Here is a 57,671-nt window from a genome sequence, read left to right as displayed (position 1 = left end):
CTATATCCGGAAGAAAAGCGTCAGGTGCTACAAGCTGCCAAAGAAGTGGTTAATGGTCGTGTTCCTCTTATTGCTGGTACGGCAGAGTCAATTACCACAGCGGCTATCGATTACATGCAAGACGCGCACAAAATTGGTATCGACGGTTGTATGGTGATGCCTGCGATGGTTTACCGCACGTCTGAAAGCGAAACATATGATTACTACCGCACGCTGGCAGAAGCGACACCAGAGATGCCTATCATGATTTACAACAACCCTGTTGCGTACGGCGTCGATGTAAATCTCGATATCATGGCGAAGCTGGCTGAGTTTGACAGCATTGTTGCAATCAAAGAGTCGACTACCGACACGCGTCGTATCACTGAGCTTTACAACAAGTTCGATGATCGTTTTACCGTGTTCAGCGGTGTTGATGATATTGCGCTTGAGTCGCTGATGTTAGGAGCGACAGGCTGGATTTCTGGCTTAACCAATGCGTTCCCAGAAGAATCCGTTGCAATTTACAAGCTGGCGAGCCAAGGCCGTTATGCAGAAGCGTTAGAAATTTACCGTTGGTTCTTACCGCTGCTGCGTCTCGACACCATTCCTACGCTGGTTCAATGCATTAAGCTTGCTGAACAAGTGTGTGGCCGTGGTTCAGAGCAAGTTCGTGCACCGCGCCAACTGCTTAAAGGTGAGGAGCGTCAACAAGTGATCCAGATGGTGGAGCACGCGCTTGCTACCCGCTTAGACCTATCAAAATACAATCTGTAATTGAGCTAGTGAGTAGGGCGCTTTGTGGCGCTCTACTTATTTTCGCTATACAAAAATGAACGGAGGGATGCCATGAGCACAGCAAACAAGGATTATGTGAGCTTTCAACATGTTAAGAAAACCTACGACGGTGCAAACTTGGTGGTTAAAGACTTCAACTTAGACATCGCACCCGGAGAGTTTGTCACCATGTTGGGGCCTTCTGGATCAGGCAAAACAACGTGTCTGATGATGCTGGCGGGTTTTGAAACGGCAACGGGCGGGGAGATTTACATTGATGGCGTTCCGGTAAACAATCTCGCGCCACATAAACGCGACATCGGAATGGTATTTCAAAACTACGCGCTGTTTCCTCACATGACGATTGCGGAGAACCTCGCTTTTCCTCTAAAAGTGCGCAAGCTCGATAATCAAACCATTCAAAATAAAGTACAGAGCGCACTGGACATGGTCGAGTTGGGACACGTTGCCAGTCGTTACCCAAAGCAGTTATCTGGCGGGCAGCAACAACGTGTCGCGTTGGCAAGGGCACTTGTGTTTGAACCTAAACTCGTCCTGATGGATGAGCCTTTGGGCGCGTTGGACAAACAACTTCGTGAGCAAATGCAGATGGAGATTAAACACCTGCATGAAAAGCTCGGCATTACGATTTTGTATGTCACGCATGACCAAGATGAAGCGCTCACTATGTCTGACCGAATCGCAGTTTTTAATCAAGGCGAAGTGCAGCAACTTGCCCCGCCAACGGAACTGTATGAATCTCCGAGTAACGCGTTCGTCGCTCAGTTTATTGGTGAAAATAATCAGCTTTCGGGTGTGGTAAAAGAGTGGCAATCAGAGCGATGCCAAGTCCAGGTCGGCCCCGCTCACTTCGTTGCCAAACCGGTTCGAGTGACCCAAAACGGCGAGCGCACCACCTTGTCTATTCGACCAGAGAAAATTTCCATTCAACCTGATGACGAATCGTGTGATAACCAAATTGAAGGCGTGCTGCGTGAGCTAATTTATCACGGTGATCATTATCGGTTAGTGGTTGACGTTGAACTGGTTGGTCAGTTTGTTGTGAAAGTGCCAACGACAACCGAACGCATCTGAACCTTATTCCGGGAACGGTGTGTCGAATTGGGTGGCAAAGTACAGATTGCCATGCGCTAGATGCGATTCAACCAGAAACCGAAGAGGTGGCGGCATGAGTCGAGAGCTAACCTCGTTAGATTCGGTGCTGGAAATCGAACGACATGTGAATTACCAACAGAGCGATCTCAGAGCCCAACTGCAAAAAGCGGAGCGCAATAAAAACCTACGCTCAATCATGCTGACGTTGCCGTTGGTGTGCTTTATTTTGCTCACATTTGCGTTTCCTATTTTAGAAATGCTTTATCGCAGTGTCGACAACCGAGATATTCCGCAGGCCTTGCCGAAAACAATCCAAGCGTTAGCGCATTGGGATTATCAAGGATTGCCAGATTCCGAAGTGGTAGAAGCATTTTCGGTTGAGCTGCTGGCACTGTATGAGACCAAAGCCCTGCCTAAAATCGCCAATCGCATGAACATAGAAGTCTCTGGCATGCGCAGTTTGATGATGAAAACGGGACGAAAATTGTCTCGTTTAGAAGTGCTTCCTACGTCAATAAAAGAACTGAGTAGGCTCGATAAACGCTGGGCGGATGCAAAATATTGGATTGCTTTTAAGAACCTGAGCGGTGCGATAACCGTCAACCATTACCTTGCGGCATTGGATATGCAGGTGAACGAAATGGGCGAGATTGAAGCGCAACCAGAAAAACGGCAGATCTACGTTGACCTTTTCTTTAAAACCTTTTGGATGTCGATCTTAATTACCGTGATTTGTTTGTTGATGGCTTATCCCGTGGCGTATCTGTTAGCAAACTTACCAGACAAACGCGCCAACTTGCTGTTGATTGTGGTGCTACTGCCTTTTTGGACGTCACTATTGGTCCGTACGACCTCTTGGATTGTGTTGTTGCAAAATCAGGGGGTGATTAATGATTTATTGATTTGGTCTGGATTAACGTCTGAGCGAATTCAGATGATACACAATACCTTTGGTACGGTTGTTTCTATGGTACACATCTTATTGCCTTTTATGATTCTGCCGCTCTACAGTGTAATGAAAGGCATCAGTCCAACGTATTTCCGCGCCGCTCGTTCCTTAGGGGCGACCCCTCTTGTTGCATTCGTCAAAGTCTACATGCCGCTTACTTTACCGGGTATTGGCGCTGGAGCGTTGCTCACGTTCATTCTTTCGATTGGTTTTTACATTACGCCGGCACTTGTGGGTGGAAGGAGTGGGCAAATGATCTCCAATATGATTGCGTACCACATGCAAACCTCGCTCAACTGGGGAATGGCGGGGGCCTTAGGTGGGCTGCTTTTGTTTGTCGTGCTCGCGCTGTTTTATGTGTTTAACCGTGTGGTTGGCATAAATAACATTAAGGTAGGAGGATAACCATGGCACTACCAAACTACGCTTCAAAAAGTGAGAGAATGGCTTACGCAGGCTACTTGGTATTTTGTGGACTGGTGCTGTTCTTTCTCATTGCGCCTATTCTGACAATCATCCCCTTGTCGTTTAATGCCACCCCTTATTTTACGTTTACAGAAGGTATGCTGAACTTGGACGCAGACGCCTATTCTGTACGCTGGTATCAAGAAATGTTCACCAATGAGCAGTGGTTATTGGCACTCAAAAACAGCACGTTTATTGCGCTCATGGCTACCTTGATCGCGACGGGTTTGGGTACGTTAGCCGCATTGGGACTAGCCAACAGCAATTTGCCGTTTAGAAATGCCATTATGGCGTTGCTGATCTCTCCAATGATTGTGCCTGTGATTATTTCTGCCGCTGCGATGTATTTTTTCTACACTCGGTTGGGTTTATCTCAGACGTATTTTGGCATCATCTTAGCGCATGCCGCGCTAGGTACGTCTTTTGTCGTGATCACTGTGAGCGCGACGCTGAGTGGTTTTGATCAAAGCCTCGTCAAAGCGGCGGCCAGTTTGGGCGCAAATCCGGTTTATACCTTTAGGCACGTAACTTTTCCGTTGATCCGTCCCGGTATGATTTCCGGTGGATTGTTTGCGTTTGGCACGTCGTTTGATGAAGTGGTCGTGGCGTTGTTTTTAACGGGCGCAGAACAAAAAACCGTCCCAAGGCAGATGTGGTCAGGGATCCGAGAACAAATCAGCCCGACAATTTTGGCTGTTGCGACCTTGCTGATTTTTATGTCCGTGTGTTTGCTCGTGACATTGGAGATCTTACGCAGACGCAATGTCCGTATTCGTGGGATTCAAGAATAAATAAGCCTTTTTCGGTTGCTCAGAGCTTTCTCGTCCAGGAATTACTCACCCTTTGACCGAACGCGCCTCCTTGTGGGCGCTTTTTTACGTCTGCGGCTCGATAGGGGGCTATTTGATTTGTTGAATTTCTATTCCCGCTTGCTCAAAACGGGTGAATACAGGCCTGTGATGCTGCTGATACCAGCTCGCTGGCATGTTAGGTTTAAGTTGTAGCTTCTCCTGTTTGCTGATCACCACATAGTGCAAAAACGCGTTAAGCGTAGCCGTCATTACATCACACGTCATCTCTCCATCTTTACTGATGGCTTTGAGCAAACCAACCACGGTTTCTTCAGGAACTAAAGGCTCAATAACCGCCTGTTTACGAGTTTTAAGGCTGATAGAGGCTGGCAACACATCACGGGCTGTTTCCCAACAAACCTTGTTGTTTTTATTTACTAAATTGTTTTTATAGCAGTAGTAACTGAATAAAAAACGGGACACGTTTTGCCAGCGTTGCGTTTGGATTTCTAACCACAGGTGCTGAAGTTCGATATCGGCATCGGTCATAGATTTCATTCTAAATATGTTGGGAGAGCGATAGTGTAGCTTGGTTTTTTCATAACGCCAAAATCCTTCGTTGTGGCGTCTTTAAGTGCTAGTTCATCAAAGTCTATTGAGCAAATCGATTTTAATAAAGTTCGTAGTGTGGCGAATTGGGTACTAAAAAGTGATACCGCTAAATTTGTTTGTTAATGAATTGTTTATTTTAAAGCTCATTCAGATTTATATGAGGGTGCTCTTCGTTGTGAAAAGAGCACGAAGTGATGTCACGTGGTATCGGCATTTAAGGAACACATTATATAGAAGAACAAAGATGGAACTGAAAACCCTCAGCGTCGCGATTGCGGCAACCCTGAGCAGCACTGCTGCGTTCGCAATGAGCGAGCCAGTAGCGCAAGTCACAGAGAAAGTTGAACATCATCAGCACGAACATGGTGTAGAAACGGCGCAGCCTGAGTATGCACCGACAGAATTGTTACCACAGCTACCGAAACAGACCTTACGTACGCGGGCAACCCAATCGGTTGAAGCGGCAAGCGTGGTTTGTGACGTAGAATTGTTCACAACCACCAACAGCAACGACTTGATCAGCGCGATAAAAACTCAAGGTGCAAGTTGCATCAACGAACTGTTCTCTGCTCAAAGCCGAGTGCAAGAAGCGGCGTTTGATTCTGACCACATGTACAACGTGGCAAAGCATACGGTGACTTTGGCGAAAGCCTATACTGGCGGCGGTAGTGATGAGCTTGAAGCCTTGTACTTGTATTTGCGCGCTGGCTATTACGCCGAGTTTTACAACAACAATATCTCGTTTGTTTCTTGGGTCACGCCCGCAGTGCAAGAGGCGGTAGACGCGTTTGTAAACAACGCTAATTTTTACGAAAACAGCGACCCGCACGGCAAGGTATTAAGTGAAGTGATCATCACGATGGACAGTGCGGGGCTGCAACACGCTTATTTACCGCAAGTGACGGAGTGGCTGACGCGCTGGAATGACCAATACGCTCAAAACTGGTACATGCGCAACGCGGTGAATGGGGTGTTTACCATCTTATTCGGCGGTCAGTGGAATGACCAATATTTGCAAATCATCGGTAACCAAGCCGAACTTGCAAAAGCATTGGGCGACTTTGCGTTGAGAGAGTCCTCGATAGGAGCGAGCGACGAGTTTATGGTGGCAAATGCGGGTCGCGAATTGGGGCGTCTGACCAAATATTCGGGCAGCGCTGCCACAACGGTGAGTAGCAAGTTAAAAGATATTTTTGCTCGCTACGAGATGTATGGAAAAGGGGATGCCGTTTGGCTTGCTGCTGCGGATACGGTCTCGTACTACGCCGAATGCAGCGAGTACGGAATTTGTGATTTCGAAACCAAGCTCAAAGGTTTGGTGTTATCGCAAACCTACACTTGTAGCCCAACCATCCGTATTTTGTCGCAAAACATGACGCAAGAGCAGCATGTGGCCGCTTGTAGCAAAATGGGTTACGAAGAAGGGTATTTTCATCAATCTTTGGAAACAGGCGAGCAGCCAGTCGCTGATGATCATAATACACAGCTTCAAGTGAATATTTTTGATTCCAGTGACGACTACGGTAAATACGCGGGGCCAATCTTTGATATCAGTACCAACAACGGCGGCATGTACCTTGAGGGTGATCCGTCCAAGCCGGGCAATATTCCTAACTTTGTCGCTTATGAAGCGTCTTATGCGAACCCTGACCATTTTGTTTGGAACTTAGAACATGAATACGTGCATTACCTAGATGGCCGATTCGACCTTTATGGCGGTTTTGGTCATCCAACTGAAAAGGTAGTGTGGTGGAGTGAAGGCATTGCAGAATACATCGCAAACGAAAAAGACAATCAAGCGGCGTTAGATACGATTCGAGACGGCTCAACTTACACCTTGAGCGAGGTTTTTGAAACCACATACGATGGCTTTGATGTTGACCGAATTTATCGCTGGGGCTATCTGGCCGTTCGATTTATGTTCGAGCGACATAAAGATGATGTAAACCAAATGCTGGTGGAAACACGCCAAGGTAATTGGAGCAATTACAAGACGACCATCAATCAATGGGCAAACCTATACCAGAGCGAGTTTGAACAGTGGCAACAGTCATTGGTTTCAGGTGGCGCTCCTAATGCAGTAATAACCGCAAACAATGAGGGAAAAGTCGGTGAAAGCATTACATTCAGCAGTGAGAACAGTACGGATACAGACGGGCAAATCGTCAGTGTGTTGTGGGACTTCGGTGATGGCACGACCAGCACACAAACCCAGCCGACGCACCAATATGGGAGTGAAGGTCAGTACACGGTCAGTTTAACAGTGACAGATAATGACGGTTTGACAGCTACCGCGACCCACGATGTGACGGTTGCGGCGACTGGCGGTAGTAGTACGCTTCCGCAAGATTGCGCGGTACAAAGCAAAGTGAGTGGTGGTCGTTTAAATGCTGGAGAGCCTGTCTGTTTGTCAAATCAGCAAACCATTTGGCTGAGTGTGCTTGCAGTTAATGAACATGCGAACATTGCTATCTCAACTGGCAATGGCACGGGTGACCTCAAAATTGAATACAGCAACCTAGGCTGGCCAGATGGTTCAAACCTACATGGTTGGTCAGACAATGCTGGTAACAAAGAGTGCATAACCGTTTCAAACCAAGTCAATTATTGGGGCTATATCAAAGTCTCTGGCAGTTTTGAAAATGCCGCGATTGTTGTAGATTTTGACACGGAAGCTTGCCGAGAGTAACGCGCATTTTGACACAAATAAACGCCCTGTCATATTGGCAGGGCGTTTTTGTGTCTTGTCATCGGCGGAGCGTATTTAGTGTTTTCTGTGACGACTAATGAGCGTTAATCATTGGCATTTATTTGTGCAAAGCAAAGCTTTCAGCAACAAGAAGAGGTGCGCACATAGAGCCAGCCCGAAGGCCGGCAATCAAACAGGGAGTTTGAAATGAAAATGAAATCGGGAGATAGGGCAGTTTGTCTAAAACTCTATAAACTGAGTTGCGCGCTGAAGCCAAGCTTTGTCGTGCTCATCAAGAAATGGGCTGAGTGCTTGGTAGACGCGAGAATGGTATTGATTTAGCCAGTTAATTTCATCATGGCTTAGCAAAGAGACATCAAGCATGTTCGTGGCGATTGGTGCCAGCGTAATGGTCTCGAAGCCATAAAAAATACCGAACTCATTTTGCTCGACTTCAACCACTTTCATGATGTTTTCGATCCGAACACCGTATTCACCTTCACGGTAAACACCGGGTTCATTGGTGATCACCATGCCAGGTTTTAGCTCAACTTCGCGGTGGCTTTGCGAGAAGTTTTGTGGCCCTTCATGGACATTCAAACAAATACCCACACCATGTCCTGTACCGCATTTGTAATCAATACCATGTTGCCACAGCACACCTCGCGCCATGATGTCGAGATTGGCACCCGTAGAGCCTTTCATAAATCGAGTCTGAGTCAGTCGGATGACCGCTTTCAGCACTAACGTGTAGTCTTTGCGCTGTTTAATGGTCGGTGACCCGAAGTGGAAAGTACGGGTGATGTCTGTTGTGCCGCCAAGGTATTGACCGCCAGAATCTACAAGGAAGAAATTGCTTTCATTGACAACGGCATTGCTTTCTTCATCGGCGGCGTAGTGCATTTTCGCGCCATGTGCGGCGAAGCCCGCAATTGTGCGGAAACTGTCGCTCACATAATGGCGGGTTTGACGGCGATAGCTTTTCAATTGAGCCTCGGCTGACAGCTCAGTAACAAGCCCGCTTGGGACTTGGTCTTCTAACCAGCTCATGAACTTCACGACGGCCACACCATCGTCCGTCAATGATTGTTCGAGATTGGCTAACTCGGTCTGATTTTTGATGGCTTTCATGTCGGTGACGGGGCAAGCCATTGGCTTTAGTGAAAGGTTCTGCTCAATGGAGTTAACCAACAAGCTGTCGGTATAAACCGGGCTAAAAGCAAGCGACAAGCCTTCACATTGCTGATTCAAATACTGGCTGACGTACTCGTAGTGACGAACGCTCACACCTTGCGCAGTCAGCTTCTTCTCTATCTCGGCTGGTAACTTTTGTTTATCGATGAACGCCGTCGCGCGGTCTCGCTCGACAATAAGGTAGGATTCTGAAACCGGGCAGTAAAGCGTGTCAGCGCCACGAATATTCAGTGTCCACATCACATCGTCAAGGGTTGAAACCAATAAACAGTCCGCATGGTTTTCATTGAGCCATTTACGAATATCTGCGAGTTTTTGTTTGGCTTCTACACCAGAAAACGCAACCGGATGGTCAAAAATTTCTGCGCTCGGTCTGCTCGGGCGATCAGTCCAGATTGGCGTTATCAGATCGAGGTCGAGAACAATCTCGATGTTCTTTGGCTCAAGCGCTTGTTTAAGTTCTTGGTAAAATGCGTAGCTGATCGAGCGCCCATCCACGGCAATCGCGCTGTTTTTGTCGAGGGTATTCGCAAGCCATTTAGGAATGGTGGGGGTTTCCGGCTGACGCGCTTTGAAAAGGTCTAACCCTGTTCCATGTAATTGTTCTTCTGCTTGAATGTAGTAGCGACCATCTGTCCATAATCCACCGCCTTGTTGAGTTATGACGACATTACCAGCCGAGCCAGTAAAGCCAGAAATCCACGTGCGTCCAGCCCAATGGTCAGCGGAATACTCACTATTTTGGGGATCATTGTTTGTGACGATGTAGGCCGAAACCTTGTAGTTTGCCATTGCGTCGCGTAGCGATGAAAGGCGTTGGTTAACCGAGTTTGTTGTATTCATGAAAACGTCCTAAATCATGTTTGAACAGTAAATATGATGTTGCTCAGTGCCTGTTTTGACTGGGCTTTGCTCCCCAGATAGTTCCGTAGCTTCTGGGCATCGGGTTCTAAAAACACAACCGCTGGGTGGGTTGAGCGGAGAGGGGAGGTCTCCGGGCAACAATTGGATGTCGCGGTTGCGTGCAAGTTGCGGATTGGCAATCGGTACCGCAGAAAGCAATGCTTTTGTGTAGGGATGCTGAGCATCGTCGAACACTTGGTCGTAGCGTCCCACTTCCATTGGTTTGCCAAGGTACATCACCATCACTCGGTCGCTGATATGGCGCACAACGCTTAGGTCATGAGCGATCATCACCAGTGTCAGTCCCATTTCTTGTTTAAGGTCGTCGAGCAAATTAATGACCTGCGCTTGAATCGAGACATCCAATGCGCTGACGGGTTCATCACACACCACCAAGTCCGGATTGAGGATTAAGGCTCGCGCGATGCCAACACGTTGGCACTGACCGCCAGAAAACTCATGCGGATATCGGTTACGTTGGCTTGCCAACAGACCCACTTTGTCCATCATCGCAATGACGCGTTTTTCGACTTCGGCGCGTTTGAGTTGAGGTTGGTGTGTGAGTAACGGCTCTGCGATACATTCTGAAATCGTTAATCTCGGATTGAGGCTCGCCGATGGGTCTTGGAATATCATCTGAAATTCTTGGCGACGACGCGCTAACTTGTTTTTGCTGAAGCCACGCATGTCTTCACCTTTCCAAGTGAGCTTACCGTGCGTGGGTTCAACTAAGCGCAGCAGAGCACGCGCTAAGGTGGATTTTCCGCAGCCTGATTCGCCCACAATGCCGAGTGTTTCGCCTCGATAAACATCCAAATCGATGCCGTTGACGGCTTGTACGATCTTTCTTCGGCTCGGAATGAGGTGTCGCGAAACAGGAAAATGCACTTGCAGGTCGCGAGCGGACAATAACACTTCTTTCTGATTCATAACGTTTCCTTAAGCCGACTGGTGGATGAGTGAAATGCTGCTTTGGGCTTTGACATGGCAGGCGATGGATTGACGACCATTGAGCGGCATAAACTTCGGCGTTTCGGCTTGGCAGCGAGCGAGTCGGTAATCACAGCGATCTCTAAACGGGCAGCCTTGGTGGTTAATCAAGGCGCTCGGTGGGTTGCCAGGGATGGTTGGCAAACGAGGCATGTCTTCGGTGATCGACGGAATTGCTCTCAGTAAGCCTTGGGTATAAGGGTGTGCGGGCTGAGCAAAGAGGGTGTCCGTATCTGCTTGTTCCATTTTTTGTCCGCCGTACATCACCAACACGCGGTCACACATTTCGGCGACAACGCCCATATCGTGCGTGATCAGCAATATCGCGGTATTGAATTCTTGTTGTAACTCACGCAACAGAGTCAAAATTTGGGCTTGTACGGTCACGTCTAACGCGGTGGTTGGCTCATCGGCAATAAGCAGTTCCGGTTTACATAACAACGCCATGGCAATCATCACACGTTGGCGCATACCGCCAGAAAGCTCGTGTGGATATTGATTCAGGCGAGTGTCCGGCGATGGGATTCGCACCGCATCTAACATGTGTATTGATTCCGCAATGGCTTGCTTGCGACTCATGCCTTTGTGCACTATCAACACTTCGCTCAGCTGCTTGCCTATCTTCATAAATGGATTCAGAGAGGTCATGGGATCTTGGAAGATCATGCCGATTTTCTCTGCGCGAATACGGTTGAGCTGCTTCTTGGACATTGAGAGTAAGTTCTCGCCATGAAATAAGGCTTCACCGGAGACATTACCGTTGTCGGCGGTGAGCCCCATCAGCGCAAATACCGATTGGCTTTTACCAGAGCCTGATTCACCCACAATGCCGAGCGTTTCTCCTGCTTTAATCGAGTAGGAAAGGTTGCTGACCGCTTGCACTTGTCCGTCTGGCGTATCGAAGCGCACGTTCATGTTTTCAATAGATAGCATGGAGTTGTCCTTATCGATCTTTCGGGTCAAGAGCGTCGCGTAAGCCATCGCCGATGAAGTTGAAACAGAATAGGGTTGTGACCAAGAACAGGGATGGAAAAAGCAGCATCCACAAGGCAACATCAATGGTTTTTGCGCCTTCGGAAATCAGTATTCCCCAGCTGGTGTCTGGTGGTTGGACGCCTAAGCCTAAAAAGCTCAAGAACGATTCAAACATGATGAAACCGGGCACCATGAGCGATGAATAGACCATTACAATTCCCAATACGTTCGGCAGCACGTGACGACGAACGATGGTGAACTTTGAAACGCCAATGGAATGTGCCGCTTCGATGAACTCGCGCTTTTTAATTCCGAAGGTCACGCCGCGTACCACGCGAGCGATTCCCAACCATGACACCATGCCAATTACGACAAAAATTAGGTAGATGTTGTTGCCAAAGAGGGTGACGAAAAGGATGACCATGAACATAAATGGTACTGAATCCAACACTTCGATGATGCGCATCATCACGCTATCTACGACGCCGCCTAGGTAGCCTGAAATGCTGCCCCAAATCGTTCCGATAACGACGGCGACTAACGCGCCCACGAAGCCAACTAAAATTGAAAGGCGACCGCCTTGCATGGTGCGGGCAAACAGGTCTTGGCCGAGATCGTCGGTACCAAAGTAATGGCCGCTGCTAAGTGATGGCTTTCCTAGTTCGTATGGGTCGGCGAGTACGTCCCAATCAATCTCATCGTGTCCAAAGGCCGCAATCGATGGGCCAAACGTGATGCACAAAGTGATGAACGCGAGCACATAAACCGATGTCATCGCGGCGCGGTTTTTTCGAAAACGAGACCAGGCGTCTTGCCACAAACTGCGACCTTCCACCGCTTCGATATTGTCTACGACTTGGTCTTGTAAGGATTGAGTATCCAGTTTCTTAATCGATAACATGTTTGACTCCTAAACTCGGATACGTGGGTCGATCACCGTGTACAACAAATCGACCACAAGATTAAAGAAGATGGTGAGTGAGGCGACAATTAAGGTGATGCCCATGACTAAGCCGTAGTCGCGATTCAGTGCACCAGAGACAAAGTGCTGGCCCATACCACCAGTGCCGAAAAAGATGTCGATGATGACAGAGCCCGTCACGACAGAGACAAACGCTGGCCCGAGCATGGCGACGACGGGGATCAATGACGGACGCAGTGCATGGTGGAACAAGATGTAGGCGGTCGATAATCCCTTCGCTTTTGCGGTGCGAATGTAAGGTTGATTGAGGGTTTCAATCATCGCGCCGCGCATGACACGCGCGATGCTAGCGACTGATCCAATGGCCAGACTTAATACCGGCAAAACAAGAAAAGCTAATTGCCCACCTTCCCAGCCACCAGCGGGGAGCCAACCAAGCTGAATCGCAAAAATGGTGACAAGCACGGGAGCCAAAACAAAAGCAGGAACAACCACGCCCGTCATCGAGAGTGTCATTAATCCGTAATCCAAACGGCTATTGCGCTTTAACGCGGCAATAGTGCCGAGCAGCATCCCAAGTGGGACTGAGATGCTAAAAGAGAGCACCCCAAGCATTGCCGATACGGGCCAAGATTGCGCAACCAACTGAGTGACAGAGAAGTCTTGGTAAACAAAGCTTGGGCCTAAATCACCCTGCACAAAGTTTGTAATGTAAATCCAAAACTGAACCAGAAACGGTTCATCAAGGTGGAATTTTGCTTCGATGTTGGCGCGTACGATTTCCGGCATTGGGCGTTCCATATCAAACGGGCCACCCGGTGCGATGTGCATCAACCAGAAAGAAACCAGTGCAATAAACAGTAAGGTTGGAACGGCGATGGCTAGCCGTCTCAGAATGTACCAAATCATGATCCATCATCCTTTGGTAAAACGACGCCACATCCTGCCGCGTCGAATAAAAGGTGAAAAAAATTGGCCTGTGCTCATTACCGAGGAAAGAGAGGTTCGAGAAGGTATGCCATGTATTGGCAATGTCAGTGCTAGTTACCTTATCGACACAGGCCGAAACATGCCTTTAGTGGACTTTCACATAGACATTCTTGCGGTAGTACGAGGACTCGGGGTTGGTGCGCTCGTAGCCACCGACATAAGGCTTGATCAGGTATTGATCGATGCCGGGACGGTAAACTGGAATGATCGCCATATCATCAATCAACATGCTTTCTGCTCGCAGATATAGCTCAGATGGGTCGCTCATGGTCTTAGATTGCGACATCAACTCATCGTATTTCGGGTTGTGGTAACGTGAATCGTTGTACTCGCCATTTGATACGAAGATATCTAACCAAGTCGATGCCTCGTTGTAGTCGGCTGTCCAACCGCCGCGCGTAATTTCTGTGGGTTCTTTCAAGGCATAGAAGACTTTAGGTTCCAACTGCTTGATGGTGACTTGTGCGCCTAAACGGCTCTTCCACATGCCCGCCATGGCTGTCGCCATTTTTACATCCATCGAGAAAGTCGGGACGGTAAACGTCAACTTAAGTGGGTTACTTTGGTTGTAGCCTGCCTCTGCTAACAAACGCTTTGCTTCGTCAATTCGTTGGATTTGGTCCCACTTTGAATATTCCGGTGTGTGCGATTGAAACCCATCGGTTTGCGGTGGTACTAGCGTGAACATCGGAATGCCACCATTTCTTAAAATCGAATCAGTCAGTAGATTGCGATCAATGGCATAGGAGAGGGCTTGGCGAACTCGACGATCTTTGGTCGGTCCTTCCTGCGTATCTAGGTAGTAAAAAGTCGAACCTAGCGAAGCACTTGTATCAGCCACATCTTGAGGCAGTTTGCTTATTAGTTTCCTTTTTTGTGCGGCAGGAATCGACATGACCTGATCGATTTCTCCTGCTAGGTAGCGATTTAGCACGACATTCGCATCACCGATCGGCAGCCAAGTGATTTTATCTAAGACGACATTGTTTGCATCCCAATAGTGCGGGTTTTTCTTCATTACCATCTTCTCGTTTACCTTCCACTCCGAAACGGTAAACGCGCCGTTGGTTACGATGTTCTCAGGTTGTGTCCAGTTACTGCCGTGTTCCTCTACCGTTGTTTGATGAACCGGAGCAAGAACGGGGTGGCTCAGGAGTTTTATGAAGAACGGAATTGGCTTCTCCAAACTGACTTGGAAGGTTTTTTCATCCAACGCTTTCACGCCCAATGAATCAGGTTTTGCTTCGCCTTTCATAATGGCTTGCGAGTTTAGGATATTCGGTATGGCGGCAAACCAAGCGTAAGGTGATGCTGTGTTAGGGTCGAGCAATCGTTGCCAACTGTAGACAAAATCTTGAGCGGTCACTGCGTCGCCGTTTGACCATTTCGCATCGCGCAAGTGGAAGGTGTAAACCGTATTGTTGTCATTCACCGTCCAAGATTCAGCAATCCCAGGAATCGTTTTGCCTTGTTTGTCCTGAATGGTTAAGCCTTCAAACAAGTCTCGACCAAGGTTGAACGCAGGCTCCGCGGCTTGTTTTGCAGGATCGATAGAGGTGACTTCCGCCCCGTTGTTGAGTGTAATTTCTTGCGTCTCTGCAAGCGTCACACCAGCCGGATACGGCACTGCGTAGCTCGGTGTAGCCAGTATCGGACTCATTATCGATGCTAGCAAAAGTAGTTTAGGTAATTTCATCCTTGTCTCACTCTATTCATCCTGAAAGGTGCTCAAAATGTATATTGTATAAATTGTCTGCACAATCGCGTTTTAACATGGTTGTAACAAGGTGCTAAAAGCCGGGCTGTTCGGTCTCAAAAAGTGAGCTAGTAGAATTTTTATCGCGGTTGATTGCCAAGTTGGCATTAAGGAAAGAATATTTGTGGTGGGCAAAAATAAAAATCCCCTTCGCGCAGGGCGAGAAGGGGATGAAAGTCGGAAGTTAATCTAAATATTTGAGTGAGACTACTTCACCAAAAAATGCTTAACGAACTCAGATATTTTTACCATATCGTCAACGGCGATGAACTCTTCTGTGGTGTGCACTTTAGCCATACCCGTAGATAAGTTCACGGTTGTCAGACCTTTCTTGTTGAAGTTGTTCGCATCGCTGCCGCCGCCAGTGCCTTTCGTGAACGATTCGATACCCATATCTGCAAACGCCGCTTTGATTGCGGTTACGTGCGCGTTGTCTTCTTCGATAACAAAGGCGTCGTACGCGCGGCTAGATTCGATTTCGACTTCTGCGCCATGTTTTTCACATACCGACTCAAATGTTGAAATCATGTGGTTGACTTGGGCTTCTAGCTTCTCTCCATTTAGAGAGCGAGCTTCAGCAACGATTTTAAGCTCTGGCATCACAATGTTGGTTGCCTGACCACCGTTGACCATGCCGATGTTCGCTGTGGTTTCTTCGTCGATGCGAAGCAGTTTCATTTGGTTGATTGCGTCTGCCGCAACCATGATCGCGCTGATGCCTTCTTCCGGCGCAAGACCTGCATGTGCAGGGCGGCCTTTGATGGTTGCGACGATCTTTTGTTGGCCCGGAGCAGCCGTTACGATAGTTCCAATTGGGCCACCTGTGTCCAGTACGATCGCTTCTGTTGAGGTTACGTGAGACATATCGAAGTATTCAGAACCGAACAGGCCACCTTCTTCATGTACAGTGAACGCCAATTCGAGCGTTTTGTGTTCTAGGTTTTCAGCTTGGATGCAGCGCACTGCTTCCATGATGGCAGCGATGCCAGATTTGTCGTCACCGCCAAGAATGGTGTTGCCTTTCGAGCGGATGATACCGTCTTCGATGATCGGCTCGATACCAATGCCCGGCGTTACCGTATCCATGTGACAGCTCATTAGGATTGAGCCTTCTTTTTCCCCTTCTAACCGTGCGTACACGTTGAAGCCATTAGAAATGTGTTCTGGTACAGGAAGCTTGTGAACCGTAAAGCCTAGTTCGCCCAGTTGCTCAGCCAGCGTTTCTGCAATTTGTTTTTCATTCATAGATTCGCTGTCGATGCGAACCAGTTGGCAGAAGTGTTCAACTAGACGTTCTTGATTAATTTGTGTCATTTGGGTGTCTCTTTCTTTTGGGGTCGAGGGCGATACCGAGAAACGATGTGAATTCGAAATCAATGGCACGGACTCGAAAGGGAACAGAACCTCTTTTATCGCACAGCTTTATGTAGGTGAAGCTGCGTTGAATCAAAGAAAATCACTGCCTGACACGATTCTGACCGAGGATAATGCCAGAAGTGACGACGCAATCACGAAAGTGGTTTAGCAAGTGACAATTTGGTAATTGAGAGCGGAGACAGTAATGCACTATGGCTCGAAGCAAATATGTAACTGATGAAAGCAGTCAATAATTGCTGCAAGGTGCACTGTAAATAAGTAGGGTGTATTTGAAGCAAAATCACATTTGTGGATTAATGACGTCTCTGTTTACTCATATCCTCGCACTGCCAACTGGATAGGCCAAGTTCAATAAGAACTTGGCCGCTTTTTACGTGCGCTTTGTTGTCTTGAAACTCTCGCTTGTTTCACTCTCTCCAACCTCTCTTTAAATGAAACCAAAGACTTATCTAAAGTCGCTAGGTGCCAATAAAAATCGCCATGGTAACAAGTTGTTTACATTTGGTGGTGTGGCGTAAATCGAAAAATATCAACCTAATTGATTGAAATTCAATTTAATTTTGGTTTCTTTTTAACCGGGCACATTGATGGCTTTGTGGTGTAACATTAATTTTACATTTCTCCGTGAGACCCATCGAAATAGAGATTTCGGCTGATGTATTCCAATTTCTCTCTAGCTGCGCCAAGTTAGAAAAATCAGTTCAAACAGCTCAGTGAGGCTGTAAACAAATTAGTGACGCAAGGAGAAAGTCATGGTGGACACATACAACCCATTAGGTACAGACGGATTTGAGTTTGTTGAATACACAGCTGCTGACAGCAAAGGCATTGAACAACTAAAAGCGTTATTTACATCGCTAGGCTTTGCTGAAATAGCCAAACATCGTTCGAAAGAAGCATGGTTGTATCGACAAGGTGACATCAGCTTTATCGTGAACGCCCAGCCTCATAGCCAGGCGGAGGAGTTTGCTAAAGTTCACGGCCCATCTGTATGTGGTATGGCGTTTCGTGTGAAAGACGCGACGGTTGCGCTTGAACATGCTATTCAAAACGGCGGCACAGAATACAAAACTGAAATTGGTCCAATGGAACTGAGTATTCCTGCTATTTACGGTATTGGTGAAAGCTTGCTTTATTTCGTTGATCGCTATGGCAAGCAGAGCATTTACGACGTCGATTTCCGTTTTTATGATGATGCAGACGATCGCTTAGCAAAATCAGACGTTGGCTTGTACGAGATAGACCATCTCACGCACAATGTTAAGCAAGGTAATATGGATGTTTGGTCTGGTTTTTATGAGCGCATCGGGAACTTCCGAGAAATTCGATACTTCGATATCGAAGGTAAACTGACAGGCCTTGTTAGCCGCGCAATGACGGCGCCGTGTGGCAAAATCCGCATTCCAATCAATGAATCCTCGGATGACAAATCGCAGATTGAAGAGTTTATCCGCGAATACAACGGCGAAGGCATTCAGCATATCGCACTGACAACGGATGACATCTATCAAACGGTGCAAACGTTGCGTGACCGCGGTATGGACTTTATGCCAACGCCAGACACCTACTACGAGAAAGTCGATGAGCGCGTTGAAGGCCATACTGAGGATGTCAGCAAACTTCGTGCTTTGCAGATCTTGATTGATGGCGCGCCAATGAAAGACGGAATCTTGCTGCAAATCTTTACTCAGACGGTTATTGGCCCTGTGTTCTTTGAAATCATTCAGCGCAAAGGCAACGAAGGCTTTGGTGAAGGTAACTTCAAAGCGCTCTTTGAATCGATTGAAGAAGATCAAATTCGCCGAGGAGTACTAAGCGATGCATAAATGGATCACATTTCCGCATCGGGAGGGAGTGTGCTCTAAACAAGCACACGCGGATTTCCCGGATGAGGCAATTTATGAACGTGAAGCTGGCCGAAGTGGGTTCTTCGGCCCTGCGGCACATTTTCATCATCAACATGCGCCAACCGGTTGGTGTGAGTGGGAAGGTGACTTACGCCCACGCGCTTTTGACTTCACCTTAGTGGATAAAGCCAGTCAGCTCTCTCCTTGGTCAGTACCGCACTTACTGCACAACACTAACTGTAAAATACGTGTATGGCGCATGGATGAAAAGATGGATTTCTTGGTAAGAAATGCTGATGGCGACGAGCTGCTGTTCATCCACCAAGGTACGGCAGATCTTTACTGTGACTATGGTCATCTGAAAGTGAGCGAAGGGGATTACGTCATGATCCCGCGCTCAACGAGTTGGCGTTTAGAGCCGAGTGAACCCATGTTCATTCTTATGATTGAAAACACCGATGCAGCGTATTCCTTACCGGAAAAGGGCATGGTAGGGAATCACGCGGTATTTGACCCTGCGGTGTTGGAAGTTCCATCTATCAATGATGAGTTTCGTGCGCAATATTCTGAAAACCGCACCGAGGTTCAGGTAAAACGCCATGATAAAGTCAGTGTGATCACCTATCCGTTTAATCCGTTAGATGCGATTGGTTGGCATGGCGACTTAGCGGTAGTGAAAGTGAATTGGCGTGATATACGTCCCCTTATGTCACATCGCTACCACTTACCACCGTCGGCGCATACTACATTTGTAGGAGCGGGATTTGTAGTGTGTACGTTTGTTCCTCGTCCAATTGAGAGCGACCCGGGAGCACTTAAAGTACCGTTCTACCATAACAATGATGACTATGACGAAGTGTTGTTCTACCACGCAGGTGACTTCTTTAGTCGCGATAACATTGAAGCGGGTATGGTGACGTTTCATCCGGCAGGCTTTACTCATGGTCCGCATCCAAAAGCGTTTAAAGCGGGTCGAGAATATAAGAAGAAGTTTACGGATGAGGTCGCAGTCATGATCGATACCCGTCATGCACTCCAGTTCTCGGATGAACTGGATAAAGTAGAAAACAAAGAATATGTCTATAGCTGGCAAGAGAAGTAAGGGGCAAGGATGAAATTAGCAACCAAGAAAAATGGGACTCGTGACGGTCTGTTGATGGTCGTGAGCAAAGACTTAACGCGCTGCGTACCCGCAACAGAAGTGTTCCACCCGAGAAACCTAGCACCGACCATGCAAGTTGCACTTGATAATTGGGAAGCTGTTGCACCACAGTTGGAAGAAATTTACACCGCACTGAACAACGGCACGGTCGCAGGGTTTGAAGAGTTTGAGGCGCATTACTGTGAGTCTCCGTTACCTCGCGCTTATCAGTGGGCGGATGGCAGTGCTTATGTTAACCATGTCGAGTTAGTTCGCAAAGCCCGTGGTGCACAAATGCCAGAGAGTTTTTGGACTGATCCTTTGATGTATCAAGGTGGGTCAGATGCGTTTATTGGCCCTTGCGACAATATTGAGTTTGCCAGCGACGAATGGGGTATCGATTTTGAAGGCGAAGTTGCCGTTGTAACTGGCGATGTGCCGATGGGCGCAAGTATTGCTGAGGCGCAAGAGTCTATTCGTCTCATTATGTTGGTGAACGACGTCTCGCTACGTGGTTTGATTCCTGCGGAGCTCGCAAAAGGGTTTGGTTTCTTCCAATCTAAACCGTCTTCGGCGTTTTCTCCTGTAGCGGTTACCCCTGATGAACTGGGCGATGCATGGAATGAAAACAAAGTTCATTTACCATTGGTTTCCACTTACAACCACAAGCCGTTTGGTCGCCCTAATGCTGGCGTTGATATGACTTTTGACTTTGCAGACTTAATCGTTCATGCCACAAAAACGCGCCCACTATCGGCTGGCGCAATCATCGGTTCTGGTACGGTGTCCAACAAGCAAGGCACTGACCATGGCACTTCGATTGAGGAAGGTGGCGTTGGTTATTCATGTATCGCGGAAGTCCGTATGATCGAAACCATTCGTGATGGCAAGCCAACGACAAACTTTATGTCGTTTGGTGATTCGATCAAACTTGAGATGTTTGATGTTGAAGGTAATACTATTTTTGGTGCTATTGATCAGCAAGTTAGTCAATACTTGAAACATTAAACAGCAAAATAGGGACAAGCCATGGGCGATGACATCATTCTTTATGGATATTGGCGATCTTCGGCGGCATATCGAGTGCGTATATGTTTGAATTTAAAGCAACTGGCGTATGATTCAGTGTCTGTTCACTTAGTTCGCAATGGCGGTGAACAGCACAATGAGCAATACCACGATCTTAACGCTTCAGAGCTGGTACCTGTGCTGGTGGATGGTGACTTACGCTTAAACCAGTCACTCGCGATCATTCAATATCTTGAAGAAAATTACCCAGATGTGTCGGTCATTCCTGAACAAACGCCATTACGTTATCAAGCGTTGGCGATGGCGCAGGACATCGCCATGGAAATTCATCCTTTAAACAATCTGCGTGTCTTGCAGTATCTGGAAGAAACACTAGGTTGTGAACAAGCGCAGAAAGAGGAGTGGATTCATCACTGGATCAAACAAGGCTTTGCTGCGTTAGAAGAGAAACTGGCCAAATATCGAGAAGAGCATGGAAACTGTAAATACAGTGTGACTGACTCGCCATGCATCGTTGATATTTGCCTTGTGCCTCAAGTCTACAACGCGCAACGTTTTGGAGTTGATATGTCGCCTTATCCGGTTATCAACGCAATTGTAGATGCTTGCAACCAACTGCCAACTTTCATTGATGCCATGCCAGACAATCAACCAGACGCTAACACTTAATGATTGTTAATCAGGCACAACGTACAAGAGCCAATCCCTAGAAAGATTGGCTTGTTTTTGCTTATCCTCCGTGAACTTTTCTTCATCGCTTATGTCATCGCACCTCAAAATTGATAGGTTTTGTTGCTCTGTATAGCATTTCCATTTACGCTTTGAGCAACTAGTTGTTTTGGGCGCACTTTATCTATGACCAACATCTTTATCATTGTTGTTCTTCTGGTTGTATTCTTCATTATTATTCAAAAGTACGTGATTAAGCACGACGACACGCGTGACTATCCATATCGTGCGAAAGGCCCGTTACTAAGAGGGCAAGAAGGTGCTTTTTTCAATGCGCTAAGAGCCGCAGTTGGAGAGCATGCTGTCGTGTTTGCCAAGGTGAACATGTCTACTTTGGTTGCTCCGAAAGACATCAAGAATAAAAAGCAGTTTTTCGTGGCCAATAATCGCATCGCGCGCAGTTATTTCGACTACGTAATTTGTGACCCAAGAACGTTAGAACCGCGCGTAATTATCGAGTTTGATAACGGGCAACAATTGAATAAAGGTAAGGTGGAGCGTCAGAAGTTGCTGATGCACGTATGTAAATCTGCCAACTTGCCTCTGATCGGGACTTCAGTAAAACACAGTTATCAAGTGGGGCGTTTACGTCGTTTGTTGGCGGCGCATATTGATTTGATCGAGCCTGAGAAAGAAGTGCGTTTTTGTAAGAAATGCGGCAGTCCGATGATCATCAAAACTGCCAGCCAAGGTGAATTTAAAGGACGACGATTTTTCACCTGCAGTCGTCAACCTAATTGTACTTATACTGAAAACTACAATGTGGTGTTTGAGTCTGACGACTAATACAACCACTCAAACGATAAACCTAAAGGCTTTGATTTGTGTAGATCAAAGCCTTTTTTGTATCGCCCAATACGCCAAGACCTATACTTTGAGAAAGAAAGCGGAATAGGGAAGTCGTATGCGATATGGATGGATATTTGCACTGTTGCTGCTAGCTCCACACGTGCAAGGAATGCAGAGCTTAAAGCCGCTGGAGTGCAAACTGACGGAGACGCCACAAGACCACTTTTTGTTTTATCGTGAACAGATGGTTTATCACAGCGAGCAGTTTGTGATTTTCCAAAACTTTAAAGGCAGAGTAAGTACTCAAGTCGATGTCAAAACGGGTAAACTGATCCGCACTACCTACATTGGTGAGCCATTTGAGCCTAAATATCAAATTCTGTTTGGTTTTTGCCCTGATATTTCCCAGACATTACAAGTTTGGATGTTAAGTGAAGTGCCTTACGACAATTGAACAAAATCGTAAAAGTTATATAGATCACACTTTTATCCCCAATAGACGAAGTGCTTGCCGATAAAATCATCTGAAAACGGGTGTTGAGTTTACATTTTCACCAAACGATTCAAAGTTGATGAATTTATGCTTGCACCCCTGATCGGATATAGCTAATATCCTTCTCGTTCCAGAGATATGCGTCCGTAGCTCAGCTGGTTAGAGTATCGCCTTGACATGGCGGGGGTCGGTGGTTCGAGTCCACTCGGACGCACCATTCTGAATTGAATGGTCAGGAATGAAAAATTTGGGTCCGTAGCTCAGTTGGTTAGAGTACTACCTTGACATGGTAGGGGTCGGCGATTCGAGTTCGCCCGGACCCACCAAATTTTAGAAAAAGCCCACCTTTCTGGTGGGCTTTTTTGTACCTGTAACTTATTGATATTCAAGTGAAATTCCTTCTTTTGTCCTTTTTCTCTAAATTACTTCTCCGTCACATCTAACGCTTTCATTTCTTGACCATCTTGTAACTCTGCATACTTCGCAATGACAGGAAACTGAGTATGCTCAATGCGCTCTGACCATATAGATTTCGGAACATGGATGAAGGTATCTGCATAACTCGGCGCTACTTCAAGTACTAACTTGGCAATGTCATCTAGCTCCAGCGACTCTACAGATGCTGGTAAGGTGAGCACAATCGCGGGAGATTGCGCGAGATACTGTAAGTTCGAGTTCTCTTTTCCTAGTAACTCCGGTGTTAGTCGGTGGGGCGTTTGTACATCTCCTAGGTCATAGTGACGTTGCAGAACCATGTATTTGTTTGGGATTGACTCGTGTGAGTTCCACCATTTACCGTCGACGGCGGCTAATACCAGTTTTGATTGAGATTTATCAACGACGCCAAGTTCTTGCAGACTTGCATTGAGAAGCAAGCTGACATTTTGGTTGTATTCTCTTTCGCTCAGCATCTTATATTGTTGAATGAGGTTAAGTACAATTTTAGCTCCCAACATGTTGGAGTAGAGATCTTCAAGCGAGTAGGCGGAAATGGTTTCTGGCCAACCTGAAAAACTTGCGTAGCCGTGCCACTGGGCGATCTCATGGGATTCAGCCTTGAAGTAGGCTAAGCGTGCGGCTAAATGAGCGGCCACAGACCACCTTTGTTCATCGGTTAGAGAAGATGCGTCGAACGAGGCCATCTCGATGTATCTTGGCCCTAATTCAGCAGGTAAATCAATGCGATGGGCTTGGCCTAAGTTGGCGAGTATCTCGAAAAATAAGCCCATGGTGTCATCGGCGGTATCGCGCACATGGGCGAGGTCGATAAAGCCACCTTTTTGCGTGTATAAGATTCCGTTATTTTCGCTACCGCCATGACCCAATGCCGATGAGGATGACGGTGTGTAGTGATATATCCCGCTGGCAAACTTGTGTGGGCCTATCTCCTCGAGTTCGACAACGTTGTTCAGTCGGAAAAAGGGCACTGGAACTGGTCCAATTTTGACTTTCTGCATATCCCCAAAGGCACAACACGGGCGTACGTTCTGCGGTACGGTCAATTGAGGGTAGCGAGACTCATCCAAATACCAATTTTGATTGGTCATCAGATCACCTGCGAGCATATCAGCGGCCTGATTCGAACCTGGTATCGCATGAACTGCCCAATTGTTGGACGAGCATCCAGCCAAGAAGGTACAAAGGGTGGCAGTGTAAAGAGATATAAAAAGTATACGGTTCATTTCAGTTAAAACGCTTCATTAATTGCAAAGTAAAATCCACTTTGATCGTTACCAAAGCCGATATCTAAACGCAGGTTAACTCGCTGCTTGATTTCAAATCGGTAGCCAACGCCGACAGAATAGAGCCATTCTTCTTGACCCAGTTGATCAAATTCTTCAGCCAGTGTGCCTGCTCCTAACCAGTACACTATGCCATGGCGCCCAGATAGCGGCTGCCGGTACTCTACTTGGGAAATCAGCATATTTCTGCCGCGGTATTGGCCTTGTTCATAGCCACGAAGAGCCTCAGCGCCTCCGAGCATTGCCATTTGATCCCAGCTCACGTCGCCGAAGTTGGATTCGGAGCGTATTTGCCAGGCCAAAACACCAGGAATTGACGATAGGGAACGATAATCACTGTAATTAAGCCTCACACGTTCAAAATCATTATCTGAGCCTAATTCAGTGCTGAAGTGCTGGTATTCAAGCTCAATCAGCCTGCCTTTTGAGGCATTTAGGGCGAAGTCCCGAGAGTCATAAGTGAGGTTGAGCATGCTGCCAATATTTCGCTGCGTGCTAGGAAACTCCGCCAAATCATCACCTATCCAGGGGATGTGTGTATTTTCTTGTTTGGCGTTGGATGCTTCATTGTGGAAAAAGGAGAGCCCTATGCCTAAGTAGGTAAATGGTAATACACGCGTCATACCAGTGATTGAGGCGGAATAACTGCGTCGGTCATAATTAACTCGTTCATTGTGCATTCCAGCATCAACGCCCATACCATGAAATACATCGGGAGAATCCGTTAGTTCAGCGTCAACAAACAAGCGGTATTTATCGTTGTTTAAGTAGTTGGCATTGTTGATAGATACCCCATAAGCACCATTTATTGCCCCAAAACCGTTAACGGTAATAGAGCTTGGCTGGGAGTCGATATCATTGATATCTGACTTATAGAGGCCGACCGCCGATACGCCAATACCAAACTTTTTCTCTGGAGTATAAAAGGGACCGGGCATGACACTCCAGTCGATGCCTTTTTTAGGATCGAACTGACCATCCGCGCCTAGTTCCAGCAATAAGTTCTCAAGCCACGCTTGATATTGCTGATAGCTTGTCAGTTCTTGCATTTCTGACTTTTGGTTAGCCGCTTCGGCGAGAGTTGCTTCAGATAGAAATAGACAAACAATAGGAAGTAATCTTGTCATGCTTTCAACCCTAGAATCGACGACCTAATGAAAAGAATAAGGTCTCACGCTCCCCAAATCCGGCCTCCATCAATATCTCCCAGTCTTTGTTAAAGGCATATTGGAAACCAAGCACACTGTTCCAGTTCTCATCGGCACTTTGACTGACGTTGAAGCCCGCATCAGGGCTCAAGTTTTCAACTAAGCCAAGTAGTTGCGGTGGTAGGTTTAAGCTTTTGAGGTCACCAGACAATTCTTGTTGAACATTTTGATACATGGCGCCAACAAATACGCGCAGTTCGCGTCCGCCATCGTATTGCCAGCGATATCCGACTCGAGGGGCAGCCACGAAGGTTTTAATATTGCCATCAATGGCGGCTATGCTGGTGTAGGTGTAGTTCATATCGAGTAGTGCGAACCAATTTCCCACACCGCCAGCTAATGTGGTGCCTGCTCCATAGGTTCCTCCGTCCATCTCTAACTCAAATGCGGCGCTATCCGGTAGCTCGTCACCCGCGGCATCGAGCAGCGAGCACAGAACTTTGTTTCCGATACCTTGTACGGAGGAAGTGTCGCAACTTAAAGCGTTAATTTTTGCTGTGCTCGTGCCTTGGGTATAACCAATAATTCCATAGATATTCATAAACGGGAAAATCCACACGTCTCCCCTTAGAGTAATATTGGAACCTTTAAAATCGGCGTGGTTAGTATCAATATCAAGTGCCTCAAGTACCGGATGTCCTGTTAAATCAATGCTGTTGACCGTGATTGGATTGCTCATATCCATGTATGAAAGGGAAAGACCATAAGGTTTTGGCAGTGAATAGCCACGCTTTTCTGCTTCATCTCCCCAAATAGGGAAAAATGAATCTTGAGCAAAACTTAACTGGGTAAATAAAGTGGTTAAAAATACCAGTCCTATTTTTAATTTCACAATGGTCTCTCTTTAATATTATAAATACCCATTTTCTAAAAATGTGTATGTGTTATTTCAAAATTTATTTTGATAATTCATTACATGAATAGCATGGCTATTAATATCGAGTTTCTAAACTCTGCGCACATTTTGAGGTTTACAAAACAGGTCAGAAAACAATTTGCCTATCAGAAGAATAATTAAAATATTCGTCAGCATTAAAATTGGTGTTTCAATTCTATATATTGGAGTCAGGTTTAACGCGCCGGAGGTTAGTACAACCAATAGATTAATCCCTAGAACTCGATGAATCAGCATTTTGGGTGTTGAAAATACCTCCCAAATTACTATCGTGTTGATGAAGTAAAATAACGCTAGCTGCCATAGCTCAGTCATGAGTGGCATCAAAAACACGTACTCCAGTAGAACTACGGTTCCTGTGCCTAGAACACCAAAGAACGCATCTTTAAGCACGCTCGGTGGCATTGTCGGCAAGATGCAAGAAAAAGCCGCTGCGATCATAGGAAAAATAGAGCCACCAGGTATTGGGAGATAAATCCAAACGAGCAATGATGTTACGAACATCGACACACCGTGAAAAACTTTACGTTTATCCTCTTTGATATGTTGGGAAAATGTTCGTTTCCCTTGGCGAAGTGATGGGTTAACGCTTTCTATTTTATCGCTATTTTTGACACCAATGAGCGAAGTTTGAGGCTTATCTACATAAAAGTTTTCTAACTGTTCGGTAAGAGCTTTCCATTCTGCACTGTTTGAATTTGACTTATCCCCTCGGTTTAGTAGTTTTTCTTGAATGTGAGTCAGTTCGTTGACTCGCTCAAGCCAAGCACGTCGGTGCTGTCTGAGCCGATAGCTGCCTTTTAACGGTAGGTTAAGCAGTTGATAAAGCTTGTTGATATTTCCTGAATTGGCTTCTAGCGCTTCAAGGTTAAAGTCGTGCTTATTTTTAAGAGCTTCCAGTAGCAACGTTCGACTGTCTTCAAACTTCTGAATGAATTCCTGCTCAGTATTTACTGGCCAAATGACTCGATAAATAACAGAGAATGTTATTACACCTAGAACTGTTTCTTGAAGTCGCAATATCGCGAAATGAAATATAGTTTGATCATCAAATTGACCCATACAAGCAACTAACGCACAAACCGTAAAAGCCATCGAAAATATGTAGCCATATTTCTCGTCACTCGACATGAAAACACACAAGCCAAGAAACAGAGTTAAAAAGCTCAAAAACAAAAATGGATCTTGAGGAAACGTACCAATTAAGAAAAGTGAATAAGCGATTCCGATGAGCGTTCCCCAAACGCGGTTGTGTCCTTTATGAATTGAGTGGGCAAAGCTTTCATTTAGTGCCATAACAGCAACCGCAATGGCCGCCCAATAAGGTTTTTCCCACTGAAACCACAGTGCAAGGCAAATAGCGACAACAATTGAGAGCGCTGCTTTTATTGCTTCTTTAGTCGATGAACTCAGCATGACCTTCACCTAATTAGTGTTTGATGATTTTTATCGATGCCGTCATGCCTACGCGAAGCTGCAGATCTTTTGGCATTTCATTCAATGTCACTTTGACTGGGATACGTTGAGCTAAGCGAATCCACTGAAAGTTAGGGTTCACTGTTGGCAGAAGGTCATTTCCTGTTGTGCCATCTTTTTTCGCAATGCCAAAACCAATGCTTTTGATTTTGCCTTCTAACGCTACGTCATCATGCATGAGTAATGTCACGGTTGCGCGGTCGTTAGAGGCAATGCCCGCGAGGTCTGTTTCTTTAAAGTAACCTTCAATCCAGAAGCTATTTTCATCAATAAGGGCGACAGCAGGGGAGTTAGCGACCACTTGAGAGCCCACTCGAACGTTTAGATTGGTGATGTAACCATCGGTCGGCGCGTAAACTTTGGTGAAGTCCAAGTTAAGCTGCGCTTCTTCAATGTTTGCTTTCGCTAGTTCAACATTTGCCTGCGCTGTTTGTACGGCATTATGTAAATTGCTAAGAGTTAACGCAGGCACTGCACCGTGCGTACGTTTCTCTAATTTTCGTGCTCGCTGTTCTTCATTTTGTGCCTTTGCTAGCAATGCAGTCGCTTGTTTCTGGTTTGCCAGTGCTTTGTGGTAAGACGCAACGTATGTGCTTGGATCAATCTCAAACAGCAAATCTCCCTTTTTTACTTTTGAGTTATCAGCAACATACACCTGCGTAACCTGCCCAGTGACTCGAGGCGTAATGGAGATAACATAAGCACTCACTTGTCCGTCTCGCGTCCATGGATTGTTTGTGTATGTTTGGTAGTGGGTGTAAAGCACGGTACCCGCGGTACACAACAAAATAAGAGTAATGAGATAACGTTTAATCACAGTGCGCTTTCCTCAAAAGATCGAAATAAATTGGCCAATAACGCCGGTAAAAATGACAATCAGACTTAGCTCTGCCAGTGCAGGGAATGCAACGTACTTATGTAGTCCGCATCTCGTTGCTAGCGAAGTCACCATCGTGGTCAGAACGTAAGCCAATCCGATGACTAAAAGCAGCGGCGGGAAATAGATTTCACCCCATACCAGCTCGTGCGGCATTGTGTTCATGAAGTTGTCTCGTTTGTCTTGGATGAGGCAAAGATAAGGGAAGAGATGAAAAGCAGATAATCGCATTTGTAGGACGCCATCCTACAAATGGTGTAAGTAAAATCTGAGCCTTGTTCTGCACCGAAAAACCGAAGAGTGATGCGCTTGTTACTCAAAGCCTGAACAGTAGAGCTATTGCCAGCTCATCAATGTCTATGAATGCCCGTTTTTGTTCATGTAAGACAATGAATCATTGAATCTTTGACTAAGCTTACTCAAGGGCAGTGTTCGTCGATTTGGCCGGAAACGATTAATACCTGACGCTAGCAGTTTAGAGTTCGAGCTTAGATTTCACATCAACTCCATTGATGATCGTTTACCAACATTGCATTTGGTGAATAAGAAAATAAATCAACTCTTCAAAGAGAATCATGTTGAAATCTCTTACCTTCAAATTGATGTTCACATGAAGGATGCAGATCAGAAAAAGCGCTGACTTGTAACACTTCGGTGCATTCATATGTCACCAGCTCCCAAAGGTGATGAGCTCTGTGAGCGAAGCTTTTGATGGTTGTCTATTACGTCCTTATGCGATGAAACCGTTTGTAGGGTTAGGTCCTACATAAGCGATTGGTTGAGGTAACGCTTTTCGATAATACTGACCATATCAACGAGCAATAATCCAATTTACTTCCTATTGAAAAGGAAAATGGACATGACAAAACATTCAAAAATTTTCGCTGGCGTCGCTTCACCAATTTCCTTTACTGCGGGCGTTTCAGCTTGGGCGGCAGGCGATCAAGACTTTAGCTCAATGCAGATGAAAGGCGTGGAGCAAATCGAAGTTAAGGTCGACTTAGATGGGGCAGAAAAACGCCTATCAAAAGCGGTGTAATTCCCAACGATTTCCAATCAAGATCGCAGTGATTTTGCGCCAGATGTTTACACGATTACGGCAATTCAGTTGGAGAATACAACAGAGTTTGAAGGTTTCTATGGTGTGAATGAGCGCATCCGTGTAGACGAATACGGCCGTTCAATTGGTTTCTTCTACCAGCTTATGGATAACCTCGATAATTTGTGAGAACACTTGATAGCGAGGGATTCGAGCGTAATTGCTATGCCGAATACTCAATGAATAGATGTAAAGCAAAGTAATGTAGGCATAGCGATGAAAGGTATCATTTCAATTAAAACTTACGGCGTAGGTAGGCATTTAAATAGCAGCGTGACCGGGTTTCCTGTTCAACGAATGGGGTTGGACATATGGCCAATCCACGCTGTTCAAAATGCACAACAAACACAAGACCATGAGGTGTCTGTCGGTAGAAGCCTTGTCGATGAATTACTAACGTTGACGGATGGTGTAGAAAGCCTCCGTCAGCTATCTGAATGTGGCGCTGTCATTGCGGGTTATCAAACGGACTCAAAGTTCTGCGATTCAGTTTGTGAGTTAGTTACGCGAGTTAAAGAGGAAAGTCGCCAAGTACTTTATGTCTGTCACCCAGAGCTAGCTGAGCCTATCGCTGATAAAGAGCCTCACACTCCATTGTTTGAGAGTCTGATGCCAATGGCTGACGTGATTGTATCGAGTAAGTATGTGCTGGAGCAGTTTACAGGAGTCAAGATTAGTAATGTTGAATCAGCGACGCAGGCTTGCCAAAAGGCCCTCGAAATGGGGCCGAAGCTCATCCTTGTGACAAATATTGAGCTTGAAGAACACTTCACGATGATGCTAGCGACACCGAAATCTATCTATCTAAGTCAAAGGCCGATGCTAGATTTTGAAACGCCACCTGCTGGTGTTGGGGACTTAACAGCGGTGGTGTTTACGGCCTGTTTAGTCAAGCGTATGTCTCCGGTTGCAGCGTTACGTCATACCAATAATGCGGTGTATGGTGTACTAGAGTTGACTTATGACAATGGGAGTTCGGAGTTAGAAACGATCGCAGGCCAGTATGAGTTTGTTGAGCCTACGTTTGATTTCCCTGTCAAGAAACTCATGGCGCTCTCGATGGTATAGAAATCTGGAATAGTAAACCGCGAGGCAATAAACTGATCGATTGTCACATCTCACTCATTTCTAATGACACGACGGTGAACGATAGTGATATTTTGAGTAAGTCACTGAACGTGGGGGAATAACATGACGTTTAACTTTGAGCAGCTGTTGGCATTTGTCACTGTGTATGAAGAATTATCATTTAGTAAAGCAGCCGTTAAGCTCAATAAGCACCGAACGACAACGGGGCAAGTCATCAGCAATCTTGAAGATCAGTTGGCTATCACTTTATTTGACCGAGTAGGCCGTTCTGTTGAGCCTACCGAAGATGGTCACTTGCTTTATCACTACGCCAAGAAAACAGTCGAACAGGCTAGGATATTTGAAAACATTGCATTGAGCCTTTCTTTCGGAGGTTTGGAGCGCGTGGTGATTGCCTATTCGAGCTTTATGCCGCCTTCTGCTTTGTTCATGATTCGCAAACAATTAGCGAAAGATTTTCCGACCATGCGTGTTGAGTTATTAGTGCGTGATCGCGCTGAAATCAAGCGTGGTATTGTTGATGGCTCAATCCACTTTGGGTTAGTTAATGTGCACGAAAGTAGCGCGATGCACAGCATGGACTCGGTTTTTTTAGGCCACGTGGAGTTCGTTCCTTATGTTCAAGCTGGTGGACGGTTAGCCAAATTAGATCAGAACTCGGTTGTTGACGCGATGGTGACCGAGAGACAGTTCATTCTAAAATCGTTAGTTGATGAAGGTTTAAAAGAGAAATTCATATTTTCAGCCAATAATGAGCAAGTTGATCAGCTCTCCGTTGTCATCAATATGGTGCGAGAGGGTTTAGGGTGGTCGTGGCTACCCAAAGCATTAACCAAGCCTCAGTTTAAAGCAGAGGGTATCGAGCCAGTGAGTATCGACCTCATGCTAGAAGGGATGAAGCTGCCGCTTTCAATGTGGTGCCCACACGCGAAATATTTAAAGGATATTAAAGCGTCGATAATGCACGCAGTACATGAACATGTTGAGTCGTACAACCCGTGATGTATTGATAGGTCGATAGCGCTTTAACGTAAGGAATTATCAAGGATGAATATGAAAGCGAACTACCATGTCCACGAGGATATGTATGTTCAAGCCCGAAAAGAGGGCTGGGAAGGATGGGGAGGCAATGAGCGCATATCGCAAGCCATTCTTGTTCAGCGCTTTACTGAGCTAGAAGGAGCTCCGACTTTTGGCAAACTCTTGGAAGTTGGCTGCGGCGAAGGGCATCATTGTCGAGCATTTTTTAAATTAGGCTTTGAAGTAACAGGTATTGATATTTCACCGACTGCCATATCTTGGGCAAAAGATAAAGCGAGAGATACTGGCAATCAAGGGGCGTTTTACGTCGCGGACTTGACCGAGAAAACGCTTGAGATTCCAGAGATCTATGATGTGGTGATCGACGGAAACTGTTTACACTGCATCATTGGTGAAGATCGGAATACTTTTCTAGGTCATATCTATAATTCTTTGGTTGAAAATGGCGTTTTCTTTGTGAGCAGCTTGTGTGCCAAAGACAGTAATAGCTACGAAATCACCAAAAATGACCATGTTTATCGACATGTATCTTCACAACAATCTTTGATTACGGAACTAGAACAGTCAGGCTTTCGTGTGGTTACTGCAAACGTCTACGAACGAGATGAGATAAATCACATTACGATACATGCTGTAAAAGTTGTTTATTCGCAATGAAATCGGTATTGTTTCCAGTCACGCCTTAGATAGCCATTATTAACTATTTATCAAACTCTTATCTAAGGTTTTTATTTCTATTTGCTTGCCGGAAATCAGAAAAATACTAATGAAAATAATATCCAAAGCGTTATTGGCAACGTGTTTTATTGCCTTTACTAGTGTTGCTTCACAGCTTGAAGAGCCTCAAACTGCGGTTTTAAACTACGGACAAACCTCGGTTTCAGCACCGATACAGGTTGATCGAGGATTTGACGCCGTTGAAGACAATGATGAGGAAATCATCGAGCTCTCAGGCTCCGTGATTAAGGAATATTCGGATTACGTTGTTGATGTGCTTGTGGTTCGCAAAAGCAAATCTCGTCACTCAAGTCGTGAGTTAAAAACCACGCTCTTTGTCCAGCAAGATCAGCTTGGAAAACCAATGATGATTGGTGGCGTGAACAACGAAGTGTTTACCCTCACGTTAAAATAATTGGGTAACCTTTCAATCAGTATTAATGGTTTTAACGCATAACTTTTCGGTTATGCGTTTTTTGTAGGTAGTAAAATAGCGATGGAGTCGTGATGCCCAAAGTCATATTAAAAGGATTTATATTGGTGCCTGAAGAGGAACTTGAAACGGTAAAAAGCGCGCAGCCTATTCATATGCGATTAACTAAAAGCGAGGCTGGGTGCCTTGTGTTTCAAGTGGTGGAAAACCCTGACAACCCGTTGCGCTTTGATGTGTACGAAGAGTTTACAAATCGAGATACGTTCGAGCACCATCAACTCCGAGTCAAAGATTCAGACTGGGGGCGGGTGACAGTGAATGTTGAGCGCCATTATGAAATTTTGGATGTTCAGGCATAATGAGGCGAGTCATTCTGTGTCAAAGTTGACTCAAATAGTGTTTTTTGCCCAGTTGGCGACTTTACGTTAGCTTACCTATGAATTTAAACCGTTTAAGGTAAAGAAATGACGAGAAGAATATTCGTATTGCGCCATGGTGAAACAGAGTTTAACGCAGATAAAAAGTTACAAGGTCACTGTAACTCTTCACTGACATCTAAAGGTAGCGACCAAGCAAGGCGCGTCGGCACGACGCTCAAACAGTATGTTGAAAACCGTCCTTTCCGTGTCTACTCAAGTACGCTTGGGAGAGCACTGCAAACATCGCAAATCGTATGTGAAGAGCTTAACTACTCGTATGAAAACCTCAACAAAGAGCCTAGGCTAAAAGAGTTTTCTCTTGGTGAGTGGGAGCAAAGAAAGATTCCCAGCTTAGAGCAAGAAATTCCCAACTTATTAGCTCAAAATGACTGGTACCTTCAAGCGCCAAACTGTGAAACTTATGAGTCGGTAAGGGAGCGTTTGTCCAGTTGGTTGATTGATGTAGCGCATGACGAAGACATTGTCGTGGTGAGTCATGGGCTAACAGGCATCGTGCTGAGAGGATTGCTGTTGGGTATGGATTACACTCAAGTTTGGCAGCAAGATTTACCTCAAGATGCCTTTTTCATTATCGAAGACGGTCGAATCACTCGTGTCAACTGTGTGGATGCTGTTGCGGTAGTCTGACTTGATTAGTTTATGTTTGCGTCTGCTTGATTTTGGTCAGTAATCAAAATAACTTAGTACACAGGCTTATAGAAAATACGCTTGCAAGGCTGATCATGGACGATCGGTCTCAAATGTACATTTATAGAACGTAATTCAAGGATGGATGATGACGTACAAAAAGTGGCTTTTTGCCGCAGCGCTGCTTTTAAGTGGCCCAACTTTACTGCCTTTTACTCTAGAGGCTATTGTGTTGATAGAAATCATTGGAATGGCGGGAGTGGTGGTACTTTATAGCGCTTATTCACAATGGCTTTTTAAACATCCGTTAACGGTTCGGGCTTGTGAGGTCGCGACGAGCCTAGATATCCAGCCTCAAAGAGTTATTACCAAACCAGATTTACGCTCTCTGCCTTATTTGTTTCCGCACTACTTGCCAATCAATACTTTGTTAGTGAGCGCGATTGTGACCACGTTTTTGTTTCGTCTGTCTGGAACACTGTAATGATGCTTTCAATACGCAGCTATCGCGCTGATGATGCGCCAACACTATGGACGCTCTTCTACCATACGGTTCGAGAAGTAAACTGCCGCGATTACCAAACAGATCAAGTGAAAGCTTGGGCTCCCGATGATTTTGAACCACAAACTTGGCAAGCGAGGATGGACACCATCACCCCATTTATTGCCGAAATTGAAGGTGAGATTGTCGGTTATGCGGACTTACAGCCAGATGGTTTCATTGACCATTTCTTTTGCCATCATCAGCATCAAAGGACAGGTGTTGGCCGCGCGTTGATGGCTCATATTTTCTCTCAAGCGGAGTCATTAGCGTTACCGTATTTGTACTCAGAGGTCAGTATCACTGCTCGTCCGTTCTTTGAACGGATGGGATTTAAAGTGATTAAACATCAAGAAGTTGAAGTGAGAGGGCAACACTTAACTAATTATGTGATGAAGAAGTATCTATCGCGTAATTAGTGAGCTTGGACACAGATAAGAGATGTTTTCTGATGTGAATTCCAGTTCATTGATCTAAGACCAAAATTTCGTTTCAAAACAGTGTACATAATCTCTACTCAGAGTTATCAAACAGGTATGTTTCTATCTCACAACCGCAAAGTTGTTCATAAAAATCAGATTGATAGAAAGATGACTGAATGTGGCTCGAAATGCCTAATGTCATGGCCAACCAACTCAGGAAGAGTAGTAGTACTATGCGCCCATATCTCAAATACATCATCCCAACGGTGATTCCGTTACTTATTTGGCTGATGCCTTTGTCAGCGTTTCCTTTTGACGGCATCACCATCGTCCAACAGCGAGTTATCGCGATCTTTTTGCTGGCTGCGCTCTGTTGGGTGTTCGAGCCTATTCCGATTTATGCCACGTCGGTGGTGATCATCGTGCTTGAGTTATTGCTCATTTCGAACAAAGGCATTGTCTTGTTTCGAACACAAGAAGGGCTGCCTCATTTTGGCGAACTACTGCAATACCACGAAATCATGGCTACCTTTGCAAGCCCAATCATCATGCTGTTTTTAGGTGGTTTTTTCTTAGCAATGGCCGCAACCAAATATCGTTTGGATGTGAACCTCGCTAGGGTGTTGCTCAAGCCGTTTGGGCAAAACCCTAAGTTTGTCATGTTAGGCCTGATGCTGATCACCGCAATATTCTCGATGTTTATGTCGAATACCGCGACCACCGCGATGATGTTGTCGATATTAACGCCAGTTATCGCTGTGTTCGGGCCCAAAGACCCGGGGCGAATTGCATTCGCGCTTTGTATTCCTGTTGCTGCGAACATCGGTGGTATTGGTACGCCAATCGGTACGCCACCAAACGCGATTGCTCTGAAGTACCTCGTGGGTGATAACTTGATTACCTTTGGGGAGTGGATGGTGTTCGGCGTACCATTTGTGGTGATCATGATGGCGCTCGCTTGGCTTCTGATAGGTTATTTATACAAAGCCGAGCAGACTAAGATTGATCTGAACATCAAAAGTAAGTTCCTAAAAACACCAAAGGCGATGATTGTTTACGTCACATTCGCTGGCACCATCATTCTTTGGTTGATGGGCTCAGCGCATGGCATGAACTCATACACCGTCGCTTTAATTCCGGTTGCCGTATTCTCGCTGACAGGGATCATCAACAAAGAAGACCTCAAAAAGATCTCTTGGGATGTGCTTTGGTTAGTCTCGGGTGGTATTGCTCTAGGTTTAGCGCTCGACAAAACAGGGCTTGCGAAGCTGGTGGTGCACAGTATTCCATTTGATGAATTCTCGCCTTATGTGGTGCTATTCGGCGCGGCATTCCTTTGCTTACTAATGGCAAACTTCATGTCACACACGGCCACAGCCAACTTGCTGATGCCAATAATGGCTGCACTTGGTACGTCCATGGCTTCTTTGACGCCATTAGGTGGTGAAGTCACGCTTATTCTTGTTGTGACCTTCGCGGCTTCGCTTGGTATGTCACTGCCTATCAGTACACCGCCTAACGCGCTTGCGCATGCCACTGGCCATGTAGAAAGTAGCCAAATGGCGAGAGTGGGTGCGGTACTTGGTATTGTTGGTGTGCTGCTAAGCTTTGTGATGGTGTGGATTCTTCATACGGTTGGGCATATTGGGTAATACATGTACGAAACCAAGTTAGATGCGTTAGTAGAACGCTACTTTAATCATATCGAACGTCGGCTGACTGTGTTGGCCGGCTCCGTATTGATCGAACAGCAAGGCTACAACGACCGTCTATACTATGTGCTCTCTGGAGAGCTTGCTGGCTTCTATGCGGACGAAGACAGAAAGCCTATTCAGGTATTCTCCGCCTCTCAAGGGGCATTTATTGGAGTGCACAGTTTTTTTTCAGGAACATGGACTGCCTCATCTACGGTGATTGCACAAACCGATGTAGAACTTGCGTGGATAGAACGCGATACGCCAGCCGTTGAAGAAGAAACTTACGGGCCATTAACCACACAGTTTATGCCCGTAATGGTGAATGAGTTGTCTCGCCGTCAGCGCCGCGCGATGCAAGAAGCGATAGCAAAAGAAAAGGCGCTGCAAAAGCTCCACACCGCAGAGCAAATGACAACACTCGGTCAATTAGCCGCAGGTATCGCACACGAACTTAACAATGCGATTGGTGTGGTCAGCAGTAAGTCGGAGCGTTTAGAGTCCGTCATTATGACGCTGCTTGAAGAAGTGCACCCAGAGGCGAGTCAGTTCTTTGATTTTGGTTTGATGCAAGGGCAAAAAGTATCGTCTAGTGAAGCGAGAAAGCGCGGTCGTCATTTCGAAAAATATTATGGGTTGCCTAAAGAGTTGGCACGTAATTTAGCGCGAGCCGTGCCAAATAACTACCTCTCGGAGCATTGGTTAAAAAGGCCAGAAGAGGCGATTCGTTACTGGCAAGTTGGGCGAGACCTGCACGACTTGCGTATCGCGTCTAAGCATACGGTTGGCATTGTTCGTTCCGTTAAGCAATTGGGCAGAACGGATATCGACCTTGATGAGGCCATCAACATTAACGATTCAATAAATCGGGCATTGGCGTTGCTGCAGAGTGATTTGAGGCGCGTTAGTGTGCGTTTCAGCCCTGCAGAACTGCCGGTTTTTATTGGATCGCAAACTGAGCTTGTTCAAATTTGGGTGAATATTTTAAAAAATGCGTGCGATGCGATGATCAACATTGAGTCGCCGGCCATTGAAATTCATACACGCGTGAGCAAAGGAAAGATTTTAGTCACGATCGCCAACAACGGCCCTGAAATTGATGAGGCCACGCGCCGAAAAATATTTAGGCCGAACTTTACAACGAAGAAGGGCGGATTGTCTTTTGGGTTGGGGCTTGGGCTCTCGATCGTTAAACGAATTATTGCAGGTTACAACGGTTCCATTGTCGTAAAAAGTGACAGTGAAAAGACCATTTTTAGAATCAAATTACCGGTAGAGGGTGAACATGGAGAAGCTTAATTTAATTTGCGTTGATGACCAACGAGAGGTGTTAAGCGCGGTTCTACAAGATCTAGAACCGTTGAATAAATGGCTGAATATTGAGGATTGTGAGTCTGCTGATGAAGTGCTTGAGCTGATGGATGAGCTTGATGCAGATGGTGAAATGATCGCGTTAATTATTTCGGATCACGTGATGCCAGGTAAAACGGGTGTTGAGCTGCTGACGGAAATTTCCAAAGACAGCCGCTTTGTTCGCACTCGCAAAGTCTTGTTGACTGGGCAGGCCACGCACACTGATACGATCAATGCGATTAACTCTGCGGGCATCGATCGCTATTTCGAAAAGCCTTGGCAAGCCAATCAGTTGATTGAGTGCGTAAGAAACCTCGTTACACAATACATTTTTGATATGGGGCTCGATTACACGCAATATCACGAGCACTTAGATCAAAACGTTGTGTTTGACCGCTTAAGATAGGTGGGTAAAGTTAACCTGAGTTTTCGCCACAGCCACGTTCTGTTTTGATATAAAAATCGGTGACTAAACGGTGGCTGTGCGGAACAGATGAGAATGACAAAATTCGAACTACGAATTCAATGAATATCGGCTAGCACTTGCGACAGATAAGGGTTTTGAGAACCAGTAACCTTGTAAATAGTCGACGCCCATCTGAGTAAAGAGGTCGCACATCTTCGCATCCTCAATGCCTTCAATCACTACCTCAATATTGTTCTCGTGGCACATTGCAATCAAAAACTTTAGGTACTCTCGCGAAGAGTGGTTTGTCAGCGTTTTCCAAGCCATCGATTTATCGATTTTTATCTGCGTCATCGGTAAATCAAAGAAGCAGTTTAAAGAACTGTACCCTGAGCCAAAGTCATCCAAAGACAACGCAAAGCCCAATTCACGAAGCGTGTTTAAGGGGGCCATAGCCGTTTGGTTGTTATCCAAAATGAATGTTTCGGTGAGCTCTAGCACGATAGACTGAGGTGCGACGCCAGCTTCGTCAGCCATGGCTTTGATTCTTGAGGGAAACTCACCATTCATAAGCTGAAGAACGGAGACGTTTACGTTCACTCTCACTTCATTTTGGTAGCGTTCACGGTATTGTTTTATGAACTGACAAGCTTTCGCGAACACTTGATAGCCTAGCTCGACGATCAAGCCTTTGTTCTCGGCTACGGGAATAAACTCATCGGGATAAATTTCGCCAAACTCTTTGCTGCGCCAACGAACGAGAGATTCAAAACTCACCACTTCGGAGCTTTTTGCATTAATGATTGGTTGAAACTTCACACTCAAGGTTTGCTTTTCTAGTGCGCTTTTCAAACCTTGCTCGATAAAAAAGTAACGATCCACCGCGTGTTGAGTGCGTTGGCTGTAAATGGCAATCCTATCTTTGTTTTGTTCACTGGCGTATTGGCATGTTCTTGCAGCTTTACGCAAAATTTCATCCGCAGAGTGCGCAGGGTCGATACAAGGGTACAAGCCAATGCTGATGTTACTGCCAAGATACTGGCCTTCTTCCACCACGGCTTCGTGATAGGTTTGTTTTATCGTCTCGGCGTAAGCTTGAAGCGTGTCTATTGAGCAATCGTCCTGAATTAAAATTGCGAAATCGTCATCATGTACACGATACACTGAGCAGTTAGGGGATGGCAGATGACTGAGCGTTTGCAGCAGCTTTTCCACCAAACCATTGACCAGTTCATTGCCGTACTGGTTCAGATAGGATTTGATCTCATTGATTTGGATGTAGCAAATCGACGTTGGCGTGTCTGTCGAACAGACGTGTTCTTCAATATCAAGCAGCAAATGCGCGCGGTTTGCCATACCTGAGGCGTTATCATGGAACGCGACTTGATGAATGTAGCTTTCCATTAATTTACGTTCAGAAATGTCGCGATGGCTACCCACCATATAATGGCCATGCTCAGTTTCTTTGGTCATCGCAACGCCTTCAATCCAAACGTATTGCCCGTTGGGTTTGCGCAGGCGGTAAGTGGTTGTGACGCGCGTATTGTCGGTATTAATGTGGGCATCGACGCGCTTGGACAATCTTTCCCTATCCAACGGATGCACCAAATCCAACCAACGATCTAGGTTGATGCGTCCAGCATTGATTCCAAGTTGCTCATAAAATCCCTGATTGTAGAAAACCATCGTCCCGAACTCGTCCATGTAGAAGAGGCCTTCGTTGAACACATCAAAGATATGAATAAAGCGTTCTTCGACGATCTTGAGAAACTCGCGATCATTGTCTGAGGCCTGTTGATCAAAAATGGTGGTCAAGACATGTCCTCCTCGTGCCTTACTGGCAACAGAGATGAGTGGGCGTTCCTGTAACAGGGAAATGAAGTAATCATGCGCATTATTAAGATACAAATGCTAATTTAAAATAGTAGACAGTCATGTTCTTGCGCTTTCAAATGAATAAAACTTCGTTTAGTTTAACTTGCTGATCATCGATATTTATAAAACTTAGTCAACAGTAAATCGTGTTTATATGAAATAGTTATTGATGCATTCCTCAAATTATTAAAATTAGTTAATAATGCTGTCATTTCTTGAGCTAAGTCCATAAAAATAAAATGGTTTTATGAAGTAAATCGCGCTATTAATTGACTGAATACTCATTAATTGAAATGAATTGAGGATTCTTATAACAGCTATGCGCGATATCTTTTATAATGCACGCGTTACCTAATAGTATTTAATAAATGTCACCATATGCAGTACAACCCAGAAGACTCAATTAAAATTGCAATCGCAGATGTTGCTGTCGGCATGTTTGTTACCGCGATAGAGCATAACAAACGAGTCAATTTAGCCAATGCTGGTCGAGTTTCGAGCGCAGAGGGCATTAAAAAGCTTCGCGCAAGTGGCGTGAAATTCGTTTGGGTTGATCAATCACTTTCTGCTCAGCAGTGCGTATTCAAACCCGTCGAAGAACCTATCGATATCGAAGTAGGGGATAAAACGCTTTCCGTATCAAGCAAAGTACAACGTGCGTATCGCTCGCGAGAAGTCCAACACAAGCGTGCTAAAAAGCTGATTGCGGAAGCAAAAGGCCTAGCGCAGAAACTTCTCAACCAAACTTTTGAAGGCAAAGTTATCCAAGTCGACGAGATTGAATCGTGGGCGGATGACATGATCGAAAGTGTATTTATTGATTCAGACGCTTTGCAGTGTGTTTCTGCATTGCGCCAGAAAGATTCTTATTTACTCGAGCATTCAGTAAATGTCGCCTGTCTGCTGGTTTCGTTCGGCAGACACTTAGGCTTAGACAAAGATACCCTCAAGCAATTGGCGATTGGTGGCATCATTCACGATGTAGGTAAAATCAAAGTGGACGATAAAATTCTTCACAAGCCAGCGCGTTTAACGCCAGAAGAGTTTGAGCACATGAAGTTGCACCAAGTCTTCGCGGGCGAGATCATCGTTGAAGTGAAAGGGTTGAGCGATGTCAGCCGAGACGTGTGTTTAATGCATCATGAAAAGCTTGATGGAACGGGGTATCCGCGCGGACTATCGGGCGACGAGATTCCGATTCATGGTCGCATGAGTTGTATCGTCGACATTTATGACGCGCTCACCGCTGATCGTTGCTACAAAAAAGGCATGAGCTCAGCAGAAGCATTTAAGATTTTGCTCAGTCTAACGCCTTTCCATCTTGACCCTGATCTGGTTTACAAGTTCATCAACTGCATTGGTGTGTATCCAGTAGGTTCTATCGTGGAACTCAGTGATGGCCGAGTGGGTATTGTGTGGTCTTCGAATCCATCTCAAGCGTTAAAGCCAGAAGTGAAATGTTTCTACTCCCGTAAGTACAAACGATACATTGATGTCGCGATGGTGGATTTAAAAACAAGTACGCAAAAAATTGAAAGAGCGATAGCGCCTTCATCGTTAGAAATTGATCCAAAACCGTTCTATGACTAAATCGGTACTTAGCTTGAATCATTACTGACTATTTTCTTTACACTATTGCATATAGCGAGTATTTTGGTTGCATAATTAATGCGCAATGAGGATTGCGCATTTGCCTCAAAAATACGTTTCAAGGATAGAAGCGTCGATGCTACATCACTTAGCTTAAGGCTTAATATGTGGCATCAAACCATGATTGGAAAGGAGCGCCAATGCAACTCGATACTTGGATTTACTACACTCTCGCGATACTCGTTCTCACTGCTTCTCCTGGGCCAAGTTCTCTACTTTGCTTAAGTAAAGGCGTCAGCAGCGGTTTTCGTCTCGCACTGACGACGGCTCTAGGCAGTTTAAGTGCGATTACCATCATTCTTACCCTTTCTTTTACCGGTTTAGGCGTTGTGATTGCGTCTTCTGAGTTCGTGTTTAACATCATCAAATGGTGTGGTGCGGCATATTTGATTTGGTTAGGCATTCAAGCATTTCGATCAAAACAAAACGATTTTGCGAAGTCCGACTCTACACTGGTGTCAACCAGCCACGTCAGCGCCTATACCAGTGGTTTTATCGTTGGTTCCAGTAATCCGAAAGCCATTATTTTCTTTACGGCACTATTCCCACAATTCATTGACCCAACCGCTTCGCTGCTGACCCAATATGCGATTTTCGCGGGTACATTCGTAGTATTCGAATTGAGCTGGTTAACCTTTTACGCCTTATTAGGGGTGAAAACATCCAATTGGTTATTTGAAGCAGGACGAGCTAAGTTGTTCAATCGCTTAACGGGTGGAGTGTTTATCAGTGCTGGTGTAATGCTATCTACGGCGAATCGCAGCTAGATTGTGAGGTAACCCCTAATTTAGGGATAGCTTATTTCCAATATGGAAATTAACGGTTTGTTTTTTTTCATTAGTGGCAAGGCTTAACTAGGCGTAAAATTCACTCTAGCCCTTTAGGGGTAATGGTCTGTACCTACCCAGATCCAGATGTCGTGGTCTTTTTTGCAGGAACATCCTTGATGACAAGCCTATCTGAACTCCAACAGCGTTTTCTCAATATCGCAACTGACGGCCGTTTGTCTCCGAAACAGAAGTCTAACTTCCTCGCTTTAGAAGCCGAAGCATGTATTCCATACATGCCCATTTCTGAAGCACTTCGTGAAGCGATGAGCGATGGCGTAATCTGTGACATGTTTGAAGGTCATGCGCCTTTTAAACCGCGTTACGTTTTACCTGACTATGCTAAGTTTTTATCTCAAGGCTCTGAGTATTTGGAGTTGCCACCTGCAGAAGATTTTGATGATGCGCTAAATATGCTTACCATCATCTATCATCATGTGCCGTCTGTTACCAATATTCCGGTGTATTTAGGGCAGTTAGACGACGTCCTGATGCCTTATGTAGGCGACCAAACTGAAGCGCAGATTTACAAAAAACTTCGACATTTCTGGATCATGTTGGATCGCACGTTGCCGGATGCCTTCATGCACGTGAATATCGGGCCGACAGACAACATTATCTGTCGCACTATTTTGCGTGTGGACGCAGAGCTCAAGCAAATTGCACCAAATCTCACGTTTATGTACGACGAATCGATCACTCCAGATGATTTGTTACGTCAGGCGACGACAAACATTTGTGAGTGTAGCAAGCCTCATATTGCGAATTACCCAATTCACGCAAATGCTTATGACGGAGCGCAGTTTGGTATCGTCAGTTGCTACAACTCACTCCTGCTAGCTGGTGGTTCAAACACGCTTGTACGCATGAATCTAAAAGAAGTGGCGAAACGTGCAGCAAGTCGCGACGATTTTTTCAGTAATGTATTACCGACGTATCATCAACTAATGACGGAGTTGATGGACGCAAGAAGCTCGCACTTGCATGAACAATCACAGTTCTTCCAAGGCTTCTTAACCCAAGAAGGCTTGATTGAAGAGTCACGCTTTGCGCCAATGTACGGCATTTATGGCATGGCTGAAGCGGTCAACTTACTTCTTGAAAAAGAAGGGCAAACCTCCCGCTACGGACAAGATGAACGTGCAAATGCATTAGGCCACGAGATTTCAGCGACACTAGCGACATTGGTTGATTCTACGCCTGTGAGATATGGCTTAGAGGGCAAAGCGTTGTTGCATGCTCAAGGTGGTATCAGTCTCGATCTGGATGTAACGCCAGGTGTGCGCCTGCCTTACGGTAGCGAGCCAGACCCTGTTACTTATGTACAAGCAACTGCGGCGCATCATCAATATTATCGAGCGGGTATCAGCGATATTCTAACGATTGATGAAACGGTGAAGTCAAACCCAGAAGCCATGTTCAATTTATGCAAGGGCGCGTTGAACGCGGGGTATCGAGAGTTCACCGCAAACGTCGCATCGAATGATTTAGTTCGAGTGACCGGTTATATGGTGACGTTATCTGATATCGCGAAATACGATGCGGAAGGTTCCCGTACTAATACGACGTTTTTGGGCGCTGAAGCGGCGAAAAACACTGGAATTTTAGAGCGTTCACCACGAGTGGTGAGCCAAGAAATGTCGCCAGTCTACAAGTAACTGGTGACGGAAAGAACAAGATGTCTAGACGAAGTGAAAGCCTTTTGGCGAAAGTAACTCGTATCCTTCCTTTCTCTTGTGTTGATGGGCCAGGAAATCGTCTAGTCATCTTTCTACAAGGTTGTAACTATCAGTGTTTGAACTGTCACAACCCTCACACTATCAACCATTGTAATCACTGTGGTGATTGTGTTGCAGAGTGTCCGGCAGGCGCATTGAAGTTCGACGAAAGTAACAACGTTGTTTGGCTTAAAGAGGAGTGCACCCACTGCGATCATTGTATAGAGATATGTCAGAACCAATCTAATCCAAAAATTACTGACTACTCTGTGGCGACAATGCTCGATTTGATACGAAAACAACGCTTTTTTATTAGCGGTGTGACGGTATCCGGTGGGGAATCTACCTTACAACTTCCTTTCATTATTGAGCTGTTTAAAGGGATCAAGCGGGATCCTGAACTACAGCACCTCACTTGTTTCATCGACAGCAATGGTTCATTGTCAGTCTCGGGATGGTTGCGTGTCTTACCTTTTATGGATGGCGCAATGATTGATTTAAAATCGTGGCAAACCGACACACATCGTTGGTTAACTGGCCGAGAACATCACCGAGTTTTTCAGACGATTGAGTTTCTTGCAGAACAACAAAAGCTGCACGAAGTACGTCTTCTACATATTCCCGGTAAAAGTGACTTAGATACGGAAATCGAATCGGTAGGGCGGTATCTTAATGCACTACCAAGCTCGGTACACGTTCGCCTCAATGCTTTTCAACATCATGGCGTGGTAGGAGAGGCACGTAGTTGGGACAAGTGTTCAAAAGAAGAGATAGAGCAACTAAAGAAACAGCTTGGAAAGTTTGTTGATCGTCCTATCGCTGTTCCTTCCGTATTCGTTTAGAGCTGCCTCTTATCTTTACACACCGCAGCCTTCGAGCTCTATACAAGCATCAAGCAACTGTTGTTGCAGCCATCTCAGAGCAGGATCATTGAGACTCGCTTTGTTCCACACCAAGCTGTAAGCCACTTGCCCGTAATCAAACGGTAAAGAGCGCTGCACTAAACCTTTCGCTTGATGTGCGACTCCCGCCCACAGTTTTGAACACGTAAATAGATAATCGGAATGATGGCACATGACGGCTGCCGAACCGAAATCTGCCACACGCATCGCCATATTACGCTTTGAATGCTGCTGAGTAAGGTTTTGCTCGAAGTAAGGCTGAGAAAGATCTTTATCGTGAATCCCGATGTGGCGAGCGCAAAGATAGCCTTCAATCGATAGGGGCGCTTTAGCTAACGGGTTTGATTCGCCCATTAAACACACCATTTCATCTTTCAAGATTGTTTGCCAAACCAAGTCTTTATTTTGAGTTGGTGGTTGGCTGATGTCATGCGGCAGCAGCAAAAAGTCGACTTGTCCTCTCACCAGCGAATCAAAACTCATCTCTTCTTTAGCATGGACGCTTAAGTGAGCATTGTTCCCCAACTGTTGAGAAATGCGCGTTAACACGGGAGCAAACAGCTCAAAAGAACTGCCTCTCATCGACAGAGAAAACGTACCTTGATAATAAGCTGGGTTGAATGAACCTTGGTGCAATAGGCCGTTCATGCTAGACAGAATACCGTGAATGGACGGGCCAATATTCAACGCAAATGGTGTGGGCACTAAACGTGTACCATCACGATAGAAAAGATCATCTTTGAGCGTTTCACGTAACTGGCTTAGCGTTTTACTGACACTGGAAGGCGTCACACAAAGTCGCTCGGCCGCCTGAGTGACACTGTGAGTTGTCAGCAACATGTGAAGGACGGTGAGGTGTTTTAAGCTAATGCGCGATAGAGCGATATAATCCATGAGAGCGATGATTTCTTGTGATTTCTGCCAGTATATCAGCATGAAACAAATTTTTACTATTGATCACTGAGTAAAAGTAGCATCTTTTTCTTTGAGCTCAATGGAATAGCTTAAGGTCCATTGTTGGCTTTATTTGATAAAAGATGCTTGGCGGACTTGTCGTTTTACTTGCCGAATATCTGAATATGCTTGATATAGAAGCGTTCTGAGCGGGGGCATTCCTTAAGCCTACACTATAAACTTTTCCGAGTGATAAACAGAGGAGGGGTGAGATGGAAAGAATCCTTTAGAGCACAAATAAAGACACTAGTTTTTGTGTTGAAAAGAGTATTGTGTTGCAAACCAAGAGGTGCTTAACTCTAGATCCCTAAGTAACAGAGGTATAAATAATTAATGGACGACCCCTTTAGTCGACTGAACCCTTCTCCGTATCGCTTCCACTCTCAGGAGGCATACTCATGTTAGAACTTTTCATGCAACCTGAAGCATGGGTGATATTTGCCACCTTATTTGCTCTCGAAGTTGTTTTAGGCGTAGATAACGTCGTTTTTATTTCCGTTTTATGTGAAAGATTGCCATCCCACCAGAGAAAGCTTGCACGAAACCTAGGTATTGGTCTTGCGGTGTTAGCGCGTATTGGATTGGTGTTTTCTATCACATGGATCATGCAACTTACACAACCACTATTTAGCGTTGCAAACCATGCAGTGACAGGTCGAGATATGATAATGATCTTGGGTGGTGCGTTTTTGTTAGCGAAAAGCTTAAAAGAGCTTTGGAGCTGGTTAACTCACAATGAAACCAATCACTCTACCCATGTACGAACGGGATTGGCGGTGGTTTTGTTACAAATCGTTGCGGTTGATGCGGTATTCTCGATGGATTCTGTCATCACAGCAGTCGGTTTAACAAGTGAAGTACCGCTTATGGTTGCTGCAATTATTGCTTCTGCATTGGTCATGGTTATGACTGCTGAGAAGATCAATAACCTAGTTACTCGTTACCCTGGTTTCAAAACCTTAGCGCTACTGTTCCTAGTATTGCTGGGTGGCTTGCTGATGGCCGAAGGCTTCGCAATCCATATCAATAAAGGGTATGTGTACTTTGCGATGGCGTTTGGTTTGGTGTTGGAACTGTGTCACATCCAACTAAAGAACAAACAGCGCCGAACTATCCAGCGAATCAGGCAGATGCATGACGTAGCTATCTAGAGCACTTGTTTAATACATAAAAAATAAATAAATTCTCATGGGTAAACAAATGAGTGCCGGAGTGCTTTAAGGTGAAAACTGAGTTGTCGAGAACTCGGTTTTTCAACTTTAACTTCAGGAGAAAGAAGTGCGTTTGTCTACAGTGGTTCCTTCAGCCAAGCTTGTACTCATTTAGCTCGGTACTCCGGAATTATGGTTCGGCTCATAATAATTCTTTTATTAGCTCTGCTCGTTCTGTCTTTGCTGCTAGCATCATCTGTATGTTCAAAGACGGAGCCTGATTGCTTTTGATGTAACGAGCATAATCTACCGGAGCGCCATCTACGAAGAGCTCTAAATGAAGATGAGGCCCGGTTGTCCTTCCAGTATTGCCTGAACGTCCTATTTCTTGTCCTTTGACTACGTTGTCACCTTTCCTGACGCTACTACGTGATAGGTGTAAGTAACGAGATATGGAACCGTTAGTATGACGAATGTTAATGTAGTTGCCAGCAAAACGGTTGTATCGTGACTTAACAATAACACCATCGGCGATAGAGTATATCGGTGTTCCAACAGGTACTGCGTAGTCCGTGCCTAAATGTGGGGTATTCAAACCTGTGATAGGATGTTTTCGTTTTAAACTGAAACCAGAACTAATTTTGTACTCTTTTGCCAGTGGAAATGAATAATAAGGCTTTCGCGTTAACCTATTTCCATATTCATCGTAAGCATTATTTTTTCCATCGTTAATAATAAAAAAGTCTTTTTTACTACCGGAATAGTAAAAGGAACTGATGTATTTTTCATTATAACTATTGGTTCGGGTTTTTAGTGAGAACTTATCTCCCTTTCGAACTGAACCTATAATGTCAAATTCGCTTTCAATCAATTTAATCAATGACTTTATCTCTTGTTGAGATAAGCCTGCATTAATCAAAGAAGTCACAAAAGCATAGTTAATAACGCCAGTAGTGATCTTTGTTCGTTGAAAGTGACTATCGTAGTTTTTTTCTATACTGTTGTTAGCTTCTTTATCGAAAAGAATACCTTGATAACTATGGGATATAACTTCTGATTGTTCCTCGGGAGTGAGCAGATAATGACTAAAAGATACGCTTGCAATAATAGTGAGTGCGATGGTAATAAGAGGCAGAGCAAGGTTATGATTACGTGAACTTAATATTAAACTTGTCATTAAATGAAAACTGTGCTTAGAAGCTGAAAATTGAGGGGAGTATAATATTTAAAATAAAATCTTACACGTCACTAACGACAATTCCTTTGTTTTTACTAACTAAATAATGATAGATATGAAATAGCACTAAGAATAGGGTTGAAAAGTGTCTGTTTTTTTAGTTTTTTTGCTTTATTTTATGGTTATTTCGTCGCGTTGAGAAAATTCCACACAATAATATAATCTCGGCAAAAATATACTCTGCCAGATTATTATGTTCACTAAAAATACGCTAAAATCAACGTTAGGTCTCATGGCTACTTCACTATTATTGAGTGCATGTGGCGGAGGGGACGGTGGCGATAATACGCCACCTGCGAGGAATACAGGAACCATCTCAGGTAATGTTTTTGACGCTCCAGTCAATGGTGCAAAAATTGAGGTGTTTGAGTTTAAAGATGGAAAGCTAGGAAGGAAGCTAGCGAGCACATCTTCCAATGCATTTGGTGATTACAAAGTCGAATTTGAATCGTCTTCGATGCCATTGTATGTCGTCGCACAACAAGGTAGTTACACCGATCCTTTAACAAAAGAGATTGTGTCCTCGAGTGTTGGTAAAACGTTGCGTTTAGAAGGCGTGGTGAACTTCAGTGAAGGTAGTAACCAAAAGTTGATGTTGACGCCTCTGACCAATATTGTTTCCGGTTTCGCAAAATATAAAATTGCAGGCGGCGTGTCTGGCTCGGACGCTGTCTCTCAAGCTCTTGATAGTATTAATGGCATGTATGGTTTTGATGTCAATGAAACCACACCAATTGATATTACTAAAGGTGGGCAGAGTAGCTTTGCAACGCCGGGGCATCAGTATGGTGCATTGCTTACTGCATACTCTTCTTACTCTTATGACATGATCCAAAGGTACGGTCAATCCGAAGACAATGTATATACATCAATGCATTTAGCTGATGTACAGTTTCGTGATGTCATTGCAGACGGCCTTCTTGATGGCCTAGAAATAAGCGAAGCAACGGGAGCTGTCACACCACTTACATTTGGTCAGCAGAAAATCACCAGTGATGTGTACACTCAAGAACTCTCTCAGCAAGTTTTGATAGTTGTAAATGACCCTACACTCAACATTTCAGGAACAAACGCTGACGATTACGTTGCCTTTAGCCAACAAATAAATAACCTTGGAACCGCTGGCGAAACAGATGGTGTCATTCCACCTCGTGATGACACAGATATTGATACCATTCCGCCAACTGCAACGCGAACAGACAATGATGTATTGGCAGGTAAAGACATCGTAGATATCAAAATCAATGACGATATTGGTGTTGAGTCAGTGTCTGCATTTGTTGAATACAAACTCAACGGTGCATGGCAAGGTGAGTTTCAATGTAATGATCAGCTGACGTCAGGCAGTAAGTTTTGTTCGGTGGATGCGCAAGGGTTTGAGATTGGTCTCCGTGAAACGAACATCAAAGTAAGCATTGATACAAAAGCGATCGATGCTGTTGATGTCGACCAAGAAACTGGCCTTTCCAAGGTTACTGCTGCACGTTTAGTCTTATACACTGCAGATGTACTCGGAAATAAATTGCTTCCTGGCGGTGGGAAAGGTCATTATGTCAATTTCTCTTGGGATAACGACGCGCCAGTTATCACCGTGACCTCGTCTAGCGCTATCAATAATGAGCTTCAAGAATATGTACTTAAAGGTCTTGTAAAAGAAGCGTCTCAGGACATTAAGTCCGTCAGTGTGTCATTTAAGGGTGGTTTGCCTGACGATGTTGCTTGTTCTCCCGTTACGTCAGAGTCGGGAAGTGCCTGCGAATTTAGCAAAGCGTATTTAACAGACCAGTTCTTATCAACTACCACGTTTGATATAAAAGCCACTGATACAAAAGACAATGTCGGTGAGTTTCAACATGCGGTGAGCCGAGATGATCAAGCACCAGCACAGATCATCACATACCCGGAAGGTACGCCCATGAGCTACGTCAACGTGAGCCTTAATGGAGAACGAACCACTTACGAAGGCGTATATTCACAAGATACTTATACAGCTGATAACGTGCAGTCCAGCCGAGATTACTTGAAAATAGATTATGTCTATGCAAGCGCAGGTCTTAAATCCATTAGTGGGATTGATTTCGCAAACTTCAATGTTAACTTATTGAAAGAAAAAAAGATTCCTTACGTTCGTGTCAAAATATCTGATGCGAGTTCAGAGACTGTATTAGGTTCAAGTGCTGACAAACTTAAGCTCGTCGTGAAGTATTACGTAAGTCAAAACAATGACAACAACTATGCGTTCCAAAATACAACGCAGACGTTAGCTTCGACGGACGCCATAACCGCAAGCATTCCTCACGAAACCATTTTGGATAGTAGCGGGCGAGTTGATGAAGTTATTTACTATGTCCCTTTTGTAAAGGAGATCCTAGGTGATGGCTTCAAAAACGTCTCAGAAAACGCGAGCCAAAAACTGGTAATTCAAGCTATTGATGAGTCAGAGAATGAAAGCACGACTCAAGAAGTTTATTTCAGAAGCAGTTTCGACTTGCCGACGATGACTATCGTGACACCTTTCATTGGTGCACGTGTTCAATTGGAAGGTTTAAACCCTAACGGAGAGTTTACGTCATTAGCCAGTTGCTCCACGATTCAGCAACCGGAAAGTGATGAGTCTGCCGCGTTTGATGTTGCTTCATGTGAGACTACAACCGATGTTGTTAATTATGATTTTATGCGAGTTCGCTTAATTGGTGTTGATGGAACTGATCCACATTACTATCAATGGAAGGATAATAAAAGCGCAAGAGCTAGCGTTAACTTAAACGATGCAAATATAGGCGCATACTTCGAACTGAACGGTTCGAATACTTATTATGTTACGGAGTTATCTACTTACCAAACAGGCCTATTTGACTATCGCTGGAATCAAGTTGAGGCCGGAGACAAAACCTCAGAGCGCGCGGCTCTCATTCTTACGGATGTGAAGTATGCATTGTCCGGTGGCAACGATTCATTTTTCGGTTTCGATCCAACAGTGACATCTTATGCGACTAACGAGATGTTAGAAAACCCAATTCCAGATGAACTGTCCAACGACTACTTGCATCGATTCCTCGTTGAAGCGATCGATGATTTAGCTCAAGACACGCCACGTAATAACTCTTCTGATTTTGCTTCTGCTATCTATGATGATCTGAGCTATGACGGTAAGGCAAACGGTATTGGGTCTGGAGGTAATCTAATTAAATTAGATAGTTATGAGTTTAGTTCTGACACTTACCGTAAAGATCTCGCTCAGTCTTACTACAACATCATGACGGAAAAATACGGAATTCCAACCAATATTGCCCAGCTTTATGCTGACGATATATCGCAGGCAAATCCAAAGCTAGACGAAGACGCTATTTTTGATAGTGAGGGAGAAAGTATAGATAAAGAAGCGCCTAAACAAACGTTAACAATAGAGACTGGCCGAGAAACTATGGTCGGCAACAAACGTTACGTAGCAGGCGAAGTTGTTTCTAAAATTGTCTTGGAAGATCCATCAGGTATCGTTGAAAAAACGGAAAATGCGCCTACATTCAAGAGCATGTGGTATGCACAGAGCACGCCTAATACCGCGATACCATTGGAACTGAGAATTGATGAGTCTGGCAACAGCAATAAATTCCGTAAAGAGTATTTGTTTACACTCAATACGCAATCAACAGACCTAATAGACATCATCAAGTTTGCTCTGGAGACAACGGCGGTCGATACCCAAGGTAACGCTTATACCGATCTAAACCCATATATTGAAACTCTATATGTTGATAATGACTATCCCGCAGCGACTTACATTCCACCAAACGACTTGGAAGGGAACCCAATTGGCGAGGATATTTATTTAAATGCGAATTCAGTTCATGAGTTGACATTTAAACTTCAAGATCTTGTGGGGGACCAACTGGATAAGCGGAGTTTATCGTTTGTCGATCTCTCAAATGGTACAACGGTCGATTACACAAGCGATCAGTTTTCCAGTAATACGCAAGATTCATTTAAGGTTAAATTATGTACAGGTACTCTTTGTGCGAGCCAAGGTAAAGTCGTTTATCCGGGAGATGGTAACTGGACTGTCAATGTAAATGCAGAAGACAATTTGGGGAACTTTGTTAATCGTCAAACTACAAATTCACCAAAATTCAATATCTTAATTGACTCTGAAGGGCCGATTGTTAATGGAGGAACAATCAATAAGCGTTTGGGTGGAAACTCATCTTGGGTGCCGGATATTTCTTGGGGTAACTTGAGTCCAGGCAGTGTAGTTGAAGTTGATATGAAGACGGAGTTTGGTAAGCGTATTACTTTGCAACATTATGAGACTGAACCTACAGACAGTGTGGAGCCTTATCTATTCGGAGAGCAACCAAACATTGAGGTTCGTTTAATAGCCGGGGCGTTTAAGTATGAAGAGACGAACTCGTTTTACGTAAAAGCCAAAGACAGTGCTTACCCTCAAGCAGAGTCGACAAGCGAATTTGTTTTTCAAGTAGACAACAAAGGCCCGGTAATTGAGCTGGCTGAACCTTGGATCGTAGACAAAAACTCTGCTGGTAACTACGTCCTGGGACCTGATTTTCAAGTGAAGCTGACTTCAGTCATTGATGATTCTAAAGTGAGTAACGTCGAGCTGTGGCAACAAGCTGGTGACGCTGCAATACGATCAATTGTGCCTAGAGATCCAACACAACCATTTGAAATGGAAATTGGTCGTATACAAAGTGACAGTATCACCATTGATGCAAATAAGAGGGCGAACCTGTTCATTAAGGCGATAGATGAGTATGGATTCGAATCTCAGACAGAGCCACGAACGATAATTATTGACCGAGATGGTCCTACGTTAACTCTGAATGGGTTTAACTCGGAAAGTTATTATCGTGGTAACTACGTGTTTTCACTTTCAGCTCAAGATCTGAGCGAAACGGGAACGCCTTCATCAAATGGTGTGAACAAGACGACATTGGAATATTGGAGCTTTATCGATACACCTTCTGATACCGGCACACAAGTAGATGAAGATATGAAAGTGAGCTTAGAAGGACAGAATGATGGTGATAGTTCAACCCGTACAATCAAACTCAGGGGCAGCGATGTTCGCGGGAATGCGACAGAGGTAGATTACGCGATTAAAGTGCAAAACAAGTTGCCAACAATTCATAGTGTGTCTTTTTCCTATGAAGATGGAACGCCGATTACTGGTGGGTTAGTTACGCGCAACGATCCTGTTGTTATTACCCTTGATGCGGAAGATGCAAGTGGAATTCCTCAAATCGACGGCACTTATAGATACGGCGATCAAACCAATAATATACAGTTTAGTGAAGATGAAATGGGTAAGTGGAAGGGAAGACTAACTTCTGCAGAATTATCTCAGGATGGAAGCTATGAACTAAAGTTCAAAGTTTATAACAATGTTTTGTATAACTCAGGCGAAACACGGCCAGTAGCAGAACGTTCGGAAAGTATTAATGTTCAACGCGAAGGGGTCGTGTTATCTGTCGCGCAACCTGAAAATTTTCAGGCTCATATCTCGGGTAAGACGTTGAGTGTCGAGTTCAACCCTGTAGGTGATGTTAAGGCTCGGACTCTAGAATGTTGGGTAAGAGAAAATTACACCTCAAGCGAAGCTCCAAATGATGGATTGAGCAATGCTTACTCTGGCGTTATCACTAATCCACAGGAAAGTTATAAGTGTAGTGTGACGACAGATGTAAACATGTCTACTGCACCTGTCGTTCTAATTACTAGGACAGTGGGCCAGAACGATACAGAGACGGTGAGCAAATTCAGCTTTAATATGATGGATATTGAAGCACCAGCAGCATTAGAGGATACCTATCTATTTACAGGTAACGAAGTTGAATTTGATGCCGATGGAAACAAAATGTTGAGCTTAACATTGAGCTTCAAAGATAACTTATCAGGGGTGAATACTGGGCCAACGAAACGACCGTTGTTAGTTAGAAACCGTTTTAATATAACGTTTGAACCAAAAAGTTGTAGCGTGAGTGCTGGGGTTACTACGTGTACTTACACCGAACGTTATTCGGATATCATCGCAACGGGGGTATCACAACATCTATATACCATTAAAAATTTATCTGATATGGCAGGTAATACATCCTCAGATCATTCTCTAGAACTATTGTTGCCACCTCCAGGTTCAGTTGATATTGGAATCACAAGCCCAACGGATGACAGTATCATTCGAGGCGCTCAGCTGGTGATGAACTTTAAAGTGAAGGTTGGGGCACAATCAATTTTAGAAAATGTGATTGCAACAGTGGATGGGGATTCATATAACCTCAATGATCATCCAGGGAACTTTTCACGATTTAACGATTGTGGAGAGGGCTATTCCTGTTCGACATTTGAAGCGCCTCTAAGTGCGACTTTGGATGGACAAGTGATCAAACCGAGCATCCAAGCTATTGATGTGTGGGGAGACTCAAGTAGCGATAACGTCAGTGTGATGGTCGATAACAGCAAACCAATAATTGATAGTGACGCTGTTGTCAGTGAATCCCCTACAGATTCAAACTTGGTTAGGTTCCAGTTTTCTATTAGGGATGAAGGAAGCGGTATTGCAAGCGTCAAATACACAACCGTTAACCCTAGCCATGTTTTTAATAAAGAGGAAAATGCAGATAACTCACATCTTTATTTCGAGCTGCCAAAAAGTGAGCTGCAAGGGCTGAATCAAATCCGAGTAAGCATTGAAGCAACGGATAAAGTGGGCTGGAGTGAAAGTAAGACTGTGGATATTGATGTGTCTGTACCTACTATTACGGTCTCATTTAATGGAATGACTAGCTTGCAAGGAGGCAAACTAGCTTTTACAAAAGAAAGTCAGTTATTCAATGTGACTTCAAAAGAAGGACATGATGTAAAGGCATCAAACTACTCTATCGATTTAGTTCCAAGTACAGGTGATACGCTAAATTTTTCGGGGAATATCGTCTCATCGACAGGGTCTGATACTATGGTTTTTGACGCTGAAGATCAGACCGAATATATGTATAAAGTGACGGTCACCGACTCAATAGGGCGTTCTATTACAGACTTTGAACTTTTTAGTACAACATATGGTGCCAAAGGCATCACATCTATCGTTGACTACGAGTTACCAACAATATCTGGTGTTTCTGCTGATCAAGTATCTATGACACCAACGGACGGTAAATATGATTTAGATGTAACAGCGTATGTTACAGATAAAAACTTGAGTTCAGTGACATCTACAGCAGATAACGGGAGTGGGGTAAAAGTGGGACCACAATCAGTTACAGAGCCTGCTAGTGTAGGTGATCCTTATGTGATGCACTACTCATTGACTCCTGGTACCTATACGATACAAGTAGCCGCGTTGGATTTGGCGAACCATAAGACTGAGAAATCAACAAGCGCTACCGTAAAGGCAGCAACCGTTCCAGAGTTAACAATATCAACTGCATCATCTAGCCCTTCGGCTGGTGGAGTTGAAATCCCGCTTACATTTGCTTTTTCAGAAGAGGTTAAAGAATTTAGTTTCTCCGATGTGAAATTAGAAGCGAGTGATAAAAACGAAGCTGGAGAGCTTCAGCAAGTATCATGGAACACCAGTGACAATATAACTTGGACCGCAACCTACACAACTCCAGAAAAACAAAATAAAGAAATAATCATACGGGTCGACGATGATAGTTATGAGAGCGTCAACTCTATCCCCGGAAAAGGGGATAGTTTAATTTTGGAGGTAGAAGGAGTGTTACCAACGCTGTCAAAAGTGACTTTTGATCCTAAGCATCAAGCGATAGGACAGTCGGTGAACATCACACTTGAGTTCGATAAGGAAGTGCAAGAAGCGACAGCAAAACTGGGAAATAATGATGTTACTTCACTCGTTGCTACGGCGAATAAGAAAATTTGGACGGGGAGGGCTGAAGTCCCCAATATTCCAGAACTCAGTGTCGGCCTATTTGTAAGTAAGTACAAAGACTTGATTGGTAATATGGGCGAAGATGATTCTTCCAACGCAATGCCAATCACACCAACCTTGGCGATCACGCCAGTAGGCAATGTGGATAGCAGCAATGCTGCCGCATTGCAGATCACCGGTACTTCAAGCCGCTTTGATGGCCAAACCGTGAGCGTAGAAATCAAAGCGCAAGGCAGTGAAACGGTTATCGCCAGCAGCAGTGCCACGGTACAAAGTGGTGGCGCTTGGACGAGCAACGCGATGGACATCAGTGGTGAGCTAAATGGCACGTACACCGTCGTTGTCACAGGCACCAATGCCTCAAACGTGGAAGCAACAGAAAGCACAAACTTCACGCTATCGCAGGCATTGCCAACACTGAGCAACGCAACATTCAATCCGACGCATCAAGCGGAAGGACAAAGTGTCGCGGTCAGACTGGAGTTTGATAAAGCGCTGCAAGCAGCAAGCGCAGAGCTTGGTGGTTCCGCCGTCACACTGACTAAGACAGCGGATGCGAAAGTCTGGACCGGTGATGTTGTCGTGCCAGTGTCGTCAGAGCTAACCGTAGGCTTGGTGGTGAAAGACTACCAAGACCTTTCGGGGAATACGGGCGCAGAAGACCGCAGCCACTCGATGCCAATCACACCAACCTTGGCGATCACGCCTGTAGGCAATGTGGATAGCAGTAACGCCGCCGCATTGCAGATCACTGGCACTTCAAGCCGCTTTGATGGCCAAACCGTGAGCGTAGAAATCAAAGCGCAAGGCAGTGAAACGGTTATCGCCAGCAGCAGTGCCACGGTACAAAGTGGTGGCGCTTGGACGAGCAACGCGAT

General features: G+C 45.1%; 46 protein-coding genes, 2 tRNA genes and 2 pseudogenes (1 of these 50 running past the window's edge). 33 read left to right on the top strand and 17 right to left on the bottom strand.

Annotation, left to right across the window (positions count from 1 at the left end; all coding sequences use genetic code 11):
• From NL646_RS06460 to NL646_RS06445, 4 genes and pseudogenes are all read left to right on the top strand, one after another.
• Positions 1–756: the 3' portion of a dihydrodipicolinate synthase family protein gene (locus NL646_RS06460; protein WP_005454899.1), read on the top strand. Its footprint begins 159 nt before the window's first position; the window shows 756 of its 915 coding nt (coding positions 160–915); the start codon falls outside the window, past its left edge; it ends in the stop codon at positions 754–756.
• Between the two features lie 72 nt (positions 757–828).
• Positions 829–1,949: pseudogene (locus NL646_RS06455) on the top strand (ABC transporter ATP-binding protein).
• A complete protein-coding gene (locus NL646_RS06450; protein WP_253664006.1) occupies positions 1,946–3,226 on the top strand; it encodes an ABC transporter permease in 1,281 nt (426 codons plus the stop codon). Before NL646_RS06455 ends, NL646_RS06450 begins: the two are co-directional and overlap by 4 nt.
• A gap of 2 nt (positions 3,227–3,228) precedes the next feature.
• Positions 3,229–4,077 (top strand): ABC transporter permease, encoded by an 849-nt coding sequence (locus NL646_RS06445; protein WP_031854223.1) that lies wholly within the window; start codon positions 3,229–3,231, stop codon positions 4,075–4,077.
• Positions 4,078–4,185: 108 nt separating this feature from the next.
• Here NL646_RS06445 and NL646_RS06440 read toward each other — a convergent pair whose 3' ends face one another.
• The gene (locus tag NL646_RS06440) at positions 4,186–4,626 is read right to left on the bottom strand and encodes a hypothetical protein (RefSeq protein WP_029805018.1); all 441 of its coding nucleotides are present in this window, start codon (positions 4,624–4,626) and stop codon (positions 4,186–4,188) included.
• 307 nt (positions 4,627–4,933) lie between these two features.
• Between NL646_RS06440 and NL646_RS06435 the strand changes: the two genes are divergently transcribed.
• The gene (locus NL646_RS06435; protein WP_253664005.1) at positions 4,934–7,378 is read left to right on the top strand and encodes a collagenase; all 2,445 of its coding nucleotides are present in this window, start codon (positions 4,934–4,936) and stop codon (positions 7,376–7,378) included.
• A 240-nt stretch (positions 7,379–7,618) separates the two neighbouring features.
• Here the strand turns inward: NL646_RS06435 and NL646_RS06430 are convergent, their stop codons facing one another.
• The 7 genes from NL646_RS06430 to NL646_RS06400 all read right to left on the bottom strand — a co-directional run bounded on the left by NL646_RS06430 (position 7,619) and on the right by NL646_RS06400 (position 16,422).
• Positions 7,619–9,415, bottom strand: coding sequence for an aminopeptidase P family protein (locus NL646_RS06430; RefSeq protein ID WP_253664004.1), 1,797 nt, complete (start codon positions 9,413–9,415; stop codon positions 7,619–7,621).
• A gap of 9 nt (positions 9,416–9,424) precedes the next feature.
• Positions 9,425–10,405 carry an ABC transporter ATP-binding protein gene (locus NL646_RS06425; RefSeq protein ID WP_253664003.1) on the bottom strand — a complete coding sequence of 327 codons (981 nt, stop codon included), beginning with the start codon at positions 10,403–10,405 and terminating at the stop codon, positions 9,425–9,427.
• Between the two features lie 9 nt (positions 10,406–10,414).
• Entirely contained in the window at positions 10,415–11,398 is a 984-nt protein-coding gene (locus tag NL646_RS06420) for an ABC transporter ATP-binding protein (protein WP_253664002.1), read from the bottom strand.
• 10 nt (positions 11,399–11,408) lie between these two features.
• A complete protein-coding gene (locus NL646_RS06415) occupies positions 11,409–12,341 on the bottom strand; it encodes an ABC transporter permease subunit (protein WP_253664001.1) in 933 nt (310 codons plus the stop codon).
• 9 nt (positions 12,342–12,350) lie between these two features.
• Positions 12,351–13,271: an oligopeptide ABC transporter permease OppB gene (gene oppB, locus NL646_RS06410; protein WP_017448601.1), complete on the bottom strand. Its 921-nt coding sequence runs from the start codon at positions 13,269–13,271 to the stop codon at positions 12,351–12,353.
• A 166-nt stretch (positions 13,272–13,437) separates the two neighbouring features.
• Positions 13,438–15,048 (bottom strand): peptide ABC transporter substrate-binding protein, encoded by a 1,611-nt coding sequence (locus NL646_RS06405; protein WP_253664000.1) that lies wholly within the window; start codon positions 15,046–15,048, stop codon positions 13,438–13,440.
• A 267-nt stretch (positions 15,049–15,315) separates the two neighbouring features.
• A complete protein-coding gene (locus tag NL646_RS06400) occupies positions 15,316–16,422 on the bottom strand; it encodes a M20/M25/M40 family metallo-hydrolase (RefSeq protein WP_193277267.1) in 1,107 nt (368 codons plus the stop codon).
• Between the two features lie 4 nt (positions 16,423–16,426).
• Here NL646_RS06400 and NL646_RS06395 point away from each other — a divergent pair, with 4 nt between their 5' ends.
• From NL646_RS06395 to NL646_RS06355, 9 genes are all read left to right on the top strand, one after another.
• Complete coding sequence (locus NL646_RS06395) at positions 16,427–16,633, top strand: hypothetical protein (protein WP_193277266.1); 207 nt, start codon at positions 16,427–16,429, stop codon at positions 16,631–16,633.
• A gap of 604 nt (positions 16,634–17,237) precedes the next feature.
• A complete protein-coding gene (gene hppD, locus NL646_RS06390) occupies positions 17,238–18,311 on the top strand; it encodes a 4-hydroxyphenylpyruvate dioxygenase (protein ID WP_120416611.1) in 1,074 nt (357 codons plus the stop codon).
• Positions 18,304–19,434, top strand: a complete 1,131-nt coding sequence (locus NL646_RS06385) for a homogentisate 1,2-dioxygenase (protein WP_253663999.1) — start codon at positions 18,304–18,306, stop codon at positions 19,432–19,434. The genes hppD and NL646_RS06385 overlap by 8 nt, the downstream gene beginning before the upstream one ends.
• A 9-nt stretch (positions 19,435–19,443) precedes the next feature.
• Positions 19,444–20,481, top strand: coding sequence for a fumarylacetoacetate hydrolase family protein (locus tag NL646_RS06380; protein ID WP_129146967.1), 1,038 nt, complete (start codon positions 19,444–19,446; stop codon positions 20,479–20,481).
• A 21-nt stretch (positions 20,482–20,502) separates the two neighbouring features.
• The gene (gene maiA, locus NL646_RS06375) at positions 20,503–21,171 is read left to right on the top strand and encodes a maleylacetoacetate isomerase (RefSeq protein WP_031851429.1); all 669 of its coding nucleotides are present in this window, start codon (positions 20,503–20,505) and stop codon (positions 21,169–21,171) included.
• Between the two features lie 186 nt (positions 21,172–21,357).
• Positions 21,358–22,017 carry a DUF2726 domain-containing protein gene (locus tag NL646_RS06370; RefSeq protein WP_005495434.1) on the top strand — a complete coding sequence of 220 codons (660 nt, stop codon included), beginning with the start codon at positions 21,358–21,360 and terminating at the stop codon, positions 22,015–22,017.
• A gap of 118 nt (positions 22,018–22,135) precedes the next feature.
• Positions 22,136–22,474 carry a hypothetical protein gene (locus NL646_RS06365; protein ID WP_140304299.1) on the top strand — a complete coding sequence of 113 codons (339 nt, stop codon included), beginning with the start codon at positions 22,136–22,138 and terminating at the stop codon, positions 22,472–22,474.
• Between the two features lie 179 nt (positions 22,475–22,653).
• Positions 22,654–22,730: transfer RNA gene (locus NL646_RS06360), tRNA-Val, on the top strand.
• 32 nt (positions 22,731–22,762) lie between these two features.
• Positions 22,763–22,839 (top strand) — tRNA-Val (locus NL646_RS06355).
• A gap of 96 nt (positions 22,840–22,935) precedes the next feature.
• On the opposite strand, the gene NL646_RS06350 is transcribed toward NL646_RS06355, so the two are convergent.
• The 6 genes from NL646_RS06350 to NL646_RS06325 form a co-directional block, all read right to left on the bottom strand.
• Complete coding sequence (locus NL646_RS06350; RefSeq protein ID WP_253663998.1) at positions 22,936–24,060, bottom strand: DUF4056 domain-containing protein; 1,125 nt, start codon at positions 24,058–24,060, stop codon at positions 22,936–22,938.
• A gap of 140 nt (positions 24,061–24,200) precedes the next feature.
• Positions 24,201–25,382, bottom strand: coding sequence for a BamA/TamA family outer membrane protein (locus tag NL646_RS06345; protein WP_253663997.1), 1,182 nt, complete (start codon positions 25,380–25,382; stop codon positions 24,201–24,203).
• A gap of 10 nt (positions 25,383–25,392) precedes the next feature.
• Complete coding sequence (locus tag NL646_RS06340; RefSeq protein WP_253663996.1) at positions 25,393–26,295, bottom strand: hypothetical protein; 903 nt, start codon at positions 26,293–26,295, stop codon at positions 25,393–25,395.
• Positions 26,296–26,409: 114 nt separating this feature from the next.
• Entirely contained in the window at positions 26,410–27,774 is a 1,365-nt protein-coding gene (locus NL646_RS06335; RefSeq protein ID WP_253663995.1) for an FUSC family protein, read from the bottom strand.
• Positions 27,775–27,787: 13 nt separating this feature from the next.
• Positions 27,788–28,651: an HlyD family secretion protein gene (locus NL646_RS06330; protein ID WP_253663994.1), complete on the bottom strand. Its 864-nt coding sequence runs from the start codon at positions 28,649–28,651 to the stop codon at positions 27,788–27,790.
• Between the two features lie 12 nt (positions 28,652–28,663).
• Positions 28,664–28,876 carry a DUF1656 domain-containing protein gene (locus NL646_RS06325; protein ID WP_005454886.1) on the bottom strand — a complete coding sequence of 71 codons (213 nt, stop codon included), beginning with the start codon at positions 28,874–28,876 and terminating at the stop codon, positions 28,664–28,666.
• Positions 28,877–29,168: 292 nt separating this feature from the next.
• On the opposite strand from NL646_RS06325, the gene NL646_RS23430 reads away from it, so the two are divergent.
• From NL646_RS23430 to NL646_RS06265, 13 genes and pseudogenes are all read left to right on the top strand, one after another.
• Positions 29,169–29,351 (top strand): hypothetical protein, encoded by a 183-nt coding sequence (locus tag NL646_RS23430; RefSeq protein ID WP_367618102.1) that lies wholly within the window; start codon positions 29,169–29,171, stop codon positions 29,349–29,351.
• Positions 29,352–29,570: 219 nt separating this feature from the next.
• Positions 29,571–29,747 (top strand): annotated as a pseudogene (locus NL646_RS06320) (peptidase M20); the annotation flags it as partial.
• 279 nt (positions 29,748–30,026) lie between these two features.
• On the top strand, positions 30,027–30,878 hold the full coding sequence (pdxY, locus tag NL646_RS06315; RefSeq protein WP_029829282.1) for a pyridoxal kinase: 852 nt from the start codon (positions 30,027–30,029) through the stop codon (positions 30,876–30,878).
• Positions 30,879–31,001: 123 nt separating this feature from the next.
• Positions 31,002–31,901, top strand: a complete 900-nt coding sequence (locus tag NL646_RS06310; RefSeq protein ID WP_017448586.1) for a LysR family transcriptional regulator — start codon at positions 31,002–31,004, stop codon at positions 31,899–31,901.
• A gap of 45 nt (positions 31,902–31,946) precedes the next feature.
• Positions 31,947–32,597, top strand: a complete 651-nt coding sequence (locus NL646_RS06305; RefSeq protein WP_253663993.1) for a class I SAM-dependent methyltransferase — start codon at positions 31,947–31,949, stop codon at positions 32,595–32,597.
• 109 nt (positions 32,598–32,706) lie between these two features.
• Positions 32,707–33,072 (top strand): hypothetical protein, encoded by a 366-nt coding sequence (locus tag NL646_RS06300; RefSeq protein WP_005454850.1) that lies wholly within the window; start codon positions 32,707–32,709, stop codon positions 33,070–33,072.
• Between the two features lie 92 nt (positions 33,073–33,164).
• A complete protein-coding gene (locus NL646_RS06295) occupies positions 33,165–33,449 on the top strand; it encodes a putative quinol monooxygenase (protein ID WP_253663992.1) in 285 nt (94 codons plus the stop codon).
• 105 nt (positions 33,450–33,554) lie between these two features.
• Positions 33,555–34,157, top strand: coding sequence for a histidine phosphatase family protein (locus tag NL646_RS06290; protein ID WP_253663991.1), 603 nt, complete (start codon positions 33,555–33,557; stop codon positions 34,155–34,157).
• 148 nt (positions 34,158–34,305) lie between these two features.
• On the top strand, positions 34,306–34,641 hold the full coding sequence (locus tag NL646_RS06285; RefSeq protein ID WP_170928176.1) for a hypothetical protein: 336 nt from the start codon (positions 34,306–34,308) through the stop codon (positions 34,639–34,641).
• Positions 34,642–34,643: 2 nt separating this feature from the next.
• The gene (locus tag NL646_RS06280; RefSeq protein ID WP_031791991.1) at positions 34,644–35,117 is read left to right on the top strand and encodes a GNAT family N-acetyltransferase; all 474 of its coding nucleotides are present in this window, start codon (positions 34,644–34,646) and stop codon (positions 35,115–35,117) included.
• Positions 35,118–35,353: 236 nt separating this feature from the next.
• A complete protein-coding gene (locus NL646_RS06275; RefSeq protein WP_025516670.1) occupies positions 35,354–36,772 on the top strand; it encodes a DASS family sodium-coupled anion symporter in 1,419 nt (472 codons plus the stop codon).
• 3 nt (positions 36,773–36,775) lie between these two features.
• Entirely contained in the window at positions 36,776–38,113 is a 1,338-nt protein-coding gene (locus NL646_RS06270; RefSeq protein WP_069549154.1) for a sensor histidine kinase, read from the top strand.
• Positions 38,100–38,573 (top strand): response regulator, encoded by a 474-nt coding sequence (locus tag NL646_RS06265; RefSeq protein ID WP_005454901.1) that lies wholly within the window; start codon positions 38,100–38,102, stop codon positions 38,571–38,573. The genes NL646_RS06270 and NL646_RS06265 overlap by 14 nt, the downstream gene beginning before the upstream one ends.
• A gap of 108 nt (positions 38,574–38,681) precedes the next feature.
• Here NL646_RS06265 and scrG read toward each other — a convergent pair whose 3' ends face one another.
• Positions 38,682–40,481 (bottom strand): regulatory protein ScrG, encoded by a 1,800-nt coding sequence (gene scrG, locus NL646_RS06260; RefSeq protein ID WP_187567202.1) that lies wholly within the window; start codon positions 40,479–40,481, stop codon positions 38,682–38,684.
• Between the two features lie 345 nt (positions 40,482–40,826).
• On the opposite strand from scrG, the gene NL646_RS06255 reads away from it, so the two are divergent.
• From NL646_RS06255 to NL646_RS06240, 4 genes are all read left to right on the top strand, one after another.
• Positions 40,827–42,038, top strand: coding sequence for an HD-GYP domain-containing protein (locus NL646_RS06255; protein ID WP_253663990.1), 1,212 nt, complete (start codon positions 40,827–40,829; stop codon positions 42,036–42,038).
• Between the two features lie 200 nt (positions 42,039–42,238).
• Positions 42,239–42,865, top strand: coding sequence for a LysE family translocator (locus tag NL646_RS06250; RefSeq protein WP_180782760.1), 627 nt, complete (start codon positions 42,239–42,241; stop codon positions 42,863–42,865).
• Positions 42,866–43,044: 179 nt separating this feature from the next.
• Positions 43,045–44,583, top strand: a complete 1,539-nt coding sequence (locus NL646_RS06245; protein ID WP_253663989.1) for a YjjI family glycine radical enzyme — start codon at positions 43,045–43,047, stop codon at positions 44,581–44,583.
• A gap of 20 nt (positions 44,584–44,603) precedes the next feature.
• Positions 44,604–45,485, top strand: a complete 882-nt coding sequence (locus NL646_RS06240) for a YjjW family glycine radical enzyme activase (RefSeq protein ID WP_080606960.1) — start codon at positions 44,604–44,606, stop codon at positions 45,483–45,485.
• A gap of 15 nt (positions 45,486–45,500) precedes the next feature.
• On the opposite strand, the gene NL646_RS06235 is transcribed toward NL646_RS06240, so the two are convergent.
• A complete protein-coding gene (locus NL646_RS06235) occupies positions 45,501–46,439 on the bottom strand; it encodes a LysR family transcriptional regulator (RefSeq protein WP_021448633.1) in 939 nt (312 codons plus the stop codon).
• A 458-nt stretch (positions 46,440–46,897) separates the two neighbouring features.
• On the opposite strand from NL646_RS06235, the gene NL646_RS06230 reads away from it, so the two are divergent.
• Positions 46,898–47,650 carry a TerC family protein gene (locus tag NL646_RS06230; RefSeq protein ID WP_253663988.1) on the top strand — a complete coding sequence of 251 codons (753 nt, stop codon included), beginning with the start codon at positions 46,898–46,900 and terminating at the stop codon, positions 47,648–47,650.
• A gap of 202 nt (positions 47,651–47,852) precedes the next feature.
• Here NL646_RS06230 and NL646_RS06225 read toward each other — a convergent pair whose 3' ends face one another.
• Entirely contained in the window at positions 47,853–48,827 is a 975-nt protein-coding gene (locus NL646_RS06225) for a peptidoglycan DD-metalloendopeptidase family protein (RefSeq protein WP_253663987.1), read from the bottom strand.
• A 292-nt stretch (positions 48,828–49,119) separates the two neighbouring features.
• Here NL646_RS06225 and NL646_RS06220 point away from each other — a divergent pair.
• Positions 49,120–57,671: tandem large repeat (locus tag NL646_RS06220; RefSeq protein ID WP_253663986.1), on the top strand; the 8,552-nt coding region annotated here is incomplete at its 3' end.

The organism is Vibrio sp. Y20_XG_PY13 (assembly GCF_024181925.1).
GTDB classification, from domain to species: domain Bacteria; phylum Pseudomonadota; class Gammaproteobacteria; order Enterobacterales; family Vibrionaceae; genus Vibrio; species Vibrio parahaemolyticus.
The sequence above is the reverse complement of the archived record's forward strand: the minus strand, read 5'-3'. Positions and strand labels throughout refer to the sequence as shown.

Coding starts and splice junctions, on each gene's coding strand:
- maiA (WP_031851429.1), top strand. CDS start 20,503: ATGGGCGATGACATCATTCTTTATGGATATTGGCGATCTTCGGCGGCA.
- NL646_RS06445 (WP_031854223.1), top strand. CDS start 3,229: ATGGCACTACCAAACTACGCTTCAAAAAGTGAGAGAATGGCTTACGCA.
- NL646_RS06420 (WP_253664002.1), bottom strand. CDS start 11,398: ATGCTATCTATTGAAAACATGAACGTGCGCTTCGATACGCCAGACGGA.
- NL646_RS06415 (WP_253664001.1), bottom strand. CDS start 12,341: ATGTTATCGATTAAGAAACTGGATACTCAATCCTTACAAGACCAAGTC.
- NL646_RS06350 (WP_253663998.1), bottom strand. CDS start 24,060: ATGACCAATCAAAATTGGTATTTGGATGAGTCTCGCTACCCTCAATTG.
- NL646_RS06450 (WP_253664006.1), top strand. CDS start 1,946: ATGAGTCGAGAGCTAACCTCGTTAGATTCGGTGCTGGAAATCGAACGA.
- NL646_RS06270 (WP_069549154.1), top strand. CDS start 36,776: ATGTACGAAACCAAGTTAGATGCGTTAGTAGAACGCTACTTTAATCAT.
- NL646_RS06280 (WP_031791991.1), top strand. CDS start 34,644: ATGCTTTCAATACGCAGCTATCGCGCTGATGATGCGCCAACACTATGG.
- NL646_RS06285 (WP_170928176.1), top strand. CDS start 34,306: ATGACGTACAAAAAGTGGCTTTTTGCCGCAGCGCTGCTTTTAAGTGGC.
- NL646_RS06225 (WP_253663987.1), bottom strand. CDS start 48,827: ATGACAAGTTTAATATTAAGTTCACGTAATCATAACCTTGCTCTGCCT.
- NL646_RS06290 (WP_253663991.1), top strand. CDS start 33,555: ATGACGAGAAGAATATTCGTATTGCGCCATGGTGAAACAGAGTTTAAC.
- NL646_RS06345 (WP_253663997.1), bottom strand. CDS start 25,382: ATGACAAGATTACTTCCTATTGTTTGTCTATTTCTATCTGAAGCAACT.
- NL646_RS06380 (WP_129146967.1), top strand. CDS start 19,444: ATGAAATTAGCAACCAAGAAAAATGGGACTCGTGACGGTCTGTTGATG.
- NL646_RS06370 (WP_005495434.1), top strand. CDS start 21,358: ATGACCAACATCTTTATCATTGTTGTTCTTCTGGTTGTATTCTTCATT.
- NL646_RS06255 (WP_253663990.1), top strand. CDS start 40,827: ATGCAGTACAACCCAGAAGACTCAATTAAAATTGCAATCGCAGATGTT.
- NL646_RS06440 (WP_029805018.1), bottom strand. CDS start 4,626: ATGACCGATGCCGATATCGAACTTCAGCACCTGTGGTTAGAAATCCAA.
- NL646_RS06240 (WP_080606960.1), top strand. CDS start 44,604: ATGTCTAGACGAAGTGAAAGCCTTTTGGCGAAAGTAACTCGTATCCTT.
- NL646_RS06335 (WP_253663995.1), bottom strand. CDS start 27,774: ATGCTGAGTTCATCGACTAAAGAAGCAATAAAAGCAGCGCTCTCAATT.
- NL646_RS06310 (WP_017448586.1), top strand. CDS start 31,002: ATGACGTTTAACTTTGAGCAGCTGTTGGCATTTGTCACTGTGTATGAA.
- oppB (WP_017448601.1), bottom strand. CDS start 13,271: ATGATTTGGTACATTCTGAGACGGCTAGCCATCGCCGTTCCAACCTTA.
- hppD (WP_120416611.1), top strand. CDS start 17,238: ATGGTGGACACATACAACCCATTAGGTACAGACGGATTTGAGTTTGTT.
- NL646_RS06430 (WP_253664004.1), bottom strand. CDS start 9,415: ATGAATACAACAAACTCGGTTAACCAACGCCTTTCATCGCTACGCGAC.
- NL646_RS06405 (WP_253664000.1), bottom strand. CDS start 15,048: ATGAAATTACCTAAACTACTTTTGCTAGCATCGATAATGAGTCCGATA.
- NL646_RS06235 (WP_021448633.1), bottom strand. CDS start 46,439: ATGGATTATATCGCTCTATCGCGCATTAGCTTAAAACACCTCACCGTC.
- NL646_RS06295 (WP_253663992.1), top strand. CDS start 33,165: ATGCCCAAAGTCATATTAAAAGGATTTATATTGGTGCCTGAAGAGGAA.
- NL646_RS06275 (WP_025516670.1), top strand. CDS start 35,354: ATGCGCCCATATCTCAAATACATCATCCCAACGGTGATTCCGTTACTT.
- NL646_RS06325 (WP_005454886.1), bottom strand. CDS start 28,876: ATGAACACAATGCCGCACGAGCTGGTATGGGGTGAAATCTATTTCCCG.
- NL646_RS06385 (WP_253663999.1), top strand. CDS start 18,304: ATGCATAAATGGATCACATTTCCGCATCGGGAGGGAGTGTGCTCTAAA.
- NL646_RS06245 (WP_253663989.1), top strand. CDS start 43,045: ATGACAAGCCTATCTGAACTCCAACAGCGTTTTCTCAATATCGCAACT.
- NL646_RS06305 (WP_253663993.1), top strand. CDS start 31,947: ATGAATATGAAAGCGAACTACCATGTCCACGAGGATATGTATGTTCAA.
- pdxY (WP_029829282.1), top strand. CDS start 30,027: ATGAAAGGTATCATTTCAATTAAAACTTACGGCGTAGGTAGGCATTTA.
- NL646_RS06300 (WP_005454850.1), top strand. CDS start 32,707: ATGAAAATAATATCCAAAGCGTTATTGGCAACGTGTTTTATTGCCTTT.
- NL646_RS06250 (WP_180782760.1), top strand. CDS start 42,239: ATGCAACTCGATACTTGGATTTACTACACTCTCGCGATACTCGTTCTC.
- NL646_RS06265 (WP_005454901.1), top strand. CDS start 38,100: ATGGAGAAGCTTAATTTAATTTGCGTTGATGACCAACGAGAGGTGTTA.
- NL646_RS06230 (WP_253663988.1), top strand. CDS start 46,898: ATGTTAGAACTTTTCATGCAACCTGAAGCATGGGTGATATTTGCCACC.
- NL646_RS06435 (WP_253664005.1), top strand. CDS start 4,934: ATGGAACTGAAAACCCTCAGCGTCGCGATTGCGGCAACCCTGAGCAGC.
- NL646_RS06425 (WP_253664003.1), bottom strand. CDS start 10,405: ATGAATCAGAAAGAAGTGTTATTGTCCGCTCGCGACCTGCAAGTGCAT.
- NL646_RS06400 (WP_193277267.1), bottom strand. CDS start 16,422: ATGACACAAATTAATCAAGAACGTCTAGTTGAACACTTCTGCCAACTG.
- NL646_RS06365 (WP_140304299.1), top strand. CDS start 22,136: ATGCGATATGGATGGATATTTGCACTGTTGCTGCTAGCTCCACACGTG.